At 57.3% G+C, this 57,671-nt stretch carries 46 protein-coding genes and 1 tRNA gene (1 of these 47 cut by a window edge); 29 read left to right on the top strand and 18 right to left on the bottom strand.

The window, feature by feature from the left end:
• The 3 genes from HDF09_RS10315 to HDF09_RS21125 all read left to right on the top strand — a co-directional run.
• Positions 1-1,023 carry the 3' portion of a hypothetical protein gene (locus tag HDF09_RS10315; protein WP_183765596.1) on the top strand. It extends 348 nt beyond the left edge of the window, so 1,023 of the gene's 1,371 nt are visible here — the last part of the coding sequence; the start codon falls outside the window, past its left edge; it ends in the stop codon at positions 1,021-1,023.
• Entirely contained in the window at positions 977-1,462 is a 486-nt protein-coding gene (locus HDF09_RS21320) for a very short patch repair endonuclease (protein WP_406704465.1), read from the top strand. Before HDF09_RS10315 ends, HDF09_RS21320 begins: the two co-directional genes overlap by 47 nt.
• A gap of 522 nt (positions 1,463-1,984) precedes the next feature.
• Positions 1,985-6,094: a beta strand repeat-containing protein gene (locus tag HDF09_RS21125; protein ID WP_183765593.1), complete on the top strand. Its 4,110-nt coding sequence runs from the start codon at positions 1,985-1,987 to the stop codon at positions 6,092-6,094.
• A gap of 928 nt (positions 6,095-7,022) precedes the next feature.
• Here HDF09_RS21125 and HDF09_RS10300 read toward each other — a convergent pair.
• The gene (locus HDF09_RS10300; protein ID WP_183765590.1) at positions 7,023-7,751 is read right to left on the bottom strand and encodes a TonB-dependent receptor; all 729 of its coding nucleotides are present in this window, start codon (positions 7,749-7,751) and stop codon (positions 7,023-7,025) included.
• A gap of 596 nt (positions 7,752-8,347) precedes the next feature.
• Between HDF09_RS10300 and HDF09_RS10295 the strand changes: the two genes are divergently transcribed.
• Positions 8,348-8,701 carry a hypothetical protein gene (locus HDF09_RS10295; RefSeq protein WP_183765587.1) on the top strand — a complete coding sequence of 118 codons (354 nt, stop codon included), beginning with the start codon at positions 8,348-8,350 and terminating at the stop codon, positions 8,699-8,701.
• A gap of 939 nt (positions 8,702-9,640) precedes the next feature.
• On the opposite strand, the gene HDF09_RS10290 is transcribed toward HDF09_RS10295, so the two are convergent.
• The gene (locus tag HDF09_RS10290; RefSeq protein WP_183765584.1) at positions 9,641-10,624 is read right to left on the bottom strand and encodes an oxidoreductase; all 984 of its coding nucleotides are present in this window, start codon (positions 10,622-10,624) and stop codon (positions 9,641-9,643) included.
• A 160-nt stretch (positions 10,625-10,784) separates the two neighbouring features.
• Between HDF09_RS10290 and HDF09_RS10285 the strand changes: the two genes are divergently transcribed.
• From HDF09_RS10285 to plsX, 4 genes are all read left to right on the top strand, one after another.
• Positions 10,785-11,726 carry a catalase family peroxidase gene (locus tag HDF09_RS10285; protein WP_183765566.1) on the top strand — a complete coding sequence of 314 codons (942 nt, stop codon included), beginning with the start codon at positions 10,785-10,787 and terminating at the stop codon, positions 11,724-11,726.
• 223 nt (positions 11,727-11,949) lie between these two features.
• On the top strand, positions 11,950-12,516 hold the full coding sequence (locus tag HDF09_RS10280; protein ID WP_183765564.1) for a YceD family protein: 567 nt from the start codon (positions 11,950-11,952) through the stop codon (positions 12,514-12,516).
• Between the two features lie 69 nt (positions 12,517-12,585).
• Entirely contained in the window at positions 12,586-12,771 is a 186-nt protein-coding gene (gene rpmF, locus HDF09_RS10275; protein WP_125485089.1) for a 50S ribosomal protein L32, read from the top strand.
• Between the two features lie 33 nt (positions 12,772-12,804).
• Positions 12,805-13,809 (top strand): phosphate acyltransferase PlsX, encoded by a 1,005-nt coding sequence (gene plsX / locus HDF09_RS10270; protein ID WP_183765561.1) that lies wholly within the window; start codon positions 12,805-12,807, stop codon positions 13,807-13,809.
• Positions 13,810-14,184: 375 nt separating this feature from the next.
• Here the strand turns inward: plsX and HDF09_RS10265 are convergent, their stop codons facing one another.
• Complete coding sequence (locus HDF09_RS10265; RefSeq protein WP_183765558.1) at positions 14,185-14,796, bottom strand: thiamine phosphate synthase; 612 nt, start codon at positions 14,794-14,796, stop codon at positions 14,185-14,187.
• A gap of 188 nt (positions 14,797-14,984) precedes the next feature.
• On the opposite strand from HDF09_RS10265, the gene sthA reads away from it, so the two are divergent.
• The gene (sthA, locus tag HDF09_RS10260) at positions 14,985-16,385 is read left to right on the top strand and encodes a Si-specific NAD(P)(+) transhydrogenase (RefSeq protein ID WP_183765555.1); all 1,401 of its coding nucleotides are present in this window, start codon (positions 14,985-14,987) and stop codon (positions 16,383-16,385) included.
• A 34-nt stretch (positions 16,386-16,419) separates the two neighbouring features.
• On the top strand, positions 16,420-17,316 hold the full coding sequence (locus tag HDF09_RS10255) for an ROK family protein (RefSeq protein ID WP_183765552.1): 897 nt from the start codon (positions 16,420-16,422) through the stop codon (positions 17,314-17,316).
• A gap of 57 nt (positions 17,317-17,373) precedes the next feature.
• Here HDF09_RS10255 and mutM read toward each other — a convergent pair whose 3' ends face one another.
• Positions 17,374-18,207 carry a bifunctional DNA-formamidopyrimidine glycosylase/DNA-(apurinic or apyrimidinic site) lyase gene (gene mutM / locus HDF09_RS10250; RefSeq protein WP_183765549.1) on the bottom strand — a complete coding sequence of 278 codons (834 nt, stop codon included), beginning with the start codon at positions 18,205-18,207 and terminating at the stop codon, positions 17,374-17,376.
• A 195-nt stretch (positions 18,208-18,402) separates the two neighbouring features.
• On the opposite strand from mutM, the gene HDF09_RS10245 reads away from it, so the two are divergent.
• Positions 18,403-19,215 carry a methyltransferase, TIGR04325 family gene (locus tag HDF09_RS10245; RefSeq protein ID WP_183765546.1) on the top strand — a complete coding sequence of 271 codons (813 nt, stop codon included), beginning with the start codon at positions 18,403-18,405 and terminating at the stop codon, positions 19,213-19,215.
• Positions 19,216-19,300: 85 nt separating this feature from the next.
• The gene (locus HDF09_RS10240) at positions 19,301-20,323 is read left to right on the top strand and encodes a cytochrome D1 domain-containing protein (protein ID WP_183765543.1); all 1,023 of its coding nucleotides are present in this window, start codon (positions 19,301-19,303) and stop codon (positions 20,321-20,323) included.
• A 157-nt stretch (positions 20,324-20,480) separates the two neighbouring features.
• Here HDF09_RS10240 and HDF09_RS10235 read toward each other — a convergent pair whose 3' ends face one another.
• Positions 20,481-22,538, bottom strand: coding sequence for a fused MFS/spermidine synthase (locus HDF09_RS10235; protein ID WP_183765540.1), 2,058 nt, complete (start codon positions 22,536-22,538; stop codon positions 20,481-20,483).
• A 324-nt stretch (positions 22,539-22,862) separates the two neighbouring features.
• On the opposite strand from HDF09_RS10235, the gene HDF09_RS10230 reads away from it, so the two are divergent.
• From HDF09_RS10230 to HDF09_RS10215, 4 genes are all read left to right on the top strand, one after another.
• The gene (locus HDF09_RS10230; RefSeq protein ID WP_183765537.1) at positions 22,863-23,957 is read left to right on the top strand and encodes a VWA domain-containing protein; all 1,095 of its coding nucleotides are present in this window, start codon (positions 22,863-22,865) and stop codon (positions 23,955-23,957) included.
• A 184-nt stretch (positions 23,958-24,141) separates the two neighbouring features.
• The gene (locus tag HDF09_RS10225; protein WP_183765534.1) at positions 24,142-25,452 is read left to right on the top strand and encodes an adenylosuccinate synthase; all 1,311 of its coding nucleotides are present in this window, start codon (positions 24,142-24,144) and stop codon (positions 25,450-25,452) included.
• Positions 25,453-25,466: 14 nt separating this feature from the next.
• Positions 25,467-25,754 (top strand): putative quinol monooxygenase, encoded by a 288-nt coding sequence (locus HDF09_RS10220; RefSeq protein WP_183765531.1) that lies wholly within the window; start codon positions 25,467-25,469, stop codon positions 25,752-25,754.
• A 149-nt stretch (positions 25,755-25,903) separates the two neighbouring features.
• On the top strand, positions 25,904-26,443 hold the full coding sequence (locus HDF09_RS10215) for a nuclear transport factor 2 family protein (RefSeq protein ID WP_183765528.1): 540 nt from the start codon (positions 25,904-25,906) through the stop codon (positions 26,441-26,443).
• 137 nt (positions 26,444-26,580) lie between these two features.
• Here the strand turns inward: HDF09_RS10215 and HDF09_RS10210 are convergent, their stop codons facing one another.
• Positions 26,581-26,895 (bottom strand): hypothetical protein, encoded by a 315-nt coding sequence (locus tag HDF09_RS10210; RefSeq protein WP_183765525.1) that lies wholly within the window; start codon positions 26,893-26,895, stop codon positions 26,581-26,583.
• Between the two features lie 83 nt (positions 26,896-26,978).
• Positions 26,979-27,668, bottom strand: a complete 690-nt coding sequence (locus HDF09_RS10205) for an HIT family protein (RefSeq protein ID WP_311719209.1) — start codon at positions 27,666-27,668, stop codon at positions 26,979-26,981.
• Between the two features lie 326 nt (positions 27,669-27,994).
• Between HDF09_RS10205 and HDF09_RS10200 the strand changes: the two genes are divergently transcribed.
• Positions 27,995-30,004: a 30S ribosomal protein S1 gene (locus tag HDF09_RS10200; protein ID WP_183765522.1), complete on the top strand. Its 2,010-nt coding sequence runs from the start codon at positions 27,995-27,997 to the stop codon at positions 30,002-30,004.
• A gap of 100 nt (positions 30,005-30,104) precedes the next feature.
• On the opposite strand, the gene HDF09_RS10195 is transcribed toward HDF09_RS10200, so the two are convergent.
• The 5 genes from HDF09_RS10195 to infC all read right to left on the bottom strand — a co-directional run bounded on the left by HDF09_RS10195 (position 30,105) and on the right by infC (position 32,840).
• Positions 30,105-30,815, bottom strand: coding sequence for a hypothetical protein (locus HDF09_RS10195; protein ID WP_260181060.1), 711 nt, complete (start codon positions 30,813-30,815; stop codon positions 30,105-30,107).
• Positions 30,816-31,109: 294 nt separating this feature from the next.
• Positions 31,110-31,289 carry a hypothetical protein gene (locus HDF09_RS10190; RefSeq protein ID WP_183765516.1) on the bottom strand — a complete coding sequence of 60 codons (180 nt, stop codon included), beginning with the start codon at positions 31,287-31,289 and terminating at the stop codon, positions 31,110-31,112.
• Between the two features lie 68 nt (positions 31,290-31,357).
• Complete coding sequence (locus HDF09_RS10185; protein WP_183765513.1) at positions 31,358-31,534, bottom strand: hypothetical protein; 177 nt, start codon at positions 31,532-31,534, stop codon at positions 31,358-31,360.
• A 62-nt stretch (positions 31,535-31,596) separates the two neighbouring features.
• Positions 31,597-31,773 carry a hypothetical protein gene (locus HDF09_RS10180; RefSeq protein WP_183765509.1) on the bottom strand — a complete coding sequence of 59 codons (177 nt, stop codon included), beginning with the start codon at positions 31,771-31,773 and terminating at the stop codon, positions 31,597-31,599.
• Positions 31,774-32,246: 473 nt separating this feature from the next.
• Complete coding sequence (gene infC, locus HDF09_RS10175; RefSeq protein WP_311719294.1) at positions 32,247-32,840, bottom strand: translation initiation factor IF-3; 594 nt, start codon at positions 32,838-32,840, stop codon at positions 32,247-32,249.
• Positions 32,841-33,134: 294 nt separating this feature from the next.
• On the opposite strand from infC, the gene HDF09_RS10170 reads away from it, so the two are divergent.
• Entirely contained in the window at positions 33,135-33,803 is a 669-nt protein-coding gene (locus tag HDF09_RS10170) for a response regulator (RefSeq protein ID WP_183765506.1), read from the top strand.
• An 18-nt stretch (positions 33,804-33,821) separates the two neighbouring features.
• On the opposite strand, the gene HDF09_RS10165 is transcribed toward HDF09_RS10170, so the two are convergent.
• Complete coding sequence (locus HDF09_RS10165) at positions 33,822-34,079, bottom strand: hypothetical protein (protein ID WP_183765503.1); 258 nt, start codon at positions 34,077-34,079, stop codon at positions 33,822-33,824.
• Positions 34,080-34,342: 263 nt separating this feature from the next.
• Between HDF09_RS10165 and HDF09_RS10160 the strand changes: the two genes are divergently transcribed.
• The 4 genes from HDF09_RS10160 (at position 34,343) to HDF09_RS10145 (ending at position 38,978) form a co-directional block, all read left to right on the top strand.
• Positions 34,343-34,429 (top strand) — tRNA-Leu (locus HDF09_RS10160).
• A 916-nt stretch (positions 34,430-35,345) separates the two neighbouring features.
• Positions 35,346-37,130 (top strand): cytochrome-c peroxidase, encoded by a 1,785-nt coding sequence (locus HDF09_RS10155; protein WP_311719204.1) that lies wholly within the window; start codon positions 35,346-35,348, stop codon positions 37,128-37,130.
• Positions 37,131-37,188: 58 nt separating this feature from the next.
• Positions 37,189-37,596, top strand: a complete 408-nt coding sequence (locus tag HDF09_RS10150; protein ID WP_183765498.1) for a fibronectin type III domain-containing protein — start codon at positions 37,189-37,191, stop codon at positions 37,594-37,596.
• Between the two features lie 722 nt (positions 37,597-38,318).
• Complete coding sequence (locus HDF09_RS10145; RefSeq protein WP_183765494.1) at positions 38,319-38,978, top strand: hypothetical protein; 660 nt, start codon at positions 38,319-38,321, stop codon at positions 38,976-38,978.
• Between the two features lie 521 nt (positions 38,979-39,499).
• Here HDF09_RS10145 and HDF09_RS10140 read toward each other — a convergent pair.
• Together HDF09_RS10140 and HDF09_RS10135 are read right to left on the bottom strand one after the other, a co-directional pair.
• On the bottom strand, positions 39,500-40,324 hold the full coding sequence (locus HDF09_RS10140) for a class I SAM-dependent methyltransferase (protein WP_183765491.1): 825 nt from the start codon (positions 40,322-40,324) through the stop codon (positions 39,500-39,502).
• Positions 40,325-40,400: 76 nt separating this feature from the next.
• Positions 40,401-43,934, bottom strand: a complete 3,534-nt coding sequence (locus HDF09_RS10135; RefSeq protein ID WP_406704454.1) for a beta strand repeat-containing protein — start codon at positions 43,932-43,934, stop codon at positions 40,401-40,403.
• A gap of 1,152 nt (positions 43,935-45,086) precedes the next feature.
• On the opposite strand from HDF09_RS10135, the gene trpC reads away from it, so the two are divergent.
• The 3 genes from trpC (at position 45,087) to HDF09_RS10115 (ending at position 48,051) form a co-directional block, all read left to right on the top strand.
• Complete coding sequence (trpC, locus tag HDF09_RS10125; RefSeq protein WP_183765486.1) at positions 45,087-45,890, top strand: indole-3-glycerol phosphate synthase TrpC; 804 nt, start codon at positions 45,087-45,089, stop codon at positions 45,888-45,890.
• 43 nt (positions 45,891-45,933) lie between these two features.
• Positions 45,934-46,617, top strand: coding sequence for a phosphoribosylanthranilate isomerase (locus HDF09_RS10120; protein ID WP_183765483.1), 684 nt, complete (start codon positions 45,934-45,936; stop codon positions 46,615-46,617).
• A 495-nt stretch (positions 46,618-47,112) separates the two neighbouring features.
• Positions 47,113-48,051, top strand: a complete 939-nt coding sequence (locus HDF09_RS10115) for a bifunctional helix-turn-helix transcriptional regulator/GNAT family N-acetyltransferase (RefSeq protein WP_183765480.1) — start codon at positions 47,113-47,115, stop codon at positions 48,049-48,051.
• Between the two features lie 153 nt (positions 48,052-48,204).
• On the opposite strand, the gene HDF09_RS10110 is transcribed toward HDF09_RS10115, so the two are convergent.
• Positions 48,205-50,298, bottom strand: a complete 2,094-nt coding sequence (locus tag HDF09_RS10110) for a prolyl oligopeptidase family serine peptidase (protein WP_183765477.1) — start codon at positions 50,296-50,298, stop codon at positions 48,205-48,207.
• A gap of 425 nt (positions 50,299-50,723) precedes the next feature.
• Between HDF09_RS10110 and HDF09_RS10105 the strand changes: the two genes are divergently transcribed.
• From HDF09_RS10105 to HDF09_RS10095, 3 genes are all read left to right on the top strand, one after another.
• On the top strand, positions 50,724-51,734 hold the full coding sequence (locus HDF09_RS10105) for a VWA domain-containing protein (RefSeq protein WP_183765474.1): 1,011 nt from the start codon (positions 50,724-50,726) through the stop codon (positions 51,732-51,734).
• Between the two features lie 142 nt (positions 51,735-51,876).
• Positions 51,877-53,721: a bifunctional diguanylate cyclase/phosphodiesterase gene (locus HDF09_RS10100; protein ID WP_183765471.1), complete on the top strand. Its 1,845-nt coding sequence runs from the start codon at positions 51,877-51,879 to the stop codon at positions 53,719-53,721.
• A 541-nt stretch (positions 53,722-54,262) separates the two neighbouring features.
• Positions 54,263-55,240 carry a CPBP family intramembrane glutamic endopeptidase gene (locus tag HDF09_RS10095; protein WP_183765457.1) on the top strand — a complete coding sequence of 326 codons (978 nt, stop codon included), beginning with the start codon at positions 54,263-54,265 and terminating at the stop codon, positions 55,238-55,240.
• A gap of 17 nt (positions 55,241-55,257) precedes the next feature.
• On the opposite strand, the gene HDF09_RS10090 is transcribed toward HDF09_RS10095, so the two are convergent.
• Together HDF09_RS10090 and HDF09_RS10085 are read right to left on the bottom strand one after the other, a co-directional pair.
• Positions 55,258-55,650 carry a LysM peptidoglycan-binding domain-containing protein gene (locus tag HDF09_RS10090; protein WP_183765454.1) on the bottom strand — a complete coding sequence of 131 codons (393 nt, stop codon included), beginning with the start codon at positions 55,648-55,650 and terminating at the stop codon, positions 55,258-55,260.
• 115 nt (positions 55,651-55,765) lie between these two features.
• Positions 55,766-56,158 carry a YidB family protein gene (locus HDF09_RS10085; protein WP_260177888.1) on the bottom strand — a complete coding sequence of 131 codons (393 nt, stop codon included), beginning with the start codon at positions 56,156-56,158 and terminating at the stop codon, positions 55,766-55,768.
• 256 nt (positions 56,159-56,414) lie between these two features.
• Between HDF09_RS10085 and HDF09_RS10080 the strand changes: the two genes are divergently transcribed.
• Positions 56,415-57,626 (top strand): trypsin-like serine peptidase, encoded by a 1,212-nt coding sequence (locus HDF09_RS10080; RefSeq protein ID WP_183765448.1) that lies wholly within the window; start codon positions 56,415-56,417, stop codon positions 57,624-57,626.
• Positions 57,627-57,671: the final 45 nt, after the last annotated feature.

Here is a 57,671-nt window from a genome sequence, read left to right as displayed (position 1 = left end):
GTCCTGATTGAGTTGCTCGAGAGCCATCACCAACCAGCACTGTCTATATCGGAATGTCTAGCATTTTTGATTCCCTGCAAGGTCAATGCAGAATGGGATATGGCAGTTTCTGAAGTCATCTCTCACCGAAGGACTGGCGGAGAGATCAGCGAAGTGAACGAACACTCGAGGAGAAACCTGCAAGACTGGTTCAAACTTCTTGGCGCGTCTGACTTCTTCGTTGCTAATGATGATGAACACATTGCACTAAGCTCTTTTGCGATCGAAAACATGGACCTAGTCCGGTCCTATTGCGCATCTCAAGAAGACCTCTCCACCTTTTGGATTCCGACAAGTTTTGATATAAGTGGCCGTTTAACTTGGTTTGACCGGTTTGGACATCTCCCCCTCGACGCACAGGGAGCATTACGCAGAGACTTGGACGCGCAACCTAAGTATGTGGAGCAGAACTACGTTGCGGGTCTGGACGATGATGTCGAGGAAGAGGTCCGGCCATCTGGCGGACTTGCTATGAATCTTAGCCCAATAGACTTGGACTACCTTGAGCGAGAAACCACTTTCCAGTCTAGTCAGGACGTTGAAACGCTACTCGCGAACATTCGGAGAGGATTTCAAAAGCGCCACGCGAAGACCCTCCTTCACGACCGTGTTGTTAAGAGTTTGGCTGAAAGGTTCATAGCACAGGGTGCCACCGTGGAGTCTGACCCTGACTCGATCGATCTCTTTGCTCTTTGGCCAACTGGAGAGACAGCAATCTTCGAAGTGAAGACGGTCACGCAAAGGAACCTCCAGCAGAGAATGAGAACTGCGATCGGACAAGTTGCAGAGTACGCCTACAGACGCAAGTGTTCGACTGGCAGCCTATCGGACAGCGTAATCGTCGTGAATGCTGAACTTGATCAAAACGCTTGGCAACCCGCATTCCTCTCGGAGTACCTTAAGATCGGATTGATTTGCACAGCGCCGAAGTCCTACAGTGCCTTCGCTCCGCAGCAAGCGCGATCAAAGGCCTATTGGTCATAGCAGGAATTATTCGGTGAAACTGACACCCGAATCCCGATCGAAGATCATGAGTGCGATCCGTTCACGCGGCAACGCGAGTACGGAGCTTCGATTCGCAAACCTATTACGCGTTGCGCACATCACGGGCTGGAGACGTCACCAAAACCTTCCTGGACGCCCAGACTTTGCGTTTCGTCGGGAGAAGATTGCCATCTTTATTGACGGGTGCTTTTGGCACGCGTGTCCTCGATGCGCAAAAGTGCCGCGGCAGAATCAGGACTATTGGGGACCGAAGCTTGCGCGCAACAAAGAAAGGGACCTACGCGTGACTGCTGAACTAGGTGCTAGTGGTTGGACTGTGCTAAGAGTCTGGGAACACCAACTCAAAACACCAGCAAGTGTGTTGCAACGCATTGATCGGGCGCTGAAGAAGCCGCTATCGAGCTCCCGACAGCTGTAAATCTTTCTATGCTGGTTGCCCGTTTACGTCGCGGCTAGAGTGCAGCAGCGTGGGTCCATTTGAAGGTCCAATACGGGTCCAATAAGCGCTTCGGAGGGTTGTTTGCCGTTCTTCAGCGCTTTCGTTTACACCGGCAAGTTGCTGAAAATGCATGGCAATTGAGGATTGGGGTGGGTGAGGTCGCTAGTTCGAATCTAGTCGTCCCGACCAATATTTTACCTCTGTTTTGAGCAGCTTAGAGTAGAACCCATTCTTCTATTTCGAACTCGCACATGTGCGAGTCTTGCTAATGCGTCAGCCTTGCAGGAAAGCTCGGTGAGTGCCCGTCGATTTACTAACAACTGAGATCTAGTAGTACTCCACAAGCCATCAAGGAATGATGGTCCTAATAAATGACTAGGCAGCGCAGCGGTTTCTCGATACTATCGGAACGCTTCCGATAAAACAGAGCAGCACGGGGCTTTAAGTTCTTTGTCTCCGCTGGTCGTTCTACGGAACGATCTTTGTTTTTCTGGAGAACTTGTGCGCCCTGGTATTTTGTTCCTGGTTGGATCCACTCTTACTCTTTCTTTGCTTGCCGGTTGCAGTGGCGGCAGTTCTCCTGCTTCTACTACCGCTCCCACTCCTCCTGTCGCCCCTGCGAACAATCCGGCTCCGACGATCACATCCATCTCTCCCGGGGGAGTTCTAGCAGGCTCCGCTTCGCAGACTCTCGTCGTTACCGGGACCGGATATATCTCCTCAACGGCCGCAACTCTGAATGGTGCGGCTCTGCAGACGACCTATGTTGGCGGAACGAGCCTGCGCGTGGTGGTTCCTGCGTCTGCGCTCTCAGCCGGGCAGGTGGCGAATCTCGTGGTTTCCAATCCGTCGCCGGGAGGGGGCAATTCTGCCCCGTCAAACTTCTCGATTATGAGTCCGACGCCAGTGCTGACCGGACTTACGCCCGTTAGTGTTCCCCAGGGCGTTCCAGCAACTATTATTGTTAATGGACGTGGATTTGAGGCGAACTCCGTTGTGATTTATAACGGCATGGCGCGACCGACGACCTTCGTCAACGGAACAACACTTCAGGTCTCGCTTACCGCAGCCGACCTTCAGAGTTTTGGCTCAGGGCAGATCTCAGTCAATAATCCAGGTCCCGGAGGCAGTAACACGACGCCAACGGAGCTGGTGATAGCGGCATCTGTCCCCACCATCCTTTCGGTCAGCCCGTCGAGTGTCGCGGTCAACACCTCTTCCAGTGTGCCGGTCTCGATCAGTATCTACGGAAGCGGCTTTGCGGCGAACGCGACAGTACAAGCAAACGGCACTTTTGTTCCTGTCACCAGCCAAAATGGAACGAACATCACCGTCTCCGTGCCATCCACTTTCTTTGCGACTGCAGGCTCCATTCAGTTCGTGGTAAGCAATCCCGGCACGCCGGTTGTTCAGTCAAACGCCGCAACGGTCTCAGTTGTTACGCCGACGCTGAGTTTCAGCATCTCGCCTAACTATGCAACGGCCGGTAGTCCGGACACCACAATCATTGTTTCGGGGAGCGGCTTCTTCGCGGACTCGGTCGTGATGTGGAACAACACCGCTCTGGCCACGACTTATGTTAGCGCCACTCAGTTGACTGCAGTTATTCCCGCCTCCTTGCTTTCAGGCTTCGTGCAGGCGAACATTCAGGTTTCCACTCCAGAGACCCCGGGGCAGATGCTACCCCCACAACCTTTTACTACTTTCCTCGCGCTGCCGATCAATGACATCGTCTATAACGCGGTGGATGGACTCATCTACGCATCAATTGCGGGTTCTGCAGGTGAAGGTCTCGGCAACACGATCGCCGAGATAAATCCCACCTCAGGCGTTATCGTGAAGACCATCTTCGTCGGCAGCGAGCCTACCCGCATGGCTCTCTCCAGCGACGGGACTCAACTCTTCGTTGGTCTGAATGGTGCAGGCGCGGTTCGTCAGGTCAATATGACCACCGGTACTGCTGGCATCCAGTTTTCGCTAGGCGGCGGACCAGGTGTCTACAATCCTCCATACACGGCGCAGGGCCTCGCGGTGCTTCCTGGGCAGCCCAACTCTGTCGCAGTCTATGGAAGTAATGGGATTGTGACGATCTTTGACTCCGGTGTGGCCAGAGGCAAGACCAGCACAGGCCTGAGCGTCTACTTCGACCAGAATTCAGGCAGCCTTTCCTTTGGGAGCTCTGCCTCGACTCTCTATCTCAACTCGCAATCGACGAGCGCCAACCTTTACGCACTCAACATCGACGCAACCGGCGTAACGGGCGCGACGCCTCTCGGAAACGGAGGAGGCAACTCGATCCAGTACGACAACAACCGGCTTTATATTTCTTCCGGAGCCGTGTTGAGCGCCAGTACAGGCTCTCAGCTTGGTCAGTTTTCCACGGCATCGACTAGTGGTAGTCCCAGCACACCGGTCGCTGCAGTCGGGCCTATTGTTTCAGATTCGACGCTTGGGCGAGCGTGGGTGGTTCCTTCTTCGCTTTCGTATCTGACGAACGCTAACCAGATCGTCGCCTTCGATGAGACTACCTTCAACCCGGTCGGCAGCATCCCGATCACAGGCGTTGGCGCTAACCTTTCGAATACTTATAACAACAACGTCCCCGCTGATCTAATCCGTTGGGGTCAAAACGGCCTAGCCTACCGAACTGCCTCACAGCTCTATGTGTTGCAAAGTTCTATCGTGAAGGACATCACTACTTCTCCGGCTGATTTGTCGGTCAGCATTCAGGCGCCGGCAACCGCAACGACAGGCACAGCATCCAGCTACATCGTGCAGGTAGCGAATCTGGGCCAGAACTCGGCGGCCGGAGTTACTCTCACAACCGTGCTGCCTGCCTCAGTGATCGGTGGAACCTATACCTCATCACAAGGCGCCTGCAGCGGAGGCGGAGTTCTTTACTGCAGTCTCGGAGCGATCGCAAACGGCGGTTCGGCTAGCGTCACCATTTCCATAACTCCAACGGTAGCCGGTTCGCTCACGATGACGGGGTCTGCGTCTTCGGTCAGCTTCGATCCGATTTCTTCCAACAATCAAGCCAATGCAAACACTATGGTGACTGGTAACGTATTCAACGCGGCGCCCAACGTCACACAGATTTCGCCGTCTTTGATTCAGGCAGGCAGTTCAACGACAACGTTGACTGTCGACGGTACTGGCTTCACCTCCGGCTCCAGCATTTTATGGAATGGGCAAACGCTGCCTACGACTTTTGTCAGCGCGGGTCAGATGACCGCCATGGTTGACTCCTCGCTGATCCAGAACCTCGGCTGGGCGCAGGTCTCGGTCACTACCCCCACGCCTGGTGGAGGACAGTCCGCCGGCCTCCCTCTGCATATTTACCAACTGCTGAATGTCCCTGCAAACGTCATCAGCTTCGATCCTTTCACGCGAAAGATCTATGCTGTTCTGCCAAGTTCCTCGACCGCCATCACAGGCAACAGTCTGGTTGCCATCGACCCAACTACTGGGAGCGTAGGGACTACGATTCAGGTAGGCAGTGAGCCGAACCTGCTCTCTGAGACCAGCGATGGCAAGTACCTCTTCATCGGTCTTAGCGGAGCCAAGAGTCTGGGTCGGTTCAATCTCCTTAATCAAACCATGGATGTTACAGTTCCTATTCTCTCCACGGAGTTTGGTAACAGTGGTGACGTCGCTGCGACGAGCATTGCTGCAGTGCCTGGCACGGATTCGAGCGTGGCCGTCGAGTTCAACTCGTTCTACGGTATTGGCATCTACGATATCTCCGGCAGTACGGGTGCCTTCCGCAGCAAGATCTCCCAACCCTACAGCGGCGATAATCCGGTCTTCGTGGACGCCACCCACTTCTATGCCTACGATAGCTACACCAGTGGCGCAGAGTTTTATCGATACAGCGTCGATTCAACCGGGGTATCGCTGATCGATGGCACTACACTGAATGGCTTTGGCGGCTTTGGGGGCCAGTTTGCAGTAGACGGCGGCCTGGTCTTTGGATCGGCCGGAGGCATTGTCAATCCCAGCACAACACCACCTTCCCAGGTGGCCGTTCTACCTCTGGGAAATGGTGAGTCCTCGATCAGTCTCGTCGGAGGCGGGGTCGTGCCCTATCAGGCTGAGTCCAAGGCCTTCGTTATCGGCGTCAACGACGCGGGTACAGCTGCCTATTACCTGGAGCGGTTTGATACTCAGCACTTCACGCAGGAGCAGCAGATACAACTGCCCGGGGGCACCGTCTCGGCTCTGCCAGGGATCCGCTTTGGGCAGGATGGACTGGCTTATGTGATTCCGAGTACGCAAACCTCGAACACGCCGCAGATCTTTCTGATGCGTGGGCCGTTCGTGGTTCCTGCAGAAGCGACAAGCAACCCTGCACCGACACTCAGCAGCACTGATCACTCGACGATAGCAGTGGGCAGCGGCAATCTTTACATCACCGTTACAGGAACCGGCTTCCTGCCCGGGGCAACGGTGCTTTGGAATGGATCTCCGCGAACCACCACGTTTGTTGACAATGCGCATCTGCAGGTGGCGATCGCGGCAGCCGATCTCGCCAGCGCACAAACTATCACTCTCGCTAGTCAGAACCCGGGCTCCGGGAATTCCAACAATCTCACCGTTACCATCCAATAAAGAAAGCGACCCAAGCGAGAGGGACAACCGAAAGCTCGGTTGTCCCTCCTTTGGCGATAGTAGGTCCGGGAATGTTAGGGTGTGGAAGCTAAAAAGTTCGAAAATCGTCTACAAGGGCCGACCATTCATTTGCCCCTCTGTTTTGAGCAGCTTACAGTAGAACCCATTCTTTCTATTTCGAACTCTACACGAGCGACTCTCGTTGCGTTCGCGTTGGAGGAAAGCCTATCGGTGAGTGCCTCGGCGATTATGCGCTCATTGAGAAGGCCGTAACGAGTCAAATTGGCAACAATCAAACTTGTCCAATAAGCTGGTTCTCGGCCGAGTGGATACATTGCACGTGGCTCATCTGGAATCCAGAAGATGATAGTTAGAACCTTCGAGATCGTAAGATTTACCGCAGGTGGCCAGAGGGAGTGAGTCCGCCCGAAAACCTGAGGTCCAAAACTTACTGTCGGAGACGTTTGTTACCTGCCAGGATCGCCATCGTCTTTTCGCGACCGAATACGTACCGTGCTCCCAAATCCAGCGTTGTCCACGAGGGCATGTGATAGCTGTTGATGTCATCGAATGGGGCGGACCCGTTTTGAATCAAGTTGCAAATGAGCATCAGGTTTTTGACGTGAAAAACCTCCCAACTCAAGTCTGACGCGCTCCGCTGCGCTCGGCACTGAAGAGACACTTTTCCCCTCCGTATCCGGAATGCCAGTAGAGCGCTGCCTGGAGTTGATGAAGCTCACGGAGAGTATCGCGTGAAGGCTGGGAACGACATCTCCCGTAAAACTGATCTCTATCCCTTCATCTACCTCGCGCCCATTCTGTGTGAAAGTTGGCGATCGGTAACGGCGCTCACCACGCCGTAGGCTTCGCTGATGCGGTAAAAGGCGATCGTTCCAGCCCATCTGCCAAAATGAACTTTCGTCCTGCTTCAACCTGATTGCTGATGGCTGGCGGAAATACCTGCCCGGCATTCTTTGTCTCGGGAGGAGCAACGGCTCCAGGCTCCAGCGCCTGGATGAAATTGCCATAGAGCGAAATATTCGGGTGTTACCTGAAACAGCGACGCAGCCGCATGGGTGAACGCACTCTTAAGATAGAGACTTGGTGACGGCATGTTATCGAGAAAATTGTCTTGCAGCCTGACAGTCGATCTGCGGAAGCCACCTGTCACTAACAGTTTGTCACGTACCATGCCGATGGTATCGCCGAGATACCAACCCTTGGTGCTATGGTTGTCTCTCAAGACTATAGGCGGCGATTCGGGAAGAATGATGTTACGAGCATTCGGGCGATATTGCGTGTAGAGATTGTAAGGTTGGGATGGACCGAGGTCATTGGTTTCTTGGTAGCTTCCTGTTTGCTGCATACGGTTCCATCCGGCGACAACAGAATGAGTGAGAGAACCAGTCCTGAACTTGCCACGAACGCCGACATCATTACTGTAGTTTTCCTGGGTGTAAACCTGACTGTATTGCTCGCAGAGAAGTGTTCCCGAGTAGTCCAGAAGTATGACCGGGCAATAGGCTGGAACGCCGCCGAATGAGTAAGAGAAACCCGAGCCCGTTGACACTGTCCAACTCGGCGAGAGGTTGATATCCGCACGTCCCCGAACCCTGCGAGTCTGGTTGTGTGCGCCAGAGATTGGAGTATTTTTCATTGGGCGCATCTTCACTGCGCGTGTAAATCAGCGACTTCTCCTGGGGCCAGGCAAGCAATTGGCCGAGGGCCGGATTCGAGATCAAGCGATCTGTTCGTCCGCTTGCAAGATCAAAGATCTCGATCGTTGCAGTGTCTCTACCCCACAGATGAATGGTTCTCCTGACGTACGCGACTCGCCTGCTGTCTGGCGACCAGGCAACAGGACTTAGGTATTGCTCGTCGGATTCGTCAGCGCCGACGATTTTGTGAGGCGCTTCGCCGTCTGAACTCATCAACCACAGTTCACTTCGACCGAGCCCGGCTTGAAGGAAAGCTATCTGTGAACCGTCCGGAGAAACCCGGGCAAATGAGCCAGCGCCATTCAGTTTTATCGGCGTTCCACCCATCGTGGATACTCGCCAGAGGCTACTTGTATTTCTTGTGCCTTCGGTGCAAGAGGAGACAACAAGATGCACGCTGTCCGGAAACCAGCCTTCGATATGAGCAAGGGGGGAGTCTTCTGGAAACGAGAGCTTATGCGTTTCTCCACCTTCGACCTGCCGCAAATACATTCCGGATTTGTCGGTGAATGCGAGGTATTTTCCATCAGGTGAGATGGCGGAGCTTGTGACAGGCATGCTGGCGGTGACGTATGTAAGCAGCACCCAACTCGCCGCGTTGGTACCCGCTTCCGATTTAGCCCAAAGCGGGACCGCTCAAGTCACGGTGACGAATCCAGCGCCTGGTGGTGGGACCTCCTCTACTCAGGTCTTCACCATCATGGCAGCGATCCCTCAATTTACCTCTTCAGCTACGTCGGTGGATTTTGGCAACATCGCTCTGGGAACGTCCAGTTCTGCTCAGGCGATCACTCTGACCAACACTGGAACAGCAGTCTTGAGTATTTCCGGCGTTGTGGCAAGCGGGGACTTTTCACAGACGAATACCTGCGGAGGACGCCGGCGGTAAACGCCACATGCCAGGTTTTGATCGTTTTCACTCCCACCGTCATAGGACAACGCAACGGCACGCTCACGGTGAGTGACAACGCAACGGGCAGCCCCCAAACAGTCGCCTTGAGTGGCACTGGAGTACAGCCGTTGACAATTGGCGTTGGCACGGGAGGCGCCACAACTACTACGGTAGCGAGTGGACAGGCCGCGACTTACAATCTTTCTCTTTCGGGCACCCCCGGATTTAGTGGTACGGTCGCGCTCACCTGTTCCGGCGCTCCACAAAATGCGTCATGTTTAATCGTTCCATCAACTGTGACCCTGCCAAGAGGAGGTTCGGCTAACTTCGCTGTGACAATCTCTACCTCAGTTCAGACGGCCTATCAGATACCATCGTGGCCGGTCTCGGTCTGTTTTCACTCTTCACCGCGCCAATATTCCTGCTCGTGCGCAAGCGTCTCCCCGCCCGCAAGTGGAACTCCTCTAAAATCCAGATGCTCTGTGCAGCGAGTGCACTACTGATCACTCTCACTGCTTGTAGAGGTGGTTCCAAAGAAAGTTCGCAACCTGTAAGTCCTGCAGTGACCCCCTGGTACCTATGCGTTAACCGTCACGGCCGCAGCCGGGAACACGACAGTCTCTCAAAAGTTGGCCCTTGTGGTTCAGTAGCAGCAATGTCGCATCCGACTCACGCGGACCGAACTCAGGTCCGCGTGAGTTTCTTCGATGGTAAAAATCAGCTTTCCGGAATTGAAGTTCTGAAGACCGCTGTTGTATTTGTAAAAAATGCGCTAGTTGCCGTTTTTGCGGCATTCTTGACACTACGCCAGTGTAGATCTAACTGTGGATCCATTACGTGGAGCGATACTGTCCATAACCGTATCGAAGTGAGTCGCTGAGTAGTTCGCTCGAGCGAGACCGCGTCAGCGTGCAATTGTCGAGATCCTTATCAGGATCACGAGGCGACATCGACTACAGCTCTAAAGAATTTAAGTCCTGTCATTTCTTCGCAGACTTGCCACAGGCGAATTGCAGCGGCGGCGTCGTTCGCTTGTGCAGCTATCTTTGCTGGTCCTACTTCATCACCACGCATCTCCTGAAAGCCTTGTGGACCATAGTATCCACCGTCCCTTGCATCAAGAGCTGTTGAAGCATAGAGCGTTGGGAGAGCCCCTTCGGAGTCTGTGTTGAGAGCAATGCCAATAACATGACCCAGGATCATGCGGAAGCTCTTTTCAGCTGCCGAGTATTCGCCCGACTGGAAGAGGTTTGTATTCGCAACACCAGGGTGCACCGCGACGCTCATGATGGGTGAGTTCGCAGCTCGCAGGCGACGGTCCAGCTCGAAGGCGATCAGGAGATTAGCGAGCTTTGATTGTTGATAAGCGCCCATAGGAGAGTATTTTCGCTTTGAGTTTAAATCGTCGAAGTTTATGCGTCCTCGCTTGTGCGCAATCGACGCAATGGTCACTACCCGAGGTCTTCCGGCAGCATCGGCAGAAGATACAGCGGCAGCCTCCTGAAGCGCGGGCATAAGAAGTCCGGTAAGAGCGAAGTGGCCTAAAACGTTAGTGCCGAATTGCAGCTCGAAGCCATCGGCTGTCTCCATACGACGGGGCGGAGCCATGACGCCGGCGTTGTTGATAAGCAGGTGCAGCGGACGATGTTGCGCGAGCTCCGCGGCCGCAAAATGCTGGATGGAAGAGAGAGAAGCGAGGTCAAGAATTGCCAGTTCGGTGCGCAAGCCCGGCGAATCGGCTTCCATACGGGCCAGGGCTGCTTCGCCTCGTCTCTGATCGCGGCAGGCAAAGATGACGTGAGCACCCTTGCGGGCGAGTTTTAGAGCGGCATGATAGCCGATACCGCTGTTCGCTCCGGTGATCAGAACCCGCTTGTCTGCGAGCGATGGAATGTCTGATGCTTGCCACTTCTTGCTCATCGGTATTGGACGTAGCAAGGGGTTGGTAAAGATGCGAACTTTTTCTTCGTTCCACAGCGGTAGACCTGTGTACTCTTGCGCGAGCAATTAGCAGAGGAAAGAGTCGGTTGTAACTTTGGTTGAATCAGAGTCCAGTAGATTGTGATGAGGAGAAATAACGATGCCGCTTCCTACCGACGAAAAGATAATCGCATTGAGCCAGCAACTGCTGCAGCAGTTCGACACAATCTTCGGATTGAACCCGGGCTTTCGACCCGCCCATGCCAAGGGCATAATGCTGACTGGGACGTTTACGCCTTCTGCTGAGGCGGCCACACTTACGAAAGCGCCGCACATCTCGCGGCAGTCGACTCCAGTGACGGTGCGATTCTCCGACTCGACAGGCATTCCGCTGGTGCCTGATAACGATCCGAATGCAAATCCCCGAGGACTCGCGATTCGGTTCAACCTTGCGGAACACGTTCACACCGATATCGTCTGTCATTCGACGGATGGCTTTCCGACGAGAACAGGGCCGGAGTTTCTGGAGTTACTGAAGGCTCTTGCGACGAGTGACCCTAAGAATTTGGCAGGTTCTCCGCTTGAGGCGTTTCTTGGTTCGCATCCGAAGGCGCTTGCGTTCGTTCAGGCGCCGAAGCCTGCGCCTTCGAGCTTTGCTCGCGAGAGCTACTTTGGTGTAACCGCGATGAAGTTCACCAATAAGGATGGAGTCAGTTGGTTTGGACGCTATCGGATCGTTCCTGAGGCTGGGAACGATCATCTGGATGATGCTGCGGCTGCTGCTAAGGACCCGAACTACCTGATGGATGAGATCGCGGAGCGTGTTGCGAAAGGGCCAATCAAGTTCAAGATCCTGGTGCAGCTTGCGAACGATGGCGATGTGGTGGACGACGCGACCAATCATTGGCCGGAAGATCGAAAAGTTGTTGAACTCGGCAGCTTCGCTTTGACGGCGCTGGTAGCCGATAACGCGCAGGAGCAGCAGCAGATCATCTTCGATCCGATTCCGCGGGTGGGGGGGATCGAGCCATCGGACGATCCGTTGTTGGAGCTGAGGGCGGCGATTTATCTGCTGAGCGGGCGTCGGCGACGGGCTGCTTAGAAGCTTCTGTCCTGCCGGACGGGCCTCCTGCGCGGAGGGCGGGCGTTCGCACGCCTTTTTAGAGCTTCGCGTGGTCCTCCCGTTGGTCGGAATCAATCTTCCCTCGCGACCAACGGGAGCGCCGGGGCGAAGCGGTATACGCGTCGCGAAGTGACCGCCCCACGCGCAGTGGGCCCGTCCGGCAGGACTTGATCTGTGGCTGGAACCTGCTACCCTTAACGATGTGCTGATTACTCCGCTCCAACTCGTAGACGAACCCCTTGAATTCAATGAAGTCATCGCTCCAGGGGCGTTGGACTATGCCTCCGATATCCGGCAGGTCGGGCCGCTGCCCGTCAACGGCGTCGCAGACCTGTTGATTGAGCACCGCAGCTCCAGCTCGCATGTGAACGATATCCGGCTGCGGGCGAACTACAGTGCGGACTTCGAGATTCTCTGTGCGCGGTGCGTCGACCCGGTCAAGGTGCCGCTTACGGGCGATTTCGACCTCATCTTTCGTCCCGAATCCGCCGATGCGGATGCCGGGGAGCGTTCTATTACTGCGGATGAGACCGAAATCGGGTATTATCAAGAGAGCGGTCTTTTGCTGGAGGATGTGGTGCGCGAGCAGGTGTTACTCTCCCTGCCGAGTCGTACCCTCTGTACGGCAGACTGCAAGGGGCTTTGCCCGCGCTGTGGTCAGAACCTGAATCAAGCGAAATGCTCCTGCGAGGAGGCTCCGGCTGATCCGCGTTGGAATGCGCTTGCGGGTCTGGGGACTCTGACCGACAAGCTCGAGCTGAAGCACTAATCAAGTTTTTGCCTCGTCGACTGCGTGTTTTTTGCGTGATTGCCGCGGCCGATTGAAAGGGATACTGCAATGCCTAATCCGAAACGGCGCCACTCCAAGCAACGGACTGCCAAGCGCCGCAGCCACGACTTTTTGACCCCCACCGGCCTCTCCGAGTGCCCCAACTGCCACGAGCGCAAGCTTCCCCATCGTGCCTGCCGCAAGTGCGGTACGTACAAGGGCCGCGACGTTCTCGTGACCAAAGAAGCCAGCTAATATCTTCCCCTCAAACCCTGCTCTTCCCTGCTGATGCCGACTGACATCGTTGTAGACGCAATGGGTTCCGACAAGGCCCCCGAACCAGAGGTTCGCGGGGCCGTCCTTGCTGTGCGCCAGTATGACGTTCGCGTCCACCTGGTTGGCCCGGAGGACAGGCTTCGTCCGATTCTGCGGCAGGCGCTGCGTGGACAGCGTCTTCCGGTGTTCATCGTGCCTGCCACCGAGTGGATCACGATGGACGACAAGGCCGCTCAGGCGGTCCGCTCCAAGCGCGATTCGACCATGCGGGTGGGCCTGAAGATGGTCCGCGAGGGTCGTGCCTCGGGGTTCTTTACCGCAGGCAACACCGGCGCGGCGATGGCTACCGCCAAGATGGTTCTGGGGATGCTTTCCGGTGTCGACCGGCCTGCGCTGGCCCAGATTCTGCCGACCGTCCATCGCATTCCCTCGTTGCTGCTGGACGTTGGGGCGAATGTCGACTGCGATCCGGACAATCTGGTCCAGTTTGCCGTGATGGGCCACATGTATGCCAAGAACATCCTGAGGATCAACAACCCTCGCGTTGGCCTTCTCTCGATTGGAGAGGAGGATTCGAAGGGCAACGCTCTGACTCGTGATACTCTGCCGCTGCTGCGCGCTTTGAAGGGGATCAACTTCAAGGGGAACGTGGAGGGTCGCGACCTGTTCAACGGGCACAGCGATGTGGCGGTGTGCGACGGTTTTGTGGGGAATGTGGCGCTGAAGTCGATTGAGGGGACGGCCCAGTTGCTGAGTGCGTCGTTGCGCGAGTCGTTGAAGTCCACGGTGACCTCTCAGGTTGGGGCGCTGCTGTCGCGCCGGGCCTTTGCCGAGTTCAAGAAGAGACTGGATTACTCGGAGTACGGCGGTGCGGTGCTGTTGGGCGTGCGGGGTGTTTGCATCGTAGGCCATGGGTCGTCGAATGAGAAGGCGATCATGAACGGCGTGCGTGTGGCCGCGGAGTTCGCCCAGGCCGAGGTGAACTCCGGCATTGAAGCGGCGCTGCTTCCTTCCTAGTTTCGTTCTCCGGACTGCCATCTACCCCCCCCCCTATTACCCGCGTGTAAGTCTTTTATTATTAATGGTTTAGACGGATGCAGTGTCTGCAAATACGTCAAATCAAAAGGGTTACTTGCAGATTCTTGAAACCAAACGAGTTAGCGGGAGTTGCTGATTGCAAATAAAAAGGCCTCGGTAAACTCCCCGAGGCTTTTTCTCTGATCTGTAGTTATTATAGCGGGCTGGAGATAACTCATACGCCACGCGATTGTGCTGGATTGGCGCGGGTTTTCGTGTGTAGGGGGCTTGACAGGATTTGGGCTGGTTCTTCGGATAGCCTAAATTATGGCATGAGGGTTTCAGCGGTCAGGCGGGACATCTTCTGGATAGTTTCTAAGAGCGATGAAAGAGGCGGATTCCGGCGACTCCGGCTGCGCCTGCCTCAAGGCATTCGGACGCGTTCTCGATGGTGACTCCGCCGAGCGCGAAGATCGGGATGGGGGCAGCGGCGATGCAGGCAGCGCGTAGCTGGTCGAGACCCTGGCCGGGGAGTTTCTGGCCGTCGGCGAGGGGCTTCTCGAAGACGGGGGCGAAGACGATGGCGTCTACCTGTTCGCGGCGGGCGCGCTGGACCTCGGCGAGGCTGTGGCAGGAGAGGGTGATCAGGGGTTTGGGACGTCCGGCGGAGTGGAAGAGGTCGCGGATCTGGGCGGGGGAGAGCTCGTCGGGCGAGGCGGTGAGATGGACACCGTGGGCACCGGTGGCCAAGGCGATGTCGGGGCGAGAGTTTATCAGGAGTCGCGTCGGGCTGGCGGTCAGGGCTATATTCTCAAGCAGGTTTCGGGCGAGGTTCGCGAGCGTGGCTGCGGGAAGGTCTTTTTCTCTTAGCTGGATGAAGTCGATGCCGTCGGCGATCCATCGGGAGGCCTCGCGGAGGAGGGCGGCTTGTTTTTCCTGCTCGCTGCCGGGGTAGAGCGCGCGGCTGGTGATGGCGTAGCGAAGCATGGTGAAATCAGTGTATGGTGCCAAGGCCACTAAGTGGAGTCTGTGATGTTGGTGTGGTAGTTTCAAGGCAGTAAGGCGAACACGCACACAGTCAAGCAACTGGCCCCTCACGATCGCCACTCGAGGGGCCGATAACGGGACAAGAGCCGCCAAGACGTCGGAGTGGATGTCCATGAGTATGTGCCAATATGAGTAGTAGTGTTTACGATCTGATTGTCATCGGGTCCGGGCCGGCCGGGCAGCGAGCTGCAATTTACGCTTCCAAGCTGGGCAAGAAGGTCGCACTGGTGGAGATGCGCGAGGTGGTCGGCGGGGCCTGCATCAGCACCGGTACGATTCCTTCGAAGACCATGCGCGAGGCGGTCCTTCACCTCTCCGGATACAACTACAAGTCCATCTATGGGATGAACTACCGGGTGAAGGAACGGATCACGATGGCGGACCTGGCGTTCCGGGTCCAGCACGTGATCAAGACCGAGATCGACGTGACCGAGGCGCAGCTTTCGCGGAACAACATCGAGATGCTGGTTGGGGTGGCGAGCTTTGAAGATGCGACGCATGTGAAGGTGACGAACTCGCGCGGCTCGACGGTGTATGAGGCGAACAACATCCTGATCGGAACCGGAACCAAGCCGGCGTCTTCGCCGAAGGTGCCGATCAACGGGCGCAGTATCATCAACTCGGACCTAGTGCTGGAATTGGTGAACCTGCCGAAGACGATGATCATCGTGGGCGGCGGTGTGATCGGGGTGGAGTACACCTGTATGTTCTCAGCCCTCGGAGTGCGGGTGACGCTGATTGAGCGAAGGCCGCGGCTGCTGGAGTTTGCCGACCAGGAGATCATCGAGGCGCTGAGCTACCATCTGCGAGACTCGCGGGTGACGATGCGGCTGAACGAAGAGGTGGAGTCGGTCGAAGAGATGCCGGACGGAACCGTCGTGGCGAATCTCGAGAGCAAGAAGAAGGTTCAGGGCGATGCTCTGCTGTATGCAGTCGGCCGCCAAGGCAATGTGGACGAGTTGAACCTGGCTGCGGTGGGCATCGAGTCCGACTCGCGCGGGCGCATCCCGGTGGATAAGGATTTCAGAACCAAGGTTCCGACGATCTTTGCCGTGGGCGATGTGATCGGATTCCCGTCTCTGGCATCGGTGTCGATGGAGCAGGGTCGCGTGGCTGCAGCACGGGCGTTTGGAGACGAGAAGATTCTGTCGAATCCGGGGCTTTACCCGTATGGAATTTATACGATTCCGGAGATCAGCTTTATCGGCAAGACTGAAGAGCAGCTGACCGAGGAGGATGTGCCGTACGAGGTTGGCGTGGCCTACTACCGCGAGATTGCGCGCGGCCAGATTCGCGGCGATACGACGGGCCGGCTCAAGATCATCTTCCACCGGATGAACCACCTAATCCTCGGCGTTCACATCATCGGCGAGGGTGCGAGTGAGCTGCTGCACATCGGCCAGGCGGTGATGGCACTGGGCGGAACACTGGATTATTTCGTGGATACGGTCTTCAACTATCCAACTCTCGCAGAATGTTATAAAGTTGCGGCTTTCAACGGGTTGAACCGCGTCAGCAAATTTGAGTAGAAACGCGGCACCCGAGGACGAGGCGGACAGCGTAATGGCAAAGACAATTGGGGTAATACTTTCGGAGCGGATCTCGGCCGGCTTGGTCGTGGATCACAAGCTTGTAGGACCGGTACGACGTTTTCCTGAAGATCACGACGACGAAGATGCGTTGGTGGAGCAGCACACCGAAGCTCTGGTGGAGACGATCGCAAATCAGGTGCTCCTTGCAGCCGATGGGGCGAAGGATTTCACGGCGGTTGGCGTGGCTTTACCCGGTTTGGTGAAGGATGGCGTGGTCGCAGAGGCGCCAAACCTGCCGCAGCTCAAGGGCGCGAAGATTCAGGAGCTGCTGATTGCGCAGATGCGCAACCATGGACTCAACGTTTCGGTGACGGCGGTGAATGATGCCGATGGAATGGCTGCGGGGCTGGCTTCGATGCACGGCAAGCTGGACAGCATGATCCGGGTCTGGACGCTGGGGGTCGGAATCGGCTATGGGCGGTATCCCTTCGCTCCCGGCGTGTGGGAGGGCGGCCACACGGTGGTGACGCTCGATGAGAAAGAGCGCTTCTGCGGATGCGGCGGGCGCGGGCATATGGAAGGGATCATGGGACATCGTGCGATGCGCCTGCGCTTCCTCGACATGGAGCCGGAGGAGGTCTTCGAGGCGGCCAAACAGGGCGATGCTCGCTGCCTGGACTTCAAACGGCTCTGGCACAAGGCTCTGGCCGCAGCGTCGGCGACTACGATTCATATGGCTGGGCCGGGGAAGATCTTCATCGCGGGGTTCAACACGCGGTTTCTCGATATGTCCATGGTGAAGGATTATCTACAGCAGATGGTGAAGATGAGTCCGCTGCAGGGGTACTCGCTGGAGATCGTCGACGATACGCCTGAGGTGAGGGTGATCGGCGCTGCTGTCTCGGCGGAGCTGGCCGCCGCTCGATAAAACGCGGCGGCTTCGGGCTTAGCCCGTGGAATCCGTGGTGTTAAATTCGACCGAACGCTATCTTTGGCAGGTGGGGCAGAAGTGTGTGCTGCGGCCACCGATGACGAAGCGCTTGATAGGCGTACCGCAGAGAAGGCACGGCTGGCCGGTGCGCGAGTAGGCGTGGTGGTGCAGCTGGAAGAAGCCTGCGACTCCGTCGGCGTCGACGTAATCTGAGACGGACGACCCGCCCAGCTTGATCGCCTCGGTGAGTACCTTGATCAGCGCTGCGTGAAGACGCGTCAGTTCGGCACGGGTGAGGCGTCCGGCGTGGCGTGTGGGGCGAATGCCGGCATGGAAGAGGCTCTCGTCGGCGTAGATATTGCCGACGCCGTGGAGAAGCGACTGGTTCAGCAGCGCGGCTTTGATCGGGGTCTTACGGCCACGAAAGAGCGCGATGAAGTCTTCAAGCCCAATGGTGAGGGGTTCGGCACCTGGTCCGGCGTATCTTTCTTCGGGAGTGGCGGCTTCGACCACGGACAACCGGCCGAAGCGGCGGGCATCGACGAAGCGAAGCTCTTTTCCGGTGCTCAGGGTCAGGATGGCGTGGGTGTGGGGTGGAATCGGCGTGTCGGGCGTTGAGACGAGCAGGCGGCCGGTCATGCCGAGATGGACGAGGAACTGCGCGGAACTTTTCTTGTTCTCTCTGGAGCGACTCAGATCGACGACGATCGTCTTTCCGACGCGGTGGACGCGGTCGATGCGGCTGCCTGTGAGAGCTTCGACGATCGCTTCGGGCGAAGATTTGAAGGTCTGGGGCTTGTTGCTGGTCCAGACCGAGCGCACGGTTTGGCCGTGGATTCTGGCGTGAACGCCATTCGCGACGGTCTCGACTTCAGGAAGTTCGGGCATACTTTCTGTAAGTATAGGCCGGTGAATGGATACAGGATTGCATGCAACAAAATGCGCAGCAATTCGCTAACCTTTTGCATGTTCGTGGCTCAATGCTTAGAGAATATTTACACAATATTAACAATTAACCACGGAATCAAGCCCCTAAGCGGCCTATATTTGAGTTCCTCCCCAAATACAACCGGATGAAGTGCCATGACCATGACGGGCGTTCTGACACGTTTGAACCTTTCAACCTTTCCGGGGTACAAGAAGCTGCGGCAGTCCGGGGTGCTGGATTTCGTAGCCGGCAAGGAGTTCGGACACTATCGCGGGCGATTCAGCACCAGCGACGAGGCAACGAGCTCACTTCCGCCTTCGCGCCGCGCAACCTACGACAATGAATCTCTGGTCTCGATCGGGATCGAATCGTACTCGACCATTCACCCGTTCGACTGGCCGATCCTGGTGTTCTGTCAGAAGCTGATGCGCGAGAACCATCTCCATGCCGTGACCGATTTTGGCGGTCATATCGGAGTGAAGTTCTACGCGTTTCGAGAGATGCTCGATCTTCCGGAAGACTTTCGCTGGCAGATTGTGGATGTGCCGGCGATGGTGAGGGAGGGGCGGCGGCGCGTGCCGCCGGAGGTGCACTCGTTACGCTTCTACGAGCACGTGGAAGAGACCGAGGCGTGTGATGCGCTGTTGTGTTCGGGGAGTCTGCAGTATGTGGACTGGTCGATTGAAGAGCTCATCGGGCGGCTGCCGCGGAAGCCTTACATGATCTTTTTGAATAAAGTTCCTGTCTCAGCCAGCGAAGGTTTCTTCACGTTGGAGACGTTTGTCAAGACGTTGCCTTGCCGCATCTTCGGTCCGGACGAGCTCGAGGCGGCCCGTCAGCATCTGGGCTACAAACTCGCAGCGAGCTGGCCCATCACTAACCGCGACTTTGTCGTGCTCTCTTCGAAGGGAATGGAGAAGGTTCAGATGGTGGGAGAGGCGTGGGTGCTGCAAACGGCAGACGCATGAAGCAGCTTGATGCGGAGGCGTTGATGGCTGCGCACCGGCAGGCACTCGAGTCTTTGCTGTTGCGCGAGGCTATACTGATGGCCTTATGAAGAAGATCTTTTTTTCGTATCCGATTGTGGGCTGTCTCTTCGTGGGCTTTGGCGGAGCGGCTGCGTTCTCTCAGAGACCCGCGGAACAAGATGCCCGCCCGCTGCTGCTGGTGGTGAACCAGGGTGATCGAGATCTGAGTTTGATCGATCCCGGCGCGGGCAAACAGACGGCTACTGTGCTGGTGGATGGGGTGACGGGCCACGAGGTGGCGGCTTCGCCCGACGGAACGACGGCGTACGTGCCGATCTATGGCAGTGCCGGGGTGGGTAAGCCGGGTACGGACGGCAGCAAGATTTCGGTGATCGACCTTGCCAGCCACAAGATTGTTCACACGATCGACTTCGGGCACGGGGTGCGGCCGCACTGCGTGATCTATGACAAGAACAGCGGGATGCTGTACGTGACGACGGAGCTGGATAAGACGATCAGCATTATCGACCCGAAGACTTTGAAGATTGTCGGCAGCGTGCCTACGGGGCAGGAGCAGTCGCACATGCTGGCGCTGTCGCGTGATGGTTCGCGCGGGTACACGGCGAACGTGGGACCGGGCACGGTATCGGTGCTGGATATGAAGGCGCGCAAGACACTGGCGATTATTCCAGTCTCGACCGATACGCAGAGGATTGCGATCTCGCGCGACGACAGCATGGTGTTCACGGCGGACCAGGCCAAGCCGCAGCTTGCAGTGATCGATACCGCGACCAATAAGTTGAAGACGTGGATTCCGCTGCCGAGTGTCGGATACGGGACGGCGACGACGCTCGATGGGCGGTGGCTGCTGGTGGCGCTGCGAACGACGCATCAGGTGGCGGTGGTTGATCTGACGTCGATGCAGGTGGCGCGCACGATCGACGTGGCGGATGGGCCGACGGAGATCCTGATGAACCCCGATGGCAAGTCTGCGTTTGTCTCCTGCTTTAGAAGCAGGCAGGTGGCGGAGATCGATCTTGGGCAGTGGAAGATGGCGCGGTTGATCGATGCGGGTGATGCGGCGGACGGCCTGGCCTGGGCGAAGTAGCGCACTTCGTGGGGTGTATACCGGCTTCGCCCGGGGCCTCCCGTTGGTCGGCGGAAGATTGTTATCGCGACCAACGGGAGCACCAGCCGAAGGGGTATACCTGTCACGAAGTGACCGCACTCCGCGCAGGAGGCTCGTCGGCAGGACAACTTAGTTTCTAGTGATGCGATAACTGAAGGATGGGCAGGATGCTGGAGTAGTCGTCGGTCCAGACGCGGAGGCGTGCGTCCAATGAATCTAAGGGGACGGCGCTGGCAGCGGCTGCGAGCTCGGGTTGATCGAAGAAGGTGGGACTCGAGGTGAGCAGAATCCAGGTGGCACGATAGGCTCCAAGCGAGTCGTCGGGCTGGCTTTCGATCAGCTTTGCCTGCATGTCGGCGGCGCGGGCGAGCTGCGCGATCTCGGGTGCGAGATTGAGGTACTGGTTGGAGACGTGGAAGGCCAGGATGCCATTTGGCGCCAGATGTCTTTTGTAGAGGGCGATTGCCTCGATGGTGAGCAGGTGGAGGGGGATGGCATCGCCGGAGAAGGCGTCGATGGCGATGACGTCGAAGTTTTGTGGAGACTCTTGCGTCAACTCGCGGGTTAGGGAGGTACGTGCATCGCCGTCGGCAAAGGTGATCTGCGCGGGAGAGTCTCGCAGGTAGGTGAAGAGGTTCTGCGCGACGGGGCGTACGAGTGGGTTGATCTCGTAGAAGCGGATGTGGTCGCTGGCGGTGCCGTAGGTTGCGATGGTGCCGGTGCCGAGGCCGATGACCGCGATGTTGCGTGGGCGCGATTCGCAGCAGTGATGGAGCGCGAGGCCAATGCCGGAGTTGTCGGCGTAGTAGGTGGTGGGCGTGCGGGTGAGGCCGGGCGCGAAGAGCTGCGTGCCGTGCTGGATGGTGCCGTTGAGCAACATGCGCTCGGTGCCCCCGTGTGGGCCGACCATCTGCTTGACGCGGAGGGTTCCGTAGAAGTTGCGAACCTCGAGGATGGCCTCGCGGGCGTAGGCGGTGTGCAGCATGATGGCGAAGAAGAGCAACAACGCGGCGGCGGTGGACCAGAGAAGACGCTGCGGCCAGCCGTCGCTCCACGTGACGACGATGGCGAGTGCAGCGGTGACGAAGAACGAGATTGCGAGATCGTAGTTGGCCGAGAAGATCATTGGGCTGGCGATGCCGATGAAGAAGGTTCCTGCTGCTCCTCCTGCGGCGACCAACAGGTAGAAGAGCGTGGTCTCGGTGGGGTTTTCCGGGCGTAGGGCGTAGGCCTCCGCGTGGCAGAAGAGTCCGGCGAGGAAGCACTCTGCGAGGAAGAAGAGGATGGCGATGCCGATGGGAAGGCTCACGTCGGTCTTCGAGATAGCGTAGCCGAGGCTGGCCAGCATCACGACCAGCAGACGCACCACGATGCCGCGACGGTAGAGCGCGGGGAACTCGAAGGCGAGGATGAAGGTGAGCAGGTAGATGGCGAGCGGCAGCATCCAGAGGAGCGGGATCGCGGCGATGTTGACGGTGAGGTGGCTGGTGACTGCGCTGAGCTGCATCGCGGCGGCCATGGGGAGAAGGAACCAGAGCCACTTTGCTCTGGCGGGAGCGGGGGCTGGGGTTTGCGATTCTTCAACCGTGTCAGCCGGCGCAGGTGCGGGCAGTTGGCGCGTGATGGTCGCACAGAAGACGGCGTAGAGGAGGAAGCCGAACGACCAGAGACTCCGCTGGAGCTTCAGGGTGAGGTGCGGCTCGACGACGAAGGGGTAGACGATGAGAGCGAGAAGAGAGCCGAAGTTCGAGAGTGCGAAGAGGCGGTAGGGGATGGTGCCGCCCCTTGTGCGCTGGAGCCAGACCTGCAGCAGCGGGCTGGTTGCGCTGAGCAAGAGAAATGGCAGGCCGATGGTGAAGGCGAGCGTCGAGAAGATGGTGGTGAAGGGGTGGCCAACACCTTGGGCAGGCTCTGTGGGGACGAATCTTTGTGCGATCAGCAGCACCGCCGCGGCGGCGAGCGTGACCAGATAGACGTGGCGGCGCCAGGTGGTGGCCTGGCAACGCGTGATCCAGTGGGCGTAGAGGTAGCCGAGCAGCAGTGTGACCTGGAAGAAGACCAGGCATGTCAGCCACACGGCGGAGGAGCCGCCGAGCACAGGCAGCAGTTGCTTCGCGGCCATCGGCTCAACCAGGAAGAGAAGGAACGCGCCGAGGAAGATGGTAGTGCCATAAAGCAGGCGTGATGCAGGCATGTTGGGCCCTGATACGTTTTGAGTTGAAGCTGGCGCTCGCTTCGCACCCGATCTCCGTGGACCGAAGCGCAGGAGGAGGATATCGAGAGAGTCGCATCCTGCGCCATCAAAAAGGTACGGCGCGGCTGTTTTTGAGGATGCTGTCGCATCTAATATGCTGTCGGGCGAGTTTGCTGAAACTACCGGTCTCGCTGCTGCGTCCTTCATGCGAGGGTCGAAGATCGACCGCTGTGATCGACCGCTGCGCTTTGTTTCAACCTGCAGCTTTTATCCCGCAGGCCGCACGACTGCAAGAGAGGTCTTTGAGGTGGAGAGGTGGAAGTGATGAGTGCGTTGAATCGGGTCCGGCTGGTTCTGTTCTGTCTTTTGTTTCTTCCTCTCGCGGCATTCTCCCAGCAGCAGGCAGCTCCCACGCCGCCGCCGGACCAGTTGCCCGCGGCCTCTGCGCCAATCTCCGAAGCGCGGGACTCTAACCTGGTGCTGGATGTTGTGGTGACGGATCGGTCGGGAAAGCCCAGAGCCGGCCTCACGCAGAATGACTTTGTCGTGCGCGATAATAACCAGATCCGAAAGATTCTCTCGTTCCGCGCGGTGGATAGTGCTGCTCCCGCCGAGCCGGTGAAGATCATCCTCCTGGTGGATGAGGTGAATACTTCGTTTACCCGCGTGGCGTATGAGCGCGACCAGCTCAAGAAGTTTCTTCTGCAAAACGGCGGGCAGCTTACGCATCCTGTGTCGTTGGCCTTCTTCAGCGACACGGGGACAGAGATGCAGAGTGGCTCCTCGCGTGACGGAAATGCGTTGCTGGCCGACTTCGATCAGCATGTGACGAAGCTGCGAACGATACGGCGCTCGGCGGGTTTTTACGGCGCGGAGGAGCGCCTGGATCTCTCCCTCAAGGCGATCGGTATGCTTGCCGCCACGGAGTCGAAGGAGCCGGGACGGAAGATGGTCATCTGGATAAGCCCAGGCTGGCCGATTCTCAGCGGACCGAATATCACGCTGACTGCGAAGGAGCAGCAGGGGCTGTTTTCGTCGATTGTCTATCTCTCCACGGCACTCCGGCAGGCTCGGATCACGCTCTACAGCATCGATCCGCTTGGCGTAGCAGATGCCGCGACGACCCGCGTATTTTACTACGAGGAGTTTCTGAAGCCGGTATCGAAGCCACAGGATGCGCAGGCGGGAGATCTTGCGCTGCAGGTGCTGGCGAGGCAGAGTGGCGGGCAGGCACTCAACTCGAGCAACGACATCACGCAGCAGATTACTCGCTGTGTTGCGGAGGCGGACGCGTTTTACACGCTCACCGTGGAACCGGTGCCGTCTGACCGGCCAAACCAGTCCCACGTGGTCGCGGTCAGTGTTGAAACCGCGGGAATGACGGCAAGGACGAGAAGCCTGTACTACGGTCAGCCGTAAAAAACCGGGCGGTTGGGCTCTTTTTTGTCCTTTCTCCGGGGGTAGAACGCCGAAGGCAGCAACGCAAAACGCCGAAGCGACCGACGCTATATGATAGATAGCAGCGCGCATTTGCCGGTTGCGGTGCGCGTCTTCGGGCTTCCGGTCTTGCGGCCAACCACCATCCTTGGAGAACACATCCGTCGTGAATCAACGCAAATCAGCGGTTATTTTGGGTGCCCAGTGGGGCGATGAGGGCAAAGGCAAGATCGTCGACGTGCTTTCGGAGAAGTTCTCCGTGGTTGCGCGCTATGCAGGCGGCCACAATGCCGGCCATACGGTCATCATCAAAGGCAAAAAGTTCGTCCTGCAGCTGATTCCATGCGGTGTTCTGCGACCGGAGTGCAAGGGCGTCATCGGCAACGGCGTTGTGCTGGACCCCATGGCGTTTTTGAGCGAGGTCAAGAAGTTGAAGGACGCGGGTCTGCCGGTCGACGGTCAGCTCTTCGTCTCGAACCGTGCGCAGGTGATTCTGCCTTACCATCGGATGATCGAGCTGGCGGCGGAGAATGCGCCCGGACGCACGAAGATCGGAACGACCAGCCGCGGCATCGGGCCGGCCTATGAAGACAAGATGCATCGCAGCGGACTCCGGGTAGTGGACCTGCTGAACTCGGCGCTGTTGCGGACGCACATCGAGAACGCCTGCCACGAGAAGAACACGATTGCTCATGCGTTGTTCGGCACGGAGCCGCTGGACCCCAAGACGATGTACGAGGAGTACTCGCGCGCCGCCGAGCAGATTGCACCCTTCGTGACCGATACGGCGGTCATGCTGAACCACGAGATCGACAACGGCGGAAAGGTCATGTTCGAAGGGGCGCAGGGCGCGTTGCTGGATATCGACCACGGAACCTATCCCTTCGTAACCTCCTCCTCCTCCACGGCCGGCGGAGCGGTGACGGGCACCGGCGTTGGGCCTACGAGAATCGGCAGCGTCATCGGCGTCACCAAGGCCTACGTGACGCGGGTCGGCGAAGGTCCGTTCCCCACCGAGATTCACGACTCCACCAGCGATCTGATCCGTGCTCGCGGGCAGGAGTACGGCGCGGTGACCGGCCGTCCGCGACGCTGCGGCTGGCTCGATCTGCCGCTGCTGCGCTACAGCAACATGATCAACGGGACCGAGTGGCTGGTCGTCACCAAGATGGATGTGATGGATGAGTGCGCCGAGATCCCGGTCTGCACCGGCTACAAGGTCAACGGCAAGCTGACCGATCTGATTCCTGCGGATATGCCGGGGTACAACGCCATCGAGCCGGTTTATACCAGGCTCAAGGGCTGGAACAGCTCGACGGAGGGGATCACCGAGTTCGACAAGCTGCCGCCGCTGGCGCAGGATTATCTGAAATTTATTGAGAAGGAGTCCGGGGCGAAGATTGGTATGGTCTCCACCGGCCCGGACCGCGACCAGACCATGAGTCTGCCGGCATTTGAAGACGCGTTGAAGGCGTAGAGGAAAAGGCGATTATGCTTAGTTTCAACGTGCGAATGACCTTCGACCAGTCGGACCGTGACGAGATCTCCGAGATTCTGTGCCACCTTACCGCGGCTTCCAGGAAGGAGTCCGGCTGCGTCAGCTACATCCCACACTTCGTAGAAGGAGAGGCCTGCACGGTACTTATCTACGAGCAGTACGACGACGACGCGGCCTTGGAGCATCATAGGGGAACACCTCACTTTCATCAGTACGCGATCGGGGGCCTGTATCAGAAGATGAAAGAACGTCAGGTCGAGAACCTGACCGCTGTCTGTTGATGCTTTTCTGTCGGGGTTCCTTGCGTGTGGCTCTGTCTAGTGCATGGAGACTCGCGTACGACTAAAGTGGTTTTGACTCAACGCGGTAAATCGATCTAACATCCGGTACGCTTATGGGCTTGTCTGGTCGTCCAATTCGTAGGTCGCTGATGGGCTCGGGCGTGTTGCTGGCGGCCATGGCGATTGGATGGCCTGCGCCTGCGGCATTTGCCGGTCACCTGCAACCGCTGCATGAGAAGAAGCACGATGCCAAACGGCAGGTCGAAGCGCTCGAGGAGCAGTGGCGGCAGGCTCAGCTCGCGGGCGACGTCGCCGCAATGGACAAGCTCCTCTCCGACGATTACATCGGCATCTCGATGACCGGCCAGGTAAACACCAAGATGCAACAACTGGACCGGATGCGAACCCGCAAGTTCGTCCTGACGAAGCTCGATCTGGGCGAGATGCAGGTGAAGCTCGTCGGCTCGATCGCCATTGTGACCTCTCGTGCCCAGGTAGAAGGAACCAACGAAGGCGTGGCGGTTCAGGGAACCTACCGCTATACGCGCGTCTATCAACGGCTGCCTTCCGGCGGGTGGAAGATTACCAGCTTCGAAGCCACAAGGGTGCCGGGATCGAGAGATCCGGGCAATCACGATGCGGCGGCGCCCAAGGCCGCAAGCAGTGCGCCTCAGGATGGGCCCTCTTAGCTTCGGATCTCGGCGAATCTTGAAGTTCGCCTACCAAATACAAAACCCTGCTCCGCGGCAGGGTCTTTTTCATGTAGCAGCTTTGAAGTTCTTCACGAATCTCTGGCTGATCTTTGTGATGCGGTGTGTCGGAAGCCTCATGCGGTCTTCGGCGCAATCACCGTGATGCGCATCTCCCTTGCCTCCCGCGGCGGGGGAAGCTCTGCCGACTCGACCGGACGGGGAAGATTCAACGCGAGCAGTCTGCGATAGAGAGAGCGAGTTGCACCGGTAAGGCGTGCGTCCTCGGATTCATGAGGGAAGAGCGAAAGATATTTGCGAGTCGAAGTCGCGGGCTTACGGACGGGAACAATATAAGGACGGCGATCGGGTTTTGGCGCGCTGCGATCTTCCTTCGCAACGGACGGGACCGATCGTAGGGATGCGGGGAGTGTCTGAGAGATATTTTGCATTGAGCCCTCAACGAGAACCAACTGGCTGGCTTCAAGCTGTTAGTCAATAGGACGACGACCGAGAAGCATTGGTTGTATTAAATTTAGAAGGCAGTGCGAAGCTTCTCCCAGGTCACATCCAGAGCCTCAGGAAGGACGCGGGTTTCAGCCGTCACCGTCATGAAGTTCGTATCGCCGCTCCATCGGGGCAGAGCGTGAAGGTGCATGTGAGCGGCGATGCCGGCGCCCGCAGCCTCCCCCAGATTGAGACCCATGTTGATGCCGCCCGGAAGGTAGACCTGCCGCAGCGCCAGCTCCGAACGCTGGGCAAGAGCCATCAGCTCCTGGGCGACCTCGACGGGAAGCGCAGCTAGCGTGTCCAGGTGCTGGTACGGCAGCAGCAACAGGTGTCCGGTGGAGTAGGGAAAGGCGTTGAGGCAGATAAAGCAGGTCTGCCCCCGCCAGACGATGTGTGCCGCTTTTTCAGCGGCGAGCCGGTCCATCCCGTGATCGACCGCGTAGTCGACCGCCGCGATCATATTGCAGAAGACGCAGTGCTTGTCCTGGGCCTCGGTCGGGGGCCAGGCGCTGAGAGCCTCAGGAACCCCGCTTTTGGCCTGCGGGTCCGAGCGGGTGATGTAGCTGTAGCGCCAGGGCGTCCAGAGGCGGTCCATTCGGCGAGTATAGCGCGGGGGCAGAGCGCCTTCAGGCTGAGGATGCGGCCGGACGGGCTGGCGAGTCCGATTCAGGCTCGTTCCCTGCGCTTTGCCCGGTTTGGCGCATACTCTCTGCATCAAAACAGGACTTTCTGCATCGAATTAGGTACGACCCAGGAAGATTTCCTTCACTCCCGAGCATGACATGGTGATGAAAATGCAGGCGAAGAGGCCGGCTTTTGTTGACGTACTGTATGCAAAGTTCTATGCTTTATCAGTGAGCTATTGCGTGTGGGACCCAAGTGCAATAGCTCCTCTGCAAGACCTGATTCCTTCCATCCTGCCGAAGCTGTCGCGGGGATAGAGAAAGCAGCCAGCCTCCCCTCCCGGATTCGCTGATTGCTCCCGCCCACGCGCTGCTCTTAGAGGAAGGAATCTCTTGGATCCCGGAGTCCGCATTCACCATGGTAGAAAACCATAATCCTGACCACAACGAGAGCAAACCCCTGACCACCGAAACGGAAGTCCTAGCGCCCGAAGCGACAGCGGCTCACACAGACCTGTCTTCTGAATCCACCTCAACCCAACAGCATGAGACCGCCCACGACGCGTCAAATGTAGCTGCACAGCAGGTTGCCCCCGCTGCCGCCGCTCACCAGTCTGCAGACCACGGAACCGTTGCCACGGCTACCGCTGCGGCCGACGAGTCTGACGATGATTTGAACTACGACGCAGCTGACTTCGCCGCCGCCCTTGCGAACTTCGATCGCGAGCAGGCTGCCGAGTCCGCCGCTGCCCAGAACCTGACCACAGAAGAGGTCATCGTTACTGGCACCGTCGTCAAGATCACCGACAAGCATGTTGTTGTCGACATCGGGCTCAAGTCTGAAGGTCTCATCCCCCTGGAGCAGGTTCTTGACATCAATGGTGTCTCGAAGTTCCAGGCAGGTGACACTGTTGAAGTTGTGGTAGAGCGCGAAGAGTCCGAAGGCGGATACCTGGTCAGCTATGACAAGGCTCTCCGTCATAAGGTCTGGGACAAACTGGAGCAGGCGGCGAACGACAAGACCCCTGTGAAGGGTATGGTTCTCAGCCGTGTCAAGGGTGGTCTCACCGTTGACATCGGCATCAAGGCGTTCCTGCCCGGCTCGCAGGTCGAGGTTCGTCCCGTTCGCAATCTGGACGGCTACATCGGCACCGAGATCGAAGTTCGCGTCATCAAGCTCAACAAGAAGCGTGGCAACGTCGTCATCAGCCGCAAAGAGCTTCTTGAGGAAGACCAGAACGCGAAGAAGTCCGTCACTCTCGCCACTTTGGAAGAGGGCAGCGTTCTCACCGGCACCGTGAAGAACCTCACCGACTACGGCGCATTCGTCGATATGGGCGGCCTCGACGGCCTGCTCCACATCACCGACATGAGCTGGGGCCGGCTCACCCATCCCCGCGACCTCGTCAACGTTGGCGACGAGATCCAGGTGAAGGTGCTGAAGTTCGACAAGGACAAGCAGCGCGTCTCGCTTGGCTTCAAGCAACTCACACCTGATCCGTGGCTCGATGCAACCGAGCGCTACCCGATCGGTGCGCAGGTTCGCGGCCGCGTTCTGTCGGTCACCGACTACGGCGCGTTCGTTGAGCTCGAGCAGGGAATCGAGGGCCTCGTTCACGTGTCTGAAATGACATGGAGCAAACGGATGAAGCATCCGTCGAAGATGGTCAAGCCCGGCGACGAGGTCGACACCATCATCCTCAGCGTCAACCCGAACGACCGCCGCATCTCGCTCGGCATGAAGCAGCTCCAGGACAACCCGTGGGAGCAGCTCGAAGACAAGTACCCGACCGGCGCCATCATTGAGGGCCGCGTTCGCAACCTGACCGACTTCGGTGCCTTCATCGAGATCGAAGACGGAATCGACGGACTGGTGCACGTCTCGAACCTGAGCTGGACTAAGCGCATCAAGCACCCCTCCGAGGTCCTGAAGAAGGGCGAGAAGGTTCGTGCGATCGTTCTGGGCGTCGAGCCTGAGAATCGCCGTCTGTCGCTTGGCGTCAAGCAGCTTCAGCCGGATGTCTGGGATACGTTCTTCGCCCAGCACCGCGTTGGCGACGTCATCAAGGGCAAGATCCTGCGTACGGCTCAGTTCGGAGCCTTCGTTGAGATCGCCGAAGGAGTCGAGGGCCTCTGCCACGTCTCCGAAGCGATCGATGCCGAGGGTAAGCCAGTCTCGATGGATGTGGACTCGGAGCACGAGTTCAAGATCGTCAAGATGAACCAGGAAGAGAAGAAGGTGGGCTTGAGCATCCGCGCAGTCGGTGAAGAGGCCAGCCGCGCAGAAGTCGAGAGCTACAAGGAGCGCGAGAAGTCGCCCAAGGGCAACAACTCCGGTTCCTCTTCCTCCTCCTCCTCGGGCAATAGCAGCAGCACCACGCTGGGCGATCTGATCAACTGGAAGCGTTCTGAATCTGAGCGCGACTAAGCTCGAACCAGACAAGCAGTAAAAAGGCCATCCTAAGCGGGATGGCCTTTTTACTTGCTGTTTTCCGAGATCAGGTCGATGCTGCTCTTCGAATACTGCTCTATGCTGAGAGAGAGTGCATGGGAGCAGGCGACTCGATTGATCCGGTAGCCATCTTCGCAGAGGCGCGGCGCATGACCTCGAGCTCAGCCGGGGCAAAGAGCTCCGGTGGAATCCCACCGACGGCCACATGCCCAGGATCGTCGCCCAGAGCCATCGAGATCTGGTTCCAGCGAAGGAACGGCGAGGTGGTCGGGAGAGTGATGATGCGGCGCTTAGGCTCGGGGAACGCGAAGTAAGCCGACCAGGTGAGCAGGGTAAGGCCAACCGCAAATCCGTTGATCAGACTAAATGTGGAGTACATGTTGGCATACCGGGCAAGCCATGCGGAATTGACCAGGTTGACCATTGCGAGAACACCAAGCCCAAGACTCACTCCGAAGATCCGGCTACGGAATGAGAGTCCCATTGGCCGGATGGCGAAGCATACGAACAACAGAAGGCAAAGTGTCAGGATGCTCGAGGTCTGCTGGAGCTGCGTGATCATCGCAACCATGAACGTGATTCCACTCAGGTGAGGAGTAACTGCAACCCCTATAGCAACCGCAATTGAGATGGCCGCAACCCAGCGGAAAACAAGCATTCCCAAAGTCTGCAAACCCTTTAGGGGGGCCATCGCCAGCTTGAAAATGCTGTATATGACCAGAAGAGAGAGGATCGCTTCCAGCGCGTAGCTCGTCCAGTAGATGTAGAAATAGACCTGATAAGCCAAGTGTCGCTCGATCGCGTGTCGGCTCAAATAGAGCAACGGCAGACAGATAGCAGAGCAACCGAGGCGAACAGACAGAAGGGCTACCAGAAATCCGAATTGCCGGACGGCCTTACTGCGAACCAGGAAGAAAATGAGCATTCCACAAAGAATCGGCTCTAGGTAATCCATACGTGCCGTCAAGCTGGAAATGAATTCATTCATAGGCGTACCTGTGATTACAAACAGAGGCTAGCCTATTCCCGGTTCGGATACAAGAAATTTAAAGCGTGATCCTGCAAAAAATTGCCGATAGTACTATCGAGTTCCCATGCCACAAGCGTTTGGATCGTTCGGAGCGCACATGGGAACGGGCAGCATGCTGACTCGAGATGCGGTGACCGCATTGGATTTGGCGGAAGCGGAAGAGGTCTGGGTTGTGGCAGCTGCACCGGTGAGGGCGAGGACGACGACGAAAACGCGAACGATATGTTTCATGGCTTGAGACTCCGTGGCCTTGTAATTTGTTGATTCTTTTCAGGTAATACTGCAAAAGCAACCCGAACTTAGCGCGTACCCATCCCACAGGCATTAGGATCGTTTGGTGCGCACATAGGAACCGGCAGCATGCTGACGCGGCTAGCAGTGACCTTGTTCTTTGCGGAGGCGTTGGAAGTCTGGGTTGTGGCAGCTGCACCGGTGAGGGCGAGGACGACGACGAAAGCGCGAACGATATGTTTCATGACTTGGGACTCCGTGGCCTTGTAATTTGTTGATTCTTTTCAACTGCAAAAGCAACCCGAACTTAGCGCGTACCCATCCCACAGGCATTAGGATCGTTTGGTGCGCACATAGGAACCGGCAGCATGCTGACGCGGCTGGCAGTGACCTTGTTCTTTGCGGAGGCGTTGGAGGTCTGGGTTGTGGCGACTGCACCGGTGAGGACGAGGACGACGACGAAAGCGCGAACGATATGTTTCATAAAGAGATACCCCCAAAGTTGTATTTCTGTAAAAAGATTTCTCTGGACAAACCAGATGATGTAACCATAGGATACAAACTGGACTAAGTCTAATAGAATCAGTTACATATAAAAGTATCAAACATATTTCATTACTAAAGTAATGAAAATGCCGCCGCAAATGGGTGATGCTGGCAGGCCAACCCTCGTATCTGGCTCAAATCATGATCGGCTTTCGGGGGAGCCCTCTTGTCACAGGACGCGACTCACCACAGTCATGCTCAAGGAGCCTAATCTATTGCTGGCTAATAGTTAGAGAGTTTCCGATCAATGGGCCGGATTCAGGCGCAGGGGTAGGGTCGACTTAGAGATAGGTAAAATAATAAAGTCCCATCAGACTGAGGATGTTGATGGGACTTATAGCTTCTCTTGAAAGCCGAAATGTTTTGCGCACCGACTTCAACCCTGAAATCGGCGGCAAAGAGGGTGTTCTTTCAGGCCTGAGCGGGGGTGGGAACTGCAGGTTCGGCAGGCTTGGTGCCAGAGGCCGGGGTGGCCGAAGAGGCAGCTTTCTTTGGAGTGGCCTCGACCTTCTTGGACGGAGCCAGAATGGCGTGCAGCGTGGTGCCTTCCATGCGGGGCATGAACTCCACCAGGCCGGCATCGCCGATATCCAGAATGAGGCGGTTAATGATCTTGTAGCCGAGGTCGCGATGCGCCATCTGGCGGCCTTTGAAGCGCAGGGAGGCCTTGACCTTGTCGCCTTCTCCCAGGAAACGGACAGCCTGATTCTTCTTGGTCTGATAGTCGTGCTCATCGACGGTCACGGAGAACTTGACCTCTTTGATGACGATGACCTTCTGTTTCTTGCGGGCTGCGCGATCGCTCTTGTCTTTCTCGTAGAGGAACTTTCCGTAGTCCTGAATCTTGCAGACAGGGGGAACGGCGTTGGGGGAGATCTCTACCAGGTCGAGCGAGCGCTCGCGGGCCATCTTGAGGGCGTCAAAGGGAGCCATGACGCCAAGCTGTTCGCCATTTTCGTCGATGACGCGAATCTCGCGGGCGCGGATGCGTTCGTTGGTGCGGATAAAAGACTTGGCGGAACGTTTATCAATCGGTGGAATAAGTCGCCTCCACAGCGGATCTTCTCAGCCGCTATGCGTTGTTTAGGGTTTAGATGCAAATCTCACGAAAGGTTGCACCGCAACGTGAAGTATAACACTTTGCGTACGAAGCCCCTTGGAATCAGTGACGAAGAAAGAGCATTCTGCTCTTCGCCAAGAGCATCACCGGCCATTCCACTCCCCGCCATCAGGCCCCCAACTTTGGAATCGGAGGCCCGATCATGTATGTTTGCACGGAAGCTCTCAGAAAGGAACCGAATGAGACGCCGCATTTTATTGGTCGATGACGAGGTCGCTGTTCTGCTGACCCTGAAGGCTGTGCTGGAGATCAGCGGCTTTGACGTGGATACGGCCGCCTCCGCGCGCGAGGGCGTTTCGAAGCTGCATACCCGCGAGTACCAGATGCTGATCACCGATATGCGCATGGAGCACGATGTCGCCGGTATCGAGGTGATCAAGGCTGCACGGTCGGCAAACTATCATCCCGCGGTTGCGTTGTTGACGGCCTTCCCTGTCGCCGAAGAGGATTGGCAGGAGATGGGTGCGGACCAGCTCCTGGTCAAGCCGATGCACACGCGAATTCTGCTGCAGCAGATTGAAGACCTGATCGCCTCTCACGAGCGAAAGCTGGCTGGTCTCGGCTTGACGTCAAGCGCGTCGAAGCCTGCCGCTAAAGCGACTGGCAAAAAGAAAGCAGTCGTCAAGAAAGCAATTGTCAAGACAGCAGCCGCGAAGACAGCAGCCGCGAAGAAAGCGGTCGCGAAGAAGGTTGCCGTTAGAAGGTCGCCGGCCAAGAAGGCTGCGGCCGCGAAGACTTCCATCCGAAAGAAGCCCGTCGCCAAGAAAGCCATCGTCAAAAAAGCCGTCGCGAAGAAGGCGACAAAGGCAGCCAAGTCGAAGCCTGCACGCCGTCGAACGAACTCCTGATTCGAACTGTTGCGAGTGCTAGTTTGAGGTGTGTTCTTTGATGTAGCTGCGCAGCGACAGATTGAGCTTGAGTGCTTTTTCCACGCCGCCATCGAGCATGCGCAGCCAGTCCGAAGCCGGTTCTTTCAGCTCGGTGGTGCTCAGAAGATAACTCGTCTGGACGATGATCTCGAGCGCATTACTCAGGTCGTGTGCGATTCTGCGCATCTCGACGGAGATATCTTCTGGAATCTTTTCGACGTTCGTCCCCTGGGAGAGAGCCTTCGGATCATTCATGTAAAGTGTCAGCCTTCCTTTGTGTCTAGACGCGTTTGCTGGGGAGAAGACTCGTAATCCTCGATCCTGTGTTTAGCGATCCTGTATTTCGTTACGTTCGTTATTGGATGCGCGAGCGCCCCTCCCCGGACGCCTCACCTCTCCAGCGACCTCGCTTCCGGCAATGCCGCTGGAAGCCACATTGACAGCAGCTTCCGCGTTTGTAAAACTAGAGACTCGCGGTTAGCGTGCTCCGGCCTTTACGGTGGGGCGAATGACACCGTGCCGTAGTGGCGGAATTGGCAGACGCGCATGGTTCAGGTCCATGTACTCGCAAGGGTGTGGGGGTTCGAGTCCCCCCTTCGGCACCATTACTATTTTTAATAGTTTAAAACGGCTTTTACTAGCCGTTTTACTATTTGCTGGCAACAACTGGTTTCGGCTGGCTCTCGCTGGCGACCGTTGGAGTTCAGCAGCCTCAGCCAAACTACGCTCCCATCGAAATTTCTGAGGAGCTTTTGTGGCAAACAAGATTGCTGTTGTCTATCAACACGTAAAAATCAATAACCAGTGGACGTTTCAGAAGGCACCCACCATGCGTCGGCGCTTTTTGTCCGACGGTGCCTGTTACATCAGCTGGTATGAGGGCACTAGAAAGTGAATGGAGCGTGTGGGCCCCGATCTGTCCTCTTATCGGAGCCCTGAGCCTGAAACTGCGAGCATTTTGCGCTCGCTTGCGAGCCAGTCGCGAGAGCTCTGGCAGGCAGATATTGCGACCCCCCAAAAATACTGCAGACGCTTCGATGTATCCCACGCGGTCATCCGCCTTGACGAGTATTTTGCCAAGATCGATCCCGGCCGCATGGCGCACAACTGAACTGACAAACCCATGCTCGGTGCACACTTCAACGCACCGGTATTTCAGCTTACAAGGAAGGATCGCCGGTCCGATACATCGACGTCCCTCCGCCGTTGACCGGGTTTCCGTCCATTGCTGCACCAAAGTTCAGACTGCCCAGGCTGCCGTCCCGCTCATAGCTTTATTCGGCATCTGAGTCTCCTGATGGGTCCACCACAGGGTGCAGCCGGGTTGGCCAAGCGAACCGAAATGGAAAGTACTGTTGTTGCCACACGCTCAACTGATGGCTCTGGCCAGCGCGGCGAGTTGAGATTCCACGCCACCGGCAATTGGTCGTATGATCGCCCATGCTCGGGCATTGACAGAGCCAACATCTTTGGCTTTCGAAGACGGAGCAACCCAACGACGACTCATGAAAGAGGTTATCGATGAATCGGCGAACACTGGCGATGGTAGCAGTCGTTGTATGTTGTACGTTGGCGCTACTCATGACCCTGACCAAACGAAAGGTGTCGCCGCGGAGTAAATCCGCCCTTTCAGACTCGGTTTACAACCCGTACCCGCCTGGCATCCTTCCACCCAATTTGGATTCCGAGATAGCTCGTGTTCAACGGGAAGTGGAGGTCATCGAAGGCCGAGCGCTTGCTCGGTGGCACGCGTTGCCGCCCCCGATTCTGACAGGTCAGCCGCCCGTGCTCATGAATGTCGGAACTGAAGCTACAGAGACGCTCGGCGAGCTCATGATGTTTGACCAGAACATATCACCCAACAGAAATCAAGCGTGCGCGTCTTGCCACATGCCATACGTCGGTTTCGGCGGGCCGATCCCTTCGGTCAACCTGACAATAACCGCGTATCCCGGAACGGCTCACATTCGGGCGGGCAAGCGGACACCGCAACGACACCCGTATTCACCGTTCTTCCCTGTGCTGCAATACAACCCGGTACAGGGTCAATTCTTTGGTGGAAACTTCTGGGATTCACGCGCGACCGGGTATTTGCTAAGGATTCCCGACGCCGAACAGGCACAGGGCCCTCCCGTCGATACGCAGGAGATGGGCCTCCCCGATACTGCCTGCATCGCATTCCGGCTTTCGCAGGCTGAGTACCGGCCTCTTTTTGAGGAGGTATGGGGCAAGGGCTCGCTCGATATCAACTTTCAACATGAGACGGAGCAGATCTGCACAACCCCTGGGGGGGCTGCGGTGTTTGGCGGGAGCACCACCCCGATTGCTCTAAGTGCAGCCGACCGAACACGCGCCAATGTGGTTTATGACCGTTGGGCGCAGTCGATTGACGCATTCGAGCAGTCCGCGCAGGTGAGCGCCTTCTCTTCGAAGTTCGACGCGTTTCTGGCGGGCAAGTACAAGCTCACGCAAGAGGAGATGGCGGGATTCAAGCTCTTCAACGGCAAGGGCAACTGCAACTCATGTCACCTGGACGGAAGAGGAACCACTTTAAAGTCAAACCAGACCGACACCAGTGCTGCCGCCATGGTGAACCCTCTGTTCACGTGCTTTGGCTCGGCGAATGAGGGCGTGCCACTCAATCCGCGAGATTCTTTCTATTACGAGAACAAGCCGGATGCATACGGATTCACGGCCAATCCTTACGGTTTCGGCTACAGAGATTTGGGACTTGGGACCTTCCTCAGAAGCGGGTTCGGTTCCGGTCCCAACCCGAACATGAATTGGAAGCAGTACGCACCTACTGTCGACGGCCAGATGCAGGTGTCTTCGGCGCGCGATGTGGCCATGACGCCGGCACAATGTCCTTCCACAGAGGCACCCGGGCCGTACTTCCAGAAGGGGTTTTTTCACAACGGCTACATCAAGAGTCTGAAGCAGCTCGTGCATTTTTACAATACGCGCGACAAGTATGCGTATCCGGTCACCTCCGGACATTGCCCGAAGGGAACGACCGAAAAAGTCGATTGCTGGCCTATGCCGGAGGTTCGGAACAATATCGATATGACCAGCGGGAATCTTGGCCTCACGGATAAGGAGGAGAATGAGATCGTTGCGTTTATGCAAACATTGTCGGACGGTTTCACGAGGCCTTACCTCAACAGCGATACTTTTACGGGCGCTTGTATGAGGGGTGGTTCGGCTGCGACGCAAGGAAACGAGCTGTTGATTCCGACTCCGCCTCTACCGTCCTGCGCGTTGGCAGTCTGCGGCGTTGCGCCTGTCCCCAAACCGAATATTCCGTAGCACCAACGTCAAACGGCGGCATGTGCCTTCGATCATCTGTCTAGGAGTTTTTTGAGGTGTGAATTTGAACAGAGCCCTCGTAGCTTTGACGATCTCGGTTTTGAGCGGCAGCCTGTCTGCACAGGAGAGTCCGACGACTCCAAAAGCTCTGCAGGTGCGGATTATCCAGGGGCCGAAGATCGAGTTGGCGATGGAGCATTTGACGATTATCAACTGGACGACGAACAATCCCGGTGGCTCACCCGTGCATTACGGAATCGTGCACTATGGCAGGGATCCAAAGAGCCTGACCGAGACCGCAAAATCTCCGATCAGGTTGAACCCGGATCACGCATCGACGGTTTTTCGCGTACGCCTCGATAACCTGGAACCACAGACGACCTACTACTACACCGTTGACTCGATGGAGGCCACTGGCAAGAGCGATGGAGTGAAGAGCTCGGTCAACCACTTCACTACCCCTTAGCTAGCCCAGTCCACTTGGCCGAGAGAAGTCGTCTTATCGGACAAGTAGTCCTCGCCAATCCACTGTTGAGCTAAAGCCAGTCTATCCACAGATAATTTTGGAATGGAAACTGTTTGCGATTCTGTCGTTTAAGAGATCGGCCTAGGATTCCTCCTCATAAGTCGGCTTGTTAGGAAGCTAATGTCACTGGCGGATGACGGGCTATAGGAAAGTTGCTCTTCTCCTTGATCTTCGCCCCGGCTAACTTCCTGTTTGCCGACCACTCGGAAGTCTCGTCATAACGCGGGCGCTTGAACTAAGCCCCTGCTATGCATAGCCCGGGATTTCGGCACTCTCGAAAGGACTGGATGCTCTCAGGGGCCGCTAAGCGCGCCTATCAACCTGTGATCACTCCCTCATCGCGATTTCCGAGCTGATGTCGCTTTGGGCCTTGGGAGATGAAAAAAATAGGTTGCTTTCCAAGGCGAACGGAAGCGCCCTCTCGAAAAAGGGCGGGGACTGATCCCCATTCTGATTGCATTGCAATAGCACGGGCGGTCCTGAACGTGGCTGTATGGGTTGCGGGAGCAATTCCGACTACAACGTGATGTGGTCAGTGACACGCGAAACGATGACGGGAAGTATACGGCAGTTTTTCAAGGATTGGGGACCCACCTTACACCCTGGTGTCGATCTTGGGGATGAATGGGCATCTGGGTGGACGGATACCAGCGAGGCATGCCATGCCAAAAAGAAGTACCCGCGTAACGCTGTCGAACAATACGCCTTTCACCTTAACGCTGCTTGACCCCGCGATCTCATCAAACGATCCGTGTCATGGCAGTTGGACGGACGGAGGATGGCGACCGCCACCGCAAATCCAGCCGCAAACACATGGCGCCTGGCAGTCTGAGTCCTCCGGCATTGCCACTGGAACGGAAGGCTGGGTCAAATATTTGATTGATCCCGGAATCCCCTGCCCGCAAGAGTTGATCTTCATTCACTGGGACAATCCGTTTGCATGGGATAGCGGCACAAAGCCAATAGATTTCACGGTCAGCACTTCTGATGTTACGCCTCCGTGTAATTCCAATATAGGAGTGTGGGGTTTCCCCGGCAGTGGCGTATCTCCTTCGGGCTGCCGTCACGAACTTTTCGGGGCCGGAGCAAGCGGTGGGGGGTTGCAGGGCGTGACCTGGTGGGATGCCGTGATGAATTGGCCGATTCTTTTGGCCTTTACTATTCTTGGCGATGCGGACGTCAATCTTGAGTTTACGATTGGGTTGCGGCTGGCAGGCAGCGTGGATCAGACGATATTTTCCTTTTATAACGGAAGCCAAGGCTTACGTTCAGTGGCTAGTGCGGCCAAACAGCCGAGTTTGCGAACGCTCTTCAGAATGTGAAGTGTCCCAAGGAGCATCACTTGAGACCGACAGCCGGGAGCAACGAAGTATGTCGAAATTACTTTCGACTATAACCTCGCGGCCGCACGTTCCATGTTGCTGAGCATTGCAGTTGAGGCTTTGCTTTCTGAGCGGGTAGCGCGGTGACAGTTATACAAAGACCGTAACCATAACAATCCATGCTGAGCAGGTTGTACTGAGATGGCCGGCTTATGGGAAGGCTTTTCGAGGTTCTGTCCCTGCTCCGGGTGAGTCACGGGCTATCCGGAAGTAATCCACGTTTTGCTGGAAAGCTCTGGACGCGGTTCTGCACCGAATCGGCGCGGAATCATAGACTCTGACTCCGGGACAACCTGTTTAAACTGAATGGGCATCAGCAACTCTTCAGGCAGCCGCCGCTTAGGATATGGGTGACGGGGTATACAGAGCTACCAGTGAGGTTTCCAGTTGTTACGGTAGGGACTATACGTCCACCATGACTCATAGCGCGGCATTTAGTATCTGAGACACATTTCATGCAATCACGGAGTGAGATCATCTCGGAACTCCTTACTCGCAACGTACAGATACCTCAGCAGACGCTTTTCGCTCATCAAAACATGTACACAGGAGAGGAACCGTTGCAGTCCCTCGAAGTTAGTCTTGCCTTCCGCTGCGACCAGTTCCTCTTTCCTTTTCTCCCGTGCGTGATACCACTGCTTCGCGATCCGAGCCGCGCTCTCGGTTGTATCTTGTACGCGGATGTGTCGAAACTTCGCTCGCTCCATGAGGCGTTCATTCTCTCCAGGCGGGCTGTACACGTAAAAGCCGATCGAGCTACGCGTAGCGATCTCTTCGTGGGAAACCATTCCGCCAATTATCAGAGCGTCACTGAACAGCATCCGTCCGCCGGGATTTAGTACGCGAAACATCTCAACCAATACCTCGGGGCGTCCTGGAAGATGGCACAGAACGTCATTCGAGAACACTGCATCAAAGGTGTTGTCGTCGAAAGGTAGATTCTTCGAGGCGTCACACTGTTCAAAACGCACCTGGGAAGCGAGACCTCTTGCCTGCGCAAGCTGGTTCGCATTGCGAACTCCCGGTTTGTTAATGTCCAGCCCTATGAGCCGACAGCCCACTTTTTCTCCAAGGTGCAACGCATATCCCCCCGAACCGCACCCCACTTCCAGCACAAACGAATCGGATCTCAGCCCCAGCAGTTGGGGGATTGCATTAGATTCTTCCGTTGTCACCCAGCTCGTTTGCCCGAAATCCTTGCCATAGGTCTCGATGCGCACCTGGCGGTAGGTCGCCGACTCATAATTTCCATAAGCACTATCGTAGAGATCCACTTTCCGTGACATGTTAGAGATCCTCCTCGACCAGGCTCTACGGCGGGGGATTAGAACCCGAACCCAGATTAGCAATCATCCGACGTCGCTATGGCAAACCCGAAATGCCACTTCCTTGAAGGATATAAAGGACTCCGGCAGAGCCCGTCGTGTAGAGTTGGCTGTTCGTCACGAATGCGAGGCCATTCGAGCCCCAGCGAGCCATTCGTGTCGGATATCCGAGGACATCGGGAATCACAATTGAATTCAGCAGACCTCGAGTGTTGAGGTCGAAGATATTGAGCGTGTAGGATGTTGCGCCCTGACCGGAGTTGTTCGAGCTAGAGGAGCTGAGAACGAAGGCTCGTTTGAGAGTGGAATCGGTTACGACGGCCACTCCTGAAGGGAACGTGCCGACTTGTGCTGGACCCACTGGATTCGTAATGACTCCCGAATCACTGTAGATCAGATTTGTCCCGGGGTCGAAATGGACCCTGAGCCCAAGATTGCCACTGTTGAGGGCGCCCGCGACCGTGACGCCGGTGGATGACACGGCAAACCCGCCAAGGCTCTGGGGCTGACCACCATAATCGGACTGCCCATAGAGCGTGGTGGTGTCTGCACCCCAAGCGAGGGTCGAGAAGTCAAATGCACCGGAGCCATACACCACGAAGCCGGGGCGCGGGGTGGCACTATCGTAGATGGCTAAATTGCCACATCCTCTGGGTTCTACGTTGTTGTTCCCACTCGTCACGGCGATGGACTGAGGATTGCCCGGTGCAACCTTGACCTCTGTCGCGAACGTACAGCTGCCGTGCGTTCCCACAGTGTTTGCCGGGTACCCTACGCCTGTGGGTATGGTTAGATCGAGCGAGAAAGACGGCAGCGCATAGCGCTGAATGATGGCCTGCCCGTAGAACCCGGAATAAAGGTACTGGTTGTCGTCAGAGAGCGAGATAACGCTTGGGTTGTCGGCGATGGGAACAGCCTGGGTTAGGGTGGGCTTCGTTGGGTCGACGACCGCAATCGTGTTGGGAAAGACGGGATCGCTGCCGGGAACAGCGACATAAAGCAAGTTGTGTTTACTGTCCCAGGCGAGATCCTGACCGGAGATGTCCAGGGTGTTGATCTGCGTACCTGGCCCCAGGTCAGGAAGAACCGTGAAACCGAGTGCGCCGGAACTGGCGGTTCCAACGCCATTTGTGGCCGCGATGCCACTCGCTACAGGGCTGGTGAGCGAGGAAGCAGGAATGGTGGCAACGATCTGTGTGTCGGAGACTGAATCGATCAGAAGAGTCTGGTTGTTCCATGTCACTTGTGAAGATTGCGTGAAGTCGCGGCCGGTGAGCGTAAACTTCACATCAGCGCTGCCGGCAGTGACTGCAGCGGGAGTGACAGAGATCAGGGTTGGCGAAGGGGCGACGTAACCGCCGGCGGGCGAAGAGATACCTGTGGGCGCGATGAACGAGCCGTCGATCAGGTAGATCTGCGACGAACCGTTGATCGCGAGACCGCTGGTACCCCACCGGACGATTGTCGAGCCTCCGGTGAGACCGTTGACCAACATCGAGTTGATGTAGTTGAACTGATCGAGGCCGAAGGCCTGAATGTATGTACCGTTCACGGGACCGTTGGGATAGAAGCCGTTGACGTTTAAGTAGAAGACGGTGCGCTGGGCGGTGTCGAGCGCGAAGGGATTTTCTTCGTAGCCGATGGTGTTCTGCACTTGAAGCTGACCAACATTCTGACCGCTGGCGGCGGTGACGACATCGCCATAGCCGTCGACCAGACGACCGGTCTTCGTGTCGAAGGCGAGATGCCTGACGAATTCGCCGAGTGCTCCGGGCTGGTCGCTGTGAAGTGTCACACCGCTGTTGTTGACGGAGAACGTGTCTTCATCTGCAGTGGAGATTATCGCGTTGGAGCCATAGAGAGTGGTGGCGTCGCTCCCCCAGACGAGAGTGTTGAAGTTGTTGTCAAAGCCCGTGGGAACTGCGATGTTCGAACGGACAACACCATCATCGAAGACAGCAACACTGCTGTTAACAGATGCGTTCTGAAGTGAAACGCCAACAGTATGAGGTTCTCCGGGAGCAGAAGCTACGGAAGTGGCGCTGTTGGGCTTGCCGTTGGCGCTGCCGAGACCGAAGGTGATGTCCGGCGTAAGCGATGGGAGGGTGAAGCGTTCGATCTGCCCAGTGGACGGGAGTGTTACGTAGACATAACTGCCGTCGGCGGTGACAGAGATGCCGGAGGGCTGGCTGGGGAGAGATGCGGCGGTAATCACTGTGCCCTGCAGCGGATCGATGGTGACTATGCTATTCGCATTGTTGGAAGAGCCTGAGAGAGTCGACGCGATAAGCAAATTGTGCGCGGGATCCCAGCCGAGATCAGCCGCCTCGATGTTCACGGTCCGAATACGGTTGTTGGCGCTGATGACATTGAGCGTCTGAGAGGCAGAAGTGCCGCCGCCGGGAGCCGGATTTGAGACAGCGATTGTGACGGTACCAACGGTAGAGACGGCGCTTGCGGGAACAATGACCGTGGCGGTCGTACCCGACGAGGAATCCGGCTGCGTTGGCGCCCCGTTGATCAGAACCGTCGAGGACGAGACGAAGTTACTGCCGGAGAGTGTGAGATAGAAATTTGGCGCACCAGCCGTGATCGAGACGGGAGAGATACTGCTGAGAACAGGCACAGGATTGACGACCTGAAACATTAGTTGATTGGAGATATTATTCGGCCATGCCGAGTCGTGAACTGTGACGATGAGATTGCCTGTGCTCGTCAGGGCTTGCGCTGAAATTGTGAACTGAATCGAGGTTGACGAAATGTAAGTGGTGGCTGCGGCGAGGTAATTGTTGATGTAGACGACGGACGTAGGTGTGAAGTAGGTGCCAGTCAAGGTAACGTTTACCGGCGACGAACCGGCCGTCGCAGTCGCAGGCGAGAGTGATGCGAGTGTCGCGGGCGGCTGGCTCAGCGTGACAGGAATTGTTTGTGAGCTGCCGCCACCTGGCGCGGGATTCAAGACAGCCAGGCTCAAAGTGCCAACAGTGGCCAGAAGCGCAGCTGGGGCGGACGCCGTGAGCTGGGTGGCACTGACGAAGGTCGTCGTCAGCGATGTTGTTCCGGCCATGACTACGGAAGACGAGTTAAAGTTTGTGCCGGTGAGAGTGAAGACCGTGTTCGGTGAGCCGGCATAAAGTAACTGAGGGGTGACGCCGGAGAGCGTAGGGGCGGGATTCGTAATCGAGACCTGCTGTGAAGAGGTGTTCCCGGTCGTGGACTGGCCGTCAGGATTGGTGACCGTGATGTTTGCGGTGGATCCTGTTGCGGCAAGATTAGCTGGAACGGCGGCGCTCAGCGCGGATGCGCTCGTAAAAGTAGTTGCGAGGGCAGTTGTATTCCAGTTCACCACAGCCTGGGGCTGGAAGTTGCTGCCAGTAATAGAAAGCGTGAAAGCCGGTGAACCGACTGGAACACTTGACGGAGAGATGCCTGTAACGATTGGTGCTGGCGTTTTTTGTTGCGACCCACCTCCGCCAGAGTTGCCGGAACCGCTGGAACAGCCGCCAAGAATGGCAAATAACCCGAAAAGGGACAGAGGGAAGAAGTGAGATATCCGGAATCGAAGAGACATGAAAAAACCTATCAGTCGCGTTGTCATGGGGACGTATGCGGCCATACTACGATATGTAACGTAATCGAGACAGAAAGAAAATGAATTGATCGACGTTGGGTAGTAATTGGCGGGTTCTCACTTGATGTGAACACGGCTCGTCTTGAACTCATCCTGACAACCTTCCGTATTTGCGAACCGCCAGTAGAGCGAGAGTTTTAAAGGTGCACCGCTGCGCGGTGGATGTCGCCGAGTTTGTCTTCGCCCAGGCCGTGCAGTTCGCTCTCGTTGAGGCGGCCACCGCTGAGGAGATTTGCGAGGACGAAGGGGAGGATCGAGTAGCGGTAGTCGTACTCGCGGTCGTTTCGTCGGCCTTCGTCGTTAGCTCTGTATTGCTACTTTCTCCAGCACAAAGTGCGTCGCGTATTCCGAAGCCATGCGATCGGTTACGCAAGATCCGAGCGCAGGCAGGTCCAGACCGTGCAACAGCGGCTCGCCCTGACCGAGGAGAACCGGCACCAACGCGAGATGCACGGAGTCGATCAGTCCGGCTTTGCAGACACCGCAATGACTATGCCGGCAAGCGAGGTTGAACATCCAAACCTTTCGCTCGCTTTGCAGCGAGGTTTGCTAAGGGAGAGTCAATTCCAATAATTGGACGCCATACCATCAATCGACCACGCAACTATGTTCGCCAAATTGAGCGAGTTGTTTGATTTCGGAAGAGCTGCGATGAATGACATGGTACGGCGCAGTGTTTTGCAGCATTCGAATCGGCGATAACGTACGGTTCGAGAAACCGCAAATGGCCGGCACGCATTTCCAGGAAGGTGTCGACCTGAACCGACTCAGGACTGACACCTACTGAACCGCCCGCGATAGCGTTTTACTGTTTTACTAATCATGCGTAGTATTAATGTTGTCAACGGCTGGACGCCGCTGGCAATAGCTGGAGTGAGCGATATAGTAAGTCTCTTTTGAATCATAATCTTAGAGGCGTAGCTGCCAATAAATAGAAGATGTTCGGGGCACGCAATTCGAGTCCCCCCTTCGGCACCAAAGTTTCAACCTCGGTTGCAGGCAGGCAGCTTTCAGTAGCCGCCAAGGGCAGCCGAGTGCGGGTCGAACCGGTCTCATCATCCGGAACTACCACCCAGCCATCGCAAAGGGACTATGCCCACTCAGCTCGATCAGATTCTTGCGCACACGCTCCTGCAGGTAAGAGCTCGCAAGGCGGTCGCGGACTTCGGGCTGCTCGAGAGCATGGCGGCTGCTCACATCCCGCGCGGCTTCCGTGCCGGCCTTCAAGCCGCAGCAAAGACCGGCCCAGCCATCATCGCCGAGATCAAAAAAGCCTCGCCCTCAAAGGGCCTCATCCGCAGCGACTTCTATCCCGCCACCCTGGCCAGGACCTTCGAGTCCTCCGGCGCCGCAGCCCTCTCGATCCTCACCGACGAGGAGTTCTTTCAGGGCTCGCTCGCCTACCTGCAACAGGCATCGAGCGTCGTAGACATTCCCTGCCTCCGCAAGGACTTCATCCTCGATCCCTTCCAGATCCTCGAAGCCCGCGCCTACGGAGCCGATGCGATTCTGCTCATCGTCTCCGCCCACAGCGACACCGCACTCAGCGATCTGCGCGACGAAGCCAGCTCCAGCGGCCTCGATGTCCTCTGCGAGACCCACGATCGCGAAGAGCTAGAACGCGCCATCGCCCTGGGCTTCGACCTCATCGGCGTCAACAGCCGCGATCTGCGCACCTTTTCCGTCCGCACCGAAGTTCTCTTCGAGCTCGCCGCATCCCTGCCGAAGTCCGCCGTCACCGTTGCCGAGAGCGGCATCCGCACCGCCGAAGACATCGCCAGTCTGCGAGCCGCCGGATACGATGCCTTCCTCATCGGCGAGACGCTGATGCGGCAGCCCGACCCCGCCGCCGCGCTCGCCACCCTTCTGGATCGCGAGTACTCCTCCGACATCTAACCAGAAGGCACAAGAAGGCCCGCCAGCGGAGCCGGTCAACCTCATGTGGATTAAGATCTGCGCCAACACCAACCTTGATGATGCGAAACTAGCCGCCGAGCTTGGCGCCGATGCGCTTGGGTTCGTCTTCGCCCCCAGCCCTCGCCGGGTCACCTCTGCCGAGGTTGCAAAGATCACGCCGCATCTTCCCTCCACCGTCGAGCGCGTAGGCGTCTTCTACGCAGTCGATGCCTACGAGATCGCCCGCGCAGCACATGAGGCTGGTCTCACCGCGGTTCAGCTCCACAGTGGCGTCGACTTCGCACTTCTGCATCGCCTCCACAAGCTCTTCGCAGGCCAGGTCTCGTTGATCCAGACAGTTCATTGGAACGTCGAGCCCGACGTAGCAAGCGGCGCCATCGTAGCTGCACAGTTGCGCAAGATTGCGGCCGACGGTCTGGTCGATAGAGTATTGATCGATTCGAAGGTAGGCGCAGCCCTCGGCGGCACCGGCGTCTCGTTCGACTGGGACACCGCGCGCAACATCTTCGACGAGGCCGCGCCTGAACTCAGGCTGATCGTCGCAGGAGGCCTCCGACCGGAAAACGTAGCAGAGGCCATTCAGGGGCTAAATCCCTGGGGGGTGGATGTCGCGAGTGGTGTGGAGTTGGAGCCGGGTAAGAAGAGCCCGGAAAAACTAGCAGCGTTTATCCGCAAGGCACGAGAGTCGAGGGGCGACTCGATCTAAGCCTAACGCCAGCTAAAACAAGCGATTAGGCGTGGTGCGAATACGAATGTTGAATGTGAGCCTTCGGGGCGCGGTCATGATAACCCTGTGGCCGCAAATGGCCTGTAGGCTGCTTTGGTGCCGCCAAGGCGAACGCAGGAGCCAGTGCCAGCAGTAACGCGATAGAAATATTCAGTTTCATAAGGCAACCTTTCTACGTGTTTATAAGACGCGTAGGCGATGTCCCCGGATTCACATTTCTCCGCCGGATCACCACAAATGCTGGGTATTTGGATATACCCCGAAAGCGGGACAAGCCCAGTATCGCCGCAAAAATAGCGATAAAAATTTGAATCCCTCCACTACGTGCCGCAAGCTGTATTACGCAACTGGTTATTACCCGCCTAGCGCCCTTTTGTCCATTCAATCCAACCACCCCGCCGCTCTCTTGAACGTCATTGAAAACGCGGGGTTTATATACTTGCTTTTGGCAACTATTTGAAGTTAGACTCCCCTATGGCTATCAGCAACCTCGAAGAACGGAATCAGGTCTCTGCGGTACGAGAGTTCAACCGCTTCTACACCGCGCGGCTGGGCTTGTTGCGAAGGCGGCATCTGGACGGAGACTTTTCGCTGACGGAGGCTCGGATTCTGTATGAGATCGGAGCCAACCCACGACAGACCGCATCCTCGTTACGCAACACGCTCGGCCTCGACGCCGGATACATCAGTCGAAGCCTCGCCCTGCTCACCCGGCGAAAGCTGGTGCGCCAGATCGCCTCAAAGCAGGACGGCCGGGAGAGATTGCTTACACTCACGCCAACAGGAGACAGAGCCGTAGCGCGGCTCAACGAACAGTCTGAGTTACAAATACAACAGCTGCTCGCTGACCTTGATTCCTCCGACCGCGAGGTGCTGGTTGATTCGCTCGCGAAGGTTCGCTCCATTCTGAGTCGGCCGAAAGAATCTTCTCTGCGAATCGTTCGCGTATCGAAGTGCAGCGACGAGGTCCTTCAACTGCTGAAGGAGTACTACGATGCAATCGATGTCGTTGTACGCGATACACTCCCGGCAATACAGAAGATCATCGACGAGCCCTCCTCTGGTGTGTGGCTCGCCTACCTGGAAGACAAGCCCGTTGGCTGCGTCCTGCTGCGAAAGATGACAACCATTCCGTTTGCCGGCGAGTGCAAGCGGCTCTACGTGCAGCCTGCTGCCCGCGGGCACCGCATCGCAGACAAGCTGCTGGACGCGCAGGAGGAGTTCGCTCGAAGCAGAGGGTTGCGTTGGATCTATCTTGATAGCCATGACGGTCTGAAGACTGCAATAGCTCTGTATCGAAGACGCGGCTACGTCCCATGCGAACGCTACAACGACAATCCCCAGGCGACTGTCTTCCTTCGCAAAAACATCCTGCCGGACGGGCCCACTGCGCGTGGGGCGGTCACTTCGTGACGTGTGTACCTTGTCTGGGCGAGGCTACATGCTTCGGTCCTCCCGTTGGTCGGCACAATCTGACTAGCGACCAACGGGAGCATCACGCGAAGCGGTATACACGTCACGAAGTGACCGCTGCCTGCGTAGGGCGCCCGTCCGGCAGGACAGTTTCTACCGGTTCAGCTCCCGCACCAGAAAGGCATACTGATCCACCGTCGCCTCAATCCTCTTGCTGAGCGGCATTCCAGCCCCATGTCCCGCCCGTGTCTCTACACGGATCAGGATCGGATTCGTGCCGCCTTGTGCGGCCTGTAAGGCCGCCGTGTACTTGAAGCTGTGCGCCGGGTAAACACGATCATCATGATCGCCAGTGGTGATCAGTGTCGCCGGATAAGCCACGCCCTGCCGGATATTGTGCAGCGGAGAGTACTTGTAGATCGCAGCAAACTCCTCCGCGTTCTCTGAAGGAGATCCATACTCCTCCTTCCACGCCCAGCCAATCGTGAACTTGTCGAAGCGCAACATATCCATCACGCCAACCTGCGCGATCACGGCGCCGAACAGATCCGGCCGCTGCAACTCGCATGCGGCAACCAGCAATCCGCCGTTGCTTCCGCCGGAGATGGCCAGCTTCGCCGCCGAGGTGTACCTGTTCGCGACGAGCCACTCCGCTGCGGCAATGAAGTCGTCGAAGACGTTCTGCTTCTTCAGCCGCGTTCCCGCCTCGTGCCACGCCTCGCCATACTCGCCACCGCCGCGCAGGCTGGGCTGCGCGTAGACCCCGCCCATCTCCATCCACATCACATGCGCGGAAGAGAACTCCGGCATCAGCGGCACATTGAATCCGCCATACGCGTACAGCAGCGTCGGCGCACTCCCGTCGAGCACAAGGCCCTTCTTGTGGCTGATAAACATCGGCACACGCGTGCCGTCCTTGCTGTTGTAGAAGATCTGCGTCGTCTCATAGAGCACCGGATCGAACAACAGCTTCGGCTGTCGATAGACGGTTGATTGGCGCGTCTTCATATCGAGCCGGTAGATCGTACCCGGCGTCGTAAAGTTGGTGAACTGGTAGAAGGTCTCAGTGTCCTCGCGCAGTCCGCCGAAGCCGTACGCCGTGCCAATCGCCGGCAGCTTCAGTCGCTCGAACAACTGCCCGTCGAGACTGCGAAGTTCGATCAGGCTCTGCGCGTCGGCGAGATAGTTCGCGATGAACGTATTGTCGATGATCGAGATATCGCTCAGCTTGTTCTTGCTCTCGGGAATCACCGTCTTCCAGTGTTCGCGCTCAGGATGATTCAGGTCGATGGAGATAACCTTGCCGTTGGGGGCATCGAGCGTGGTGAGCAGCCAGAAGAGAGTGCCATCGTTGTTGATCGGGGCGTAGGTCGCGTCCGCGGTATCGATCAGCCGCAGAATCGCCGACTCAGGCTGTTCGAGATCCTTAATGGCGATCTCGTTGTTCGGATTTGTGCCCTTGGATTGATAGAGCACCAGGTATCGCCCGTCGTCGGTCACCTGTGCCCCGAGGTTCAACTCCTTATCGTCGGGACGGTCGAAGATCAGCTTGTCTTCGCTCTGCGGCGTGCCGAGCCTGTGAAAGAACACCTTGTGAAAGTAGTTCGCCGCCTTCAACGCCTCGGCCTCTGGCGCGTCGTAGCCCTCGTAGAAGAAGCCGCTGCCGTCCTTGAGCCACGCGGCCCCGCTGAACTTCGACCACTCGACAATATCGGGCAGATCCTTGCCGGTCGTGACATCGCGGACATGCCACTTCATCCAGTCGCTGCCTGCGTCCGCAATCGAGTAAGCCGCCAGCGATCCATCGTCGGTGATGCTGAGGCCGCTGATCGCAACCGTGCCATCGGCCGAGAAGGTGTTCGGATCAAGCAGTACCTTGGGTTCACCCTCCAACCCCTGCTGCCAGTAGAGGACGTTCTGATTCTGCAACCCGCTGTTGTGCGAGTAGAAGTATCGCGCGCCGCGTCGCGCAGGAGCGGTGTATCGCTCGAAGTTGATCAGCTCCATCAGCCGCTTCTGCATCGCCTCGCGAGAGGGAACCTCCGCAAGATAGCTCTGTGTCAGTTCGTTCTCGGCGTCCACCCAGGTCTTCAACTCCGCGGAGTCAACATCCTCCATCCACCGGTAGGGATCGTTGACAGAAGTGCCAAAGTAAGCGTCCGTCTGCTCCACCTTGCGGGCAGTGGGATAGGTGAGAGCTGAATTCGTTTCAAGGGAGGGTGAAGCAACAGCAGAGCTTGTAGTCATCAGGTCAACTTTCGGTTCAACTCTCGGTTCAATCTTGGTTCCGGGGGGAGGTAGGTCAGACAGCCACCCTCGGACTATAACTTAGATGAGTAATCCTGAAGTAAGTCGCCGCGAGACAGTACAGATTCCTATCGGGTGGACGCAAATGGGAAAGACCTCTTTCCCGGACGTGAAATCCAGAGGCCAAAATCCGGACGCGAAAATCCGGACACGAAAATAAAGTTGAGAAACGTGGCGCATCGTTCGACTCCGAAAAAGTGACGGCTAAAACACCACGTCAGCCATGCAATCCACCACGATCACACCACGATTTAACCATCGCAAAACACCACAAAAATGCAAAACCCCCAGCAAAAACCACCTCTTTGCCCCAAACCATTTTTTTTGTAATCAAAACCGAAATTCACTCCGTTTAGACTTGAGCTATGCGGACTCTCCACCCCGTCCTCCTGCTCTGCGCCGCACTCCCAGCCATTGCCCAGACCGCGCCGCCGACGGACAACCAGAGCTACACCCTCAAAGCCCAGTCCAATGTGGTCCTGGTCCCAACCACCGTCCAGACCAAACACGGCGAGATGATCTACGAGCTCAAGCCGGAGCAGTTTGTCGTTGAAGACAATGGAGTTCCCCAGGCAGTTCACGTCGATCAAGACACGGACTCCCTCGGCCTGTCGCTCGTCGTCGTCGTCCAATGCAGCCGCGCCGCAGGCTACGAGTACCCCAAGCTAAGCGGCCTCGGCTCCATGATCGATGGCATCGCCGGCGACGCCCCGCGCGAGGTCGCCATCGTCACCTACGGCTCCGCGCCGCTGCTGCTCGGCAAGTTCTCGAACAGCGTCGACGCCATGGCCCGCGCGCTTGCGCAGCTCGAGCCCTGCGACGATCCCGAAGCCTCAACGCTCGACGCCGTTGCCTACGCGACGAAGCTGTTAGAGGCTCGCCAGAACCACTATCGCCACGCAATTCTGCTGATCAGCGAGACCCGCGACCACGGCAGCACAGCCAAGCCGGCCGAGGTGGTTGCTGCGCTTGGGAGAACCAATACCGTCGTCGACTCCGTGGCGTTTGGGCCAGGAAAGACGGAGGTTATGAGCGATCTGAAGTACGGCGGCGGCAGCGGGCCGATCGGTCTTCTGGTGATGGCGGTGAACGCCCTGAAGAAGAATGCGGCGCATGAGCTAGCTGCGCTCTCCGGCGGCGAGTATATCAACTTCACCACGCAGCGAGGCTTCGATGAAGGTCTGCATCAGCTCTCGAATCACGTCCATAACTACTATTTATTGAGCTTTCAGCCGCATGCCGAGGCGAACGGCGAGCCTGCGTCGGGAATGCACAGGATACGGGTCAAGATCCCCGATTATCCTGAGGCACGAATCCGCTTTCGCGAGAGCTACTTTGCCGGCGAGCTGGATGCCGCCGCGGCAAACACGAACTGAGGCATCGAACGCTCAGTTGAACAACATGGTTCGAGATCGTTCGTTGGGTGGCTGAACTTTCAGGAAGGAGCATACTAGGAGTCCGATGACAGGCGATGAAGCGGAACGCTGCTTCTGCCGATAAGGGAACTCCGGGCTGGTTATGGGTATTGGTTCTCTCAATGAGACAGTAGAGGATCGTGGATCGTCTCTGTGGCGACTGACGACGGTCGCGCTGGTGCTGGTGTGCCTGGGCTATGCCGCGTTGCTGCTGAATATCCGGAGCTGGGACAACGGCGGGGTCACGATCCTGTGGCCTTCAAACGGTCTGCTGCTGGGGGTCCTCTTGTGCTCGAGGCGCCGACAGTGGGCGGCTTATCTGGTTGTAGGCTTTGCGGTCGATCTTGGGCTCAACCTGGCGTTGACGTTTGCACCGTGGACCTCGGTTTATCTTGCCGGCTGCAACATGCTGGAGGTCGGCATTGCGGCTGCGCTGATGTACCGGACGATCTCGCCCAATCCAGACCTTACCCAACGCAGGCAGTTGATGAGCCTGCTGCTGTTTGGTGTTGTCTTAGCGCCGGCGATCGCCTCGGCGCTGGCTCAGTTGAGCATCTCGAACCTTCATGCGGTGCCGAGATTTACCGCGGCCAGACACTGGTTTGTGGCGGATGCTCTTGGGATCGCGGTGATGACGCCGTTGTATCTGTCGTTCCGGCAGAGGGAGCAGTTTCCCGGCCGATCCCGGCTTGAGGTTGCTGGACTGTTGACGCTGCTGGTCGTTGCTGCTTTGGGAGTCTTCTGGCAGACGCGGTTTCCACTTCTGTTCCTGCTCTTGCCTGTGCTGCTGCTGCTTGGCGCTCGTCTGCGCCTGGCAGGCTCTGCGCTTGGGCTGTTGATTGTGTCGATCATCGGCGGATATCTGACGATTCGGGGACAGGGTCCGATCGCACTGGTGCACTCCGGCTCTTCGATGACAGGCGATCTGCTGCTGCAGTTCTTCGTGGCAGTCTCGATGCTGGTGCTTTATGTCGTTGAGGTTGTGATCGCCGAGCGCGAGAGGCTGCAGGTCAACCTGAAGTCCAGCGAGACGCTGTTTCGTCTTTTGGCTGAGGCTTCGAACGATGTGATTGTTCTCTCCGATTTATCTGGCGCGCGGCGGTATATTTCGCCGGCTGTGACCACCGTGCTGGGGTGGGAGCCCGGAGAACTGGTTGGTCACACTCACCTTCAGATCGTTCATCCGGACGATCTTGCTGCGGTGGAGGCCTTGATGCGGGCTTGCCGTGAGGGGGGGCCGGTCGAGGCGTTGATCTATCGGTGCGCCAGAAAGGATGGAAGCTATGTCTGGATGGAGGCGAGCATGCGGCTCTATCACGACGAGACGACGTGGGAGCCTATTGGTTTCGTCAACGTGGTGCGGGATGTGACTGCTCGCAAGACGGCTGAGGAGGAGCTGAACCGTGCCTTCCGGCTGGTGGAGAATCTTGCGATGGCTGATGGCCTCACCGGCGTAGCCAACCGGCGGCGGTTCGAGGAGAAGATGGACAACGAGTGGCGGAGAGCGATGCGCGATCGCTCTCCGCTTTCGGTGTTGATGATTGATGTCGATCACTTTAAGCCTTACAACGACCTTTATGGGCATGTGATGGGCGATAGCTGCCTGCGCCAGGTTGCCGTGGCGGCGCAGGAGGTGATTCACCGCTCGTCGGACCTGTTCGCCCGGTATGGGGGCGAGGAGTTTGTGGCGGTACTGCCGAACACCGACAGCAGCGGCGCGCAGCTGGTGGCCGAACAGATTCGACGGACGGTGGAGATGCTTGGCCTGCCGCACTCGGGCAGTCCCAGCGGGGTGGTGACGGTGAGTATCGGCTGTGCGACCAAGACGCTGGGGTATGACTCAGCTTCGACGGTGCTGGTGGATGAGGCGGACCAGGCGCTCTACCAAGCAAAGTCCGCGGGCAGAAATCGGGTTGAGGTGGCTGCGGCTTCGACGATCTCTAGTTAGCCGGGTACCCCCATCCCCCCCCCCATATTACCCGCGCGTAAAGTCTTTATTTTTAATGATTTACAAGCTATAGCCAGCTGCAAAAACTAGATTCCAAAGGGTTTGCCTGCAGATTCGTGCAAACAAAGGGGTTACGGTTATGTCTCTCCTCCTCCATCGGAAAGCAACAAAGAGGGTGATGAAAAGTACCCCCCGAAACGAAGGGCAGGCCTCAGCGGCTAAAGCCGCAATGCAACCAAAGCATTTGCGGCACGGAGACCCAAGGCTAAAGCCTTGGGCTACCAGCCGTGCCCTTAAGCAAAACAGTTTTTTTAGCAGCCTCCATAGGAAAAGCCCCGGGGTTGGCCGGGGCTTTTTCGATCTGTATTCAGTATAGCGGATGGAGGGTAACTGATACGCCACGCGAATCTGCTGGATTGGCGCGGGTTTTCGTGGTGAGGGGGCTTGACAGGATCTTTGATCCTGTTCGTGCGAAGGAGACCGTCTCAGCGCAAAGTGATTAAATTGCAGCCGTAGTTTTGCGCAGCAAGCGGAGGCGGAGATGGAGAAAGAGAGTTCTTTTGCTACTCGCACTTTAAGCATCATCGGCTTTGGTCTATTGGCATTTGCTATCACCATTCTCGCCGGCGGTATCTGGAGTGCCCTGCTCGTCACCAATCTTCGGAGCAGCCCTGCGGTTCCCTGGTCCGTTCCCGTGATGACCCTTCTGCTGTGGCTGATGTGGAGCTATCTGGGTGGAAAGGGATGGCCACGGAGCACATCCGATGCGCGACGCCACTACTTGCGGGCCAACAGAAGATCTGCTCGGACCTACCTGTGGTCATTCGCTGCTGGTGTTCTATCTGTGGTTGCGTTGGCTGGATACTGGATCGTGCTGTTCCGATTGGTCAAGATGCCACCCAACGCACTCCCAGATATGTCGAGTTATCCCCGCATGACTGTAGCCCTCATGATTCTGATGGGGTCCCTGGTTGCGCCATTCATGGAGGAGGCTGGGTTTCGCGGATATTTTCAGGTCGCGCTCGAACGGGAAGTTCGCGGTTGGGTCGCGGTCACCGTCTCCTCCCTCGTGTTTGCCTTCGCGCACTTCGCTCATGGCATCTTGTGGCCAAAGCTTCTGGTGTACTTTCTTGTGGGCGTTGGGTTTGGCACGACGGCGTATCTCACCAACTCTACGCTTCCGGCCATTCTGCCTCACATGATCGGCGACCTGACATTTTTTACCTTGGTGTGGCCGCATGACGTAGCGCGACGACTGGTCCGGGACGGTGGAACTGACAATTGGTTTTGGATACACGTGATGCAGGCGATCGTATTTACGGTGCTGGCAGTTTGGGCCTTTCAGCGGCTGGCTGCGGAAGTGCGCCCTGCGCGTGGCCACCCCGTAAACGAAGACCTGTTTGCGGGGACCCCGGTTCGCGGCGATCACTTCGTGATGGGTATACCCCTTCGGTTGGCCGCTCCCGTTGGTCGCGAGGAAGATGATTCCGACCAACGGGAGGGCCACGCGAAGCTCTAAAAAGGCGTGCGAACGCCCTAGGTGATGACGGGGAGTTGAAGGGTGGTGCCGACGTTGATCTTGTTGGGGTCGGCGATGTTGTTGGCCTGGGCGATCTGAGGATATTTGCTGGCGGTGGCGTAGAAGAGCTGGCTGATGGCGCCGAGGGTGTCGCCGGATTTGATGGTGTAGGCCTGGGTGTCGCCGCCGGTGTTGGCGATCTCGTGGTGGAGGTCGGAGTAGGTGGGGTCGGCTTTTTTGATGTTGTCCCAGACGCGCTCGAGGATGACTCTGGAGGGAACGGTACCTTTGATGTGGAGCTGCTCGCCGTCGAGGTCGACTGCGTCGAGGGTGGCTCCGTAGGGGGCGAACTTCTGCAGGGATTCAATGACACCGGCGTACTTCTGTTTCAAAGCGTTGAGATCTGCCATGACGTAGCTTCTCCTTGGTCAGCTTGGCTGACTGTTGTGTGATGCTGTTTTGGGAGTGAGCGCTGTGGCCCCGGCGCCTGCTCGAAGTAAGTCCCGCTCTCGAAAAGATGACGGGCTAGACGAATTTGCTGAGAAGACTCTGCGCCATGCTGCCCATCGAGCTGGTCGGGGTAGCCTGCCCGTTGGGAGCGAAGTGCTGGATGACCATAGGCAGGACGGTGGCGAGGGCTACCTGGACGATCTGAGGCGAGACGCCGGCTTTCGCTGCGGTCGACTCGATGAGGCCGGTTCCGCTGAGGCCCTGCTGCACTTGTTCGGGAGTGGCTGTTGTGGCCTGACCTGCGCCCCAATTGTTGACGTGCTCGGCCATTCCGTTGTTCTTGAAGGCGTCGAGAACGCCCTGAATTCCTTCGGGGTGCTGGGTGAGCGCTTCAATAAAGCCACCTGCAACTTTGGCCTGATCGGTGCCGGCTGCGGCTCCGGTCTGACCAGCGAGTGATTGAATCATATCCATAATTCCCATGTTGTTCACCTCGCCCCCAATATATGACCGATTTAGGACAAGTGCCGCGGTTCGAGAAAAATATTTATTATTGATTTGTCATGGGATTGAAAGTGCAGTTCGGTCGGTTTTTTTAGTTGACCAGGCCATTTTCCTGCCGGTAGCTGGTAGCTGAAGACAGGCGTATACTTTGCTCGTTCTTGGTCTCAGTATTCGGGAAGCTTTACGATCGCGGGCCCCATAGAAGACAGGGGAGGCGTTTATGAGCGCAAAGAGCAGAGTTGCTCGAAAGCAAACCACGTCCAAGCCGCCGTTGAGCGCAGATCAAATTCTCCGGCTCGACAATATTTACAAACACAAGCCATCGCCCAAGGAACTTCATTCCCTGAAGAGTTCCAACACCTACACGATTCCCGATGCAGGAAGCAAGTTCAACCTGGAGAAGGCGATTCGCCAGATCCGCACGAAGGACGGGACGGTGTCCTGGCAGGTTGAGGGCGATGTGAAGATCATTCGCGGGAAGCCCATTGAGAAGTTTCATCTTCTGCGTCCGGGCGAGGCCAACGAAGCGCCGACGCTACCGCTGCCTCCACCTGGCGAGGGGAAGCGCAACAGCCCGACTCTGCCTGTGCCTCCGCCATTCCGCCCTGAATGGGCCGACCAGATCTATCACCCGAAGATGGTGACGCGGATGCCGCGACCGACGATGCGGCGCAAGAACGGCGATCGTGTGACGCCGCTGTACATCTGGGGTCAGGATGCGCGGCAGCCGTTTTTCCCGTCTGGATACCCTTTGCAGTGCATCGGGAAGCTGCTGATCTATACCGATCCGTACAGCTTCGTGCCCTCGGAGTTTGGCACGGGGGCGCTGGTGGGGCCGGATATCGTGTTGACGGCGGCGCACTGCGTGCCGTGGAACTCGAACCCTGCCATGATCCAGTTCATTCCTGCCTACTTTGAGGGGGTTTCCACGCTGGGCTCCAACGTCTCATCTTATGTCGTGGACGCCTCAACCTACGTCGATAACCTGTCGAACCCTGCGCCTGCCTTCGATTATGCCGTGCTCCGTCTGCAGGATCGTCTCGGGGACAGTCTGGGCTACTTTGGAGCGAAGTCCTATGACACGGGCTGGAACGATGGGAACTACTGGACTCTTGTCGGGTACCCAGGCGACGTGGCCGGCGCAGAGCAGCCGTCCTCTCAAAGCGGAATCAGCTTCCACGATGATGATGAGGACAGCAACGATCACGGAGACGCGCTCGAACTGGAGACCGAGAATGGCGATGCAAACCACGGAGACTCCGGGGGGCCGATGTTCGCGTTCTGGGACGACGGACCTTACATTGTCGCCGTGCTGGTTGCCGAGGAAGAGGAGTATTTCTTCTGGCCCTTCACCACAGAGCTCAACAACGTTGCTTCGGCTGGGCCGGCGATGATCCAGCTGATTCAATGGGCGAGGAATACCTGGGGATAGCTTTCTCTAGATTGCGGCCGATGACTGTGGCCGATTTTCTTTGGC

This window comes from Edaphobacter lichenicola (assembly GCF_014201315.1).
Lineage (GTDB): Bacteria > Acidobacteriota > Terriglobia > Terriglobales > Acidobacteriaceae > Edaphobacter > Edaphobacter lichenicola_B.
Note: the sequence above shows the minus strand (reverse complement) of the source record. Positions and strands in the feature narration are given on the sequence as shown.

What these genes read in the sequence shown, in the direction of transcription:
- HDF09_RS10285 (WP_183765566.1), top strand. Translation starts at nt 10,785, where the DNA reads ATGCCGCTTCCTACCGACGAAAAGATAATCGCATTGAGCCAGCAACTG.
- rpmF (WP_125485089.1), top strand. Translation starts at nt 12,586, where the DNA reads ATGCCTAATCCGAAACGGCGCCACTCCAAGCAACGGACTGCCAAGCGC.
- HDF09_RS10110 (WP_183765477.1), bottom strand. Translation starts at nt 50,298, where the DNA reads ATGACTACAAGCTCTGCTGTTGCTTCACCCTCCCTTGAAACGAATTCA.
- trpC (WP_183765486.1), top strand. Translation starts at nt 45,087, where the DNA reads ATGCCCACTCAGCTCGATCAGATTCTTGCGCACACGCTCCTGCAGGTA.
- HDF09_RS10145 (WP_183765494.1), top strand. Translation starts at nt 38,319, where the DNA reads ATGCCAAAAAGAAGTACCCGCGTAACGCTGTCGAACAATACGCCTTTC.
- HDF09_RS10120 (WP_183765483.1), top strand. Translation starts at nt 45,934, where the DNA reads ATGTGGATTAAGATCTGCGCCAACACCAACCTTGATGATGCGAAACTA.
- mutM (WP_183765549.1), bottom strand. Translation starts at nt 18,207, where the DNA reads ATGCCCGAACTTCCTGAAGTCGAGACCGTCGCGAATGGCGTTCACGCC.
- HDF09_RS10295 (WP_183765587.1), top strand. Translation starts at nt 8,348, where the DNA reads ATGGCGGAGCTTGTGACAGGCATGCTGGCGGTGACGTATGTAAGCAGC.
- HDF09_RS10115 (WP_183765480.1), top strand. Translation starts at nt 47,113, where the DNA reads ATGGCTATCAGCAACCTCGAAGAACGGAATCAGGTCTCTGCGGTACGA.
- HDF09_RS10170 (WP_183765506.1), top strand. Translation starts at nt 33,135, where the DNA reads ATGAGACGCCGCATTTTATTGGTCGATGACGAGGTCGCTGTTCTGCTG.
- HDF09_RS10210 (WP_183765525.1), bottom strand. Translation starts at nt 26,895, where the DNA reads ATGCAAAATATCTCTCAGACACTCCCCGCATCCCTACGATCGGTCCCG.
- HDF09_RS10290 (WP_183765584.1), bottom strand. Translation starts at nt 10,624, where the DNA reads ATGAGCAAGAAGTGGCAAGCATCAGACATTCCATCGCTCGCAGACAAG.
- HDF09_RS10205 (WP_311719209.1), bottom strand. Translation starts at nt 27,668, where the DNA reads ATGCAGAGAGTATGCGCCAAACCGGGCAAAGCGCAGGGAACGAGCCTG.
- HDF09_RS10105 (WP_183765474.1), top strand. Translation starts at nt 50,724, where the DNA reads ATGCGGACTCTCCACCCCGTCCTCCTGCTCTGCGCCGCACTCCCAGCC.
- HDF09_RS10200 (WP_183765522.1), top strand. Translation starts at nt 27,995, where the DNA reads ATGGTAGAAAACCATAATCCTGACCACAACGAGAGCAAACCCCTGACC.
- HDF09_RS10185 (WP_183765513.1), bottom strand. Translation starts at nt 31,534, where the DNA reads ATGAAACATATCGTTCGCGCTTTCGTCGTCGTCCTCGCCCTCACCGGT.
- HDF09_RS10155 (WP_311719204.1), top strand. Translation starts at nt 35,346, where the DNA reads ATGAATCGGCGAACACTGGCGATGGTAGCAGTCGTTGTATGTTGTACG.
- HDF09_RS10085 (WP_260177888.1), bottom strand. Translation starts at nt 56,158, where the DNA reads ATGATTCAATCACTCGCTGGTCAGACCGGAGCCGCAGCCGGCACCGAT.
- HDF09_RS10190 (WP_183765516.1), bottom strand. Translation starts at nt 31,289, where the DNA reads ATGAAACATATCGTTCGCGTTTTCGTCGTCGTCCTCGCCCTCACCGGT.
- HDF09_RS10080 (WP_183765448.1), top strand. Translation starts at nt 56,415, where the DNA reads ATGAGCGCAAAGAGCAGAGTTGCTCGAAAGCAAACCACGTCCAAGCCG.
- HDF09_RS10220 (WP_183765531.1), top strand. Translation starts at nt 25,467, where the DNA reads ATGCTTAGTTTCAACGTGCGAATGACCTTCGACCAGTCGGACCGTGAC.
- HDF09_RS10240 (WP_183765543.1), top strand. Translation starts at nt 19,301, where the DNA reads ATGAAGAAGATCTTTTTTTCGTATCCGATTGTGGGCTGTCTCTTCGTG.
- HDF09_RS10165 (WP_183765503.1), bottom strand. Translation starts at nt 34,079, where the DNA reads ATGAATGATCCGAAGGCTCTCTCCCAGGGGACGAACGTCGAAAAGATT.
- HDF09_RS10300 (WP_183765590.1), bottom strand. Translation starts at nt 7,751, where the DNA reads ATGAAAAATACTCCAATCTCTGGCGCACACAACCAGACTCGCAGGGTT.
- HDF09_RS10180 (WP_183765509.1), bottom strand. Translation starts at nt 31,773, where the DNA reads ATGAAACATATCGTTCGCGCTTTCGTCGTCGTCCTCGTCCTCACCGGT.
- plsX (WP_183765561.1), top strand. Translation starts at nt 12,805, where the DNA reads ATGCCGACTGACATCGTTGTAGACGCAATGGGTTCCGACAAGGCCCCC.
- HDF09_RS10095 (WP_183765457.1), top strand. Translation starts at nt 54,263, where the DNA reads ATGGAGAAAGAGAGTTCTTTTGCTACTCGCACTTTAAGCATCATCGGC.
- HDF09_RS10235 (WP_183765540.1), bottom strand. Translation starts at nt 22,538, where the DNA reads ATGCCTGCATCACGCCTGCTTTATGGCACTACCATCTTCCTCGGCGCG.
- HDF09_RS10245 (WP_183765546.1), top strand. Translation starts at nt 18,403, where the DNA reads ATGACCATGACGGGCGTTCTGACACGTTTGAACCTTTCAACCTTTCCG.
- HDF09_RS10090 (WP_183765454.1), bottom strand. Translation starts at nt 55,650, where the DNA reads ATGGCAGATCTCAACGCTTTGAAACAGAAGTACGCCGGTGTCATTGAA.
- HDF09_RS10215 (WP_183765528.1), top strand. Translation starts at nt 25,904, where the DNA reads ATGGGCTCGGGCGTGTTGCTGGCGGCCATGGCGATTGGATGGCCTGCG.
- HDF09_RS10230 (WP_183765537.1), top strand. Translation starts at nt 22,863, where the DNA reads ATGAGTGCGTTGAATCGGGTCCGGCTGGTTCTGTTCTGTCTTTTGTTT.
- HDF09_RS10140 (WP_183765491.1), bottom strand. Translation starts at nt 40,324, where the DNA reads ATGTCACGGAAAGTGGATCTCTACGATAGTGCTTATGGAAATTATGAG.
- HDF09_RS10100 (WP_183765471.1), top strand. Translation starts at nt 51,877, where the DNA reads ATGGGTATTGGTTCTCTCAATGAGACAGTAGAGGATCGTGGATCGTCT.
- HDF09_RS10135 (WP_406704454.1), bottom strand. Translation starts at nt 43,934, where the DNA reads ATGTCTCTTCGATTCCGGATATCTCACTTCTTCCCTCTGTCCCTTTTC.
- HDF09_RS10265 (WP_183765558.1), bottom strand. Translation starts at nt 14,796, where the DNA reads ATGCTTCGCTACGCCATCACCAGCCGCGCGCTCTACCCCGGCAGCGAG.
- HDF09_RS10255 (WP_183765552.1), top strand. Translation starts at nt 16,420, where the DNA reads ATGGCAAAGACAATTGGGGTAATACTTTCGGAGCGGATCTCGGCCGGC.
- sthA (WP_183765555.1), top strand. Translation starts at nt 14,985, where the DNA reads ATGAGTAGTAGTGTTTACGATCTGATTGTCATCGGGTCCGGGCCGGCC.